Annotated in this window: 51 protein-coding genes and 6 pseudogenes; 29 read left to right on the top strand and 28 right to left on the bottom strand. The window is 60.4% G+C overall.

Annotation, left to right across the window (positions count from 1 at the left end; translation table 11 throughout):
• On the top strand, window positions 1-1,203 hold the full coding sequence (locus sphantq_RS22200; protein WP_208634664.1) for an AAA family ATPase: 1,203 nt from the start codon (window positions 1-3) through the stop codon (window positions 1,201-1,203).
• Between the two features lie 46 nt (window positions 1,204-1,249).
• Window positions 1,250-2,266 (top strand): ParB/RepB/Spo0J family partition protein, encoded by a 1,017-nt coding sequence (locus sphantq_RS22205; RefSeq protein ID WP_272800650.1) that lies wholly within the window; start codon window positions 1,250-1,252, stop codon window positions 2,264-2,266.
• 61 nt (window positions 2,267-2,327) lie between these two features.
• On the opposite strand, the gene sphantq_RS22210 is transcribed toward sphantq_RS22205, so the two are convergent.
• The gene (locus tag sphantq_RS22210) at window positions 2,328-3,365 is read right to left on the bottom strand and encodes a hypothetical protein (RefSeq protein WP_272800651.1); all 1,038 of its coding nucleotides are present in this window, start codon (window positions 3,363-3,365) and stop codon (window positions 2,328-2,330) included.
• 138 nt (window positions 3,366-3,503) lie between these two features.
• Here sphantq_RS22210 and sphantq_RS22215 point away from each other — a divergent pair, with 138 nt between their 5' ends.
• From sphantq_RS22215 to sphantq_RS22225, 3 genes are all read left to right on the top strand, one after another.
• Window positions 3,504-4,742, top strand: a complete 1,239-nt coding sequence (locus tag sphantq_RS22215) for a tyrosine-type recombinase/integrase (RefSeq protein ID WP_272800652.1) — start codon at window positions 3,504-3,506, stop codon at window positions 4,740-4,742.
• Window positions 4,743-4,747: 5 nt separating this feature from the next.
• On the top strand, window positions 4,748-5,488 hold the full coding sequence (locus tag sphantq_RS22220) for a hypothetical protein (protein ID WP_272800653.1): 741 nt from the start codon (window positions 4,748-4,750) through the stop codon (window positions 5,486-5,488).
• Window positions 5,489-5,655: 167 nt separating this feature from the next.
• Window positions 5,656-6,204 (top strand): hypothetical protein, encoded by a 549-nt coding sequence (locus tag sphantq_RS22225; protein ID WP_272800654.1) that lies wholly within the window; start codon window positions 5,656-5,658, stop codon window positions 6,202-6,204.
• Between the two features lie 116 nt (window positions 6,205-6,320).
• On the opposite strand, the gene sphantq_RS22230 is transcribed toward sphantq_RS22225, so the two are convergent.
• From sphantq_RS22230 to istA (sphantq_RS22255), 6 genes and pseudogenes are all read right to left on the bottom strand, one after another.
• Window positions 6,321-6,758 (bottom strand): hypothetical protein, encoded by a 438-nt coding sequence (locus sphantq_RS22230; RefSeq protein WP_272800655.1) that lies wholly within the window; start codon window positions 6,756-6,758, stop codon window positions 6,321-6,323.
• A gap of 136 nt (window positions 6,759-6,894) precedes the next feature.
• Window positions 6,895-8,258, bottom strand: a protein-coding gene (locus sphantq_RS22235; protein ID WP_272800595.1) for an IS3 family transposase whose coding sequence is annotated in 2 segments (ribosomal slippage) — window positions 6,895-7,908 and window positions 7,911-8,258 — 1,362 coding nt in all. Because the reading frame shifts where the segments join, the coding sequence is not laid out codon by codon here.
• Between the two features lie 238 nt (window positions 8,259-8,496).
• The gene (locus tag sphantq_RS22240; RefSeq protein WP_272800656.1) at window positions 8,497-8,772 is read right to left on the bottom strand and encodes a hypothetical protein; all 276 of its coding nucleotides are present in this window, start codon (window positions 8,770-8,772) and stop codon (window positions 8,497-8,499) included.
• 66 nt (window positions 8,773-8,838) lie between these two features.
• Window positions 8,839-9,417 (bottom strand): annotated as a pseudogene (gene tnpC / locus sphantq_RS22245) (IS66 family transposase); the annotation flags it as partial.
• A gap of 161 nt (window positions 9,418-9,578) precedes the next feature.
• Complete coding sequence (gene istB, locus sphantq_RS22250; RefSeq protein ID WP_272800657.1) at window positions 9,579-10,373, bottom strand: IS21-like element helper ATPase IstB; 795 nt, start codon at window positions 10,371-10,373, stop codon at window positions 9,579-9,581.
• The gene (istA, locus tag sphantq_RS22255) at window positions 10,370-11,899 is read right to left on the bottom strand and encodes an IS21 family transposase (protein WP_272800658.1); all 1,530 of its coding nucleotides are present in this window, start codon (window positions 11,897-11,899) and stop codon (window positions 10,370-10,372) included. Before istA (sphantq_RS22255) ends, istB (sphantq_RS22250) begins: the two co-directional genes overlap by 4 nt.
• Window positions 11,900-12,779: 880 nt before the next feature.
• Between istA (sphantq_RS22255) and sphantq_RS22260 the strand changes: the two genes are divergently transcribed.
• Entirely contained in the window at window positions 12,780-13,538 is a 759-nt protein-coding gene (locus sphantq_RS22260) for a hypothetical protein (RefSeq protein WP_272800659.1), read from the top strand.
• Between the two features lie 477 nt (window positions 13,539-14,015).
• On the opposite strand, the gene sphantq_RS22265 is transcribed toward sphantq_RS22260, so the two are convergent.
• From sphantq_RS22265 to sphantq_RS22295, 7 genes are all read right to left on the bottom strand, one after another.
• Window positions 14,016-14,327 (bottom strand): putative quinol monooxygenase, encoded by a 312-nt coding sequence (locus tag sphantq_RS22265; RefSeq protein WP_272800660.1) that lies wholly within the window; start codon window positions 14,325-14,327, stop codon window positions 14,016-14,018.
• A gap of 69 nt (window positions 14,328-14,396) precedes the next feature.
• Window positions 14,397-14,732, bottom strand: a complete 336-nt coding sequence (locus tag sphantq_RS22270; RefSeq protein ID WP_272800661.1) for a 2Fe-2S iron-sulfur cluster-binding protein — start codon at window positions 14,730-14,732, stop codon at window positions 14,397-14,399.
• A gap of 100 nt (window positions 14,733-14,832) precedes the next feature.
• Complete coding sequence (locus sphantq_RS22275) at window positions 14,833-16,035, bottom strand: cytochrome P450 (RefSeq protein WP_272800662.1); 1,203 nt, start codon at window positions 16,033-16,035, stop codon at window positions 14,833-14,835.
• 123 nt (window positions 16,036-16,158) lie between these two features.
• A complete protein-coding gene (locus tag sphantq_RS22280) occupies window positions 16,159-17,364 on the bottom strand; it encodes a cytochrome P450 (RefSeq protein WP_272800663.1) in 1,206 nt (401 codons plus the stop codon).
• Between the two features lie 59 nt (window positions 17,365-17,423).
• Entirely contained in the window at window positions 17,424-18,596 is a 1,173-nt protein-coding gene (locus sphantq_RS22285) for a TonB-dependent receptor (RefSeq protein WP_336314465.1), read from the bottom strand.
• Window positions 18,597-18,635: 39 nt separating this feature from the next.
• A complete protein-coding gene (locus sphantq_RS22290) occupies window positions 18,636-19,457 on the bottom strand; it encodes an IS5 family transposase (RefSeq protein WP_272800664.1) in 822 nt (273 codons plus the stop codon).
• Window positions 19,458-19,551: 94 nt separating this feature from the next.
• Entirely contained in the window at window positions 19,552-20,535 is a 984-nt protein-coding gene (locus sphantq_RS22295) for a TonB-dependent receptor (protein ID WP_272800665.1), read from the bottom strand.
• Window positions 20,536-20,670: 135 nt separating this feature from the next.
• Here sphantq_RS22295 and sphantq_RS24455 point away from each other — a divergent pair.
• From sphantq_RS24455 to sphantq_RS22320, 6 genes and pseudogenes are all read left to right on the top strand, one after another.
• Window positions 20,671-21,327, top strand: a pseudogene (locus tag sphantq_RS24455) (transposase); the annotation flags it as partial.
• 176 nt (window positions 21,328-21,503) lie between these two features.
• Complete coding sequence (locus sphantq_RS24460) at window positions 21,504-21,800, top strand: transposase (protein ID WP_443021588.1); 297 nt, start codon at window positions 21,504-21,506, stop codon at window positions 21,798-21,800.
• On the top strand, window positions 21,797-22,144 hold the full coding sequence (tnpB, locus tag sphantq_RS22305; protein ID WP_133084305.1) for an IS66 family insertion sequence element accessory protein TnpB: 348 nt from the start codon (window positions 21,797-21,799) through the stop codon (window positions 22,142-22,144). The genes sphantq_RS24460 and tnpB (sphantq_RS22305) overlap by 4 nt, the downstream gene beginning before the upstream one ends.
• 63 nt (window positions 22,145-22,207) lie before the next feature.
• The gene (gene tnpC / locus sphantq_RS22310; protein WP_272800667.1) at window positions 22,208-23,836 is read left to right on the top strand and encodes an IS66 family transposase; all 1,629 of its coding nucleotides are present in this window, start codon (window positions 22,208-22,210) and stop codon (window positions 23,834-23,836) included.
• Entirely contained in the window at window positions 23,836-24,132 is a 297-nt protein-coding gene (locus sphantq_RS22315; protein ID WP_272800668.1) for a hypothetical protein, read from the top strand. The genes tnpC (sphantq_RS22310) and sphantq_RS22315 overlap by 1 nt, the downstream gene beginning before the upstream one ends.
• Window positions 24,133-24,161: 29 nt before the next feature.
• Entirely contained in the window at window positions 24,162-24,578 is a 417-nt protein-coding gene (locus tag sphantq_RS22320) for a transposase (RefSeq protein ID WP_272800729.1), read from the top strand.
• 931 nt (window positions 24,579-25,509) lie between these two features.
• On the opposite strand, the gene istB (sphantq_RS22325) is transcribed toward sphantq_RS22320, so the two are convergent.
• Both istB (sphantq_RS22325) and istA (sphantq_RS22330) read right to left on the bottom strand, forming a co-directional pair.
• Window positions 25,510-26,277, bottom strand: a complete 768-nt coding sequence (gene istB / locus sphantq_RS22325) for an IS21-like element ISSsp5 family helper ATPase IstB (protein ID WP_007686288.1) — start codon at window positions 26,275-26,277, stop codon at window positions 25,510-25,512.
• Entirely contained in the window at window positions 26,274-27,767 is a 1,494-nt protein-coding gene (gene istA, locus sphantq_RS22330; RefSeq protein WP_080993751.1) for an IS21 family transposase, read from the bottom strand. Before istA (sphantq_RS22330) ends, istB (sphantq_RS22325) begins: the two co-directional genes overlap by 4 nt.
• 117 nt (window positions 27,768-27,884) lie before the next feature.
• Here istA (sphantq_RS22330) and sphantq_RS22335 point away from each other — a divergent pair.
• From sphantq_RS22335 to sphantq_RS22345, 3 genes and pseudogenes are all read left to right on the top strand, one after another.
• Window positions 27,885-28,100 (top strand): annotated as a pseudogene (locus sphantq_RS22335) (transposase domain-containing protein); the annotation flags it as partial.
• Window positions 28,097-28,708 (top strand): UPF0149 family protein, encoded by a 612-nt coding sequence (locus sphantq_RS22340; RefSeq protein WP_272800669.1) that lies wholly within the window; start codon window positions 28,097-28,099, stop codon window positions 28,706-28,708. The pseudogene sphantq_RS22335 and the gene sphantq_RS22340, both read left to right, overlap by 4 nt.
• Window positions 28,709-28,923: 215 nt before the next feature.
• Window positions 28,924-29,826: a LysR substrate-binding domain-containing protein gene (locus sphantq_RS22345; RefSeq protein WP_272800670.1), complete on the top strand. Its 903-nt coding sequence runs from the start codon at window positions 28,924-28,926 to the stop codon at window positions 29,824-29,826.
• A gap of 49 nt (window positions 29,827-29,875) precedes the next feature.
• Here sphantq_RS22345 and sphantq_RS22350 read toward each other — a convergent pair whose 3' ends face one another.
• A complete protein-coding gene (locus sphantq_RS22350) occupies window positions 29,876-30,334 on the bottom strand; it encodes a MarR family winged helix-turn-helix transcriptional regulator (RefSeq protein WP_272800671.1) in 459 nt (152 codons plus the stop codon).
• A 513-nt stretch (window positions 30,335-30,847) separates the two neighbouring features.
• Here sphantq_RS22350 and sphantq_RS22355 point away from each other — a divergent pair.
• Entirely contained in the window at window positions 30,848-31,396 is a 549-nt protein-coding gene (locus sphantq_RS22355; protein WP_272800672.1) for a hypothetical protein, read from the top strand.
• Between the two features lie 145 nt (window positions 31,397-31,541).
• Here sphantq_RS22355 and dmpG read toward each other — a convergent pair whose 3' ends face one another.
• Entirely contained in the window at window positions 31,542-32,588 is a 1,047-nt protein-coding gene (gene dmpG, locus sphantq_RS22360) for a 4-hydroxy-2-oxovalerate aldolase (protein WP_272800673.1), read from the bottom strand.
• A 27-nt stretch (window positions 32,589-32,615) separates the two neighbouring features.
• Entirely contained in the window at window positions 32,616-33,560 is a 945-nt protein-coding gene (locus tag sphantq_RS22365; RefSeq protein ID WP_272800674.1) for an acetaldehyde dehydrogenase (acetylating), read from the bottom strand.
• Between the two features lie 144 nt (window positions 33,561-33,704).
• Here sphantq_RS22365 and sphantq_RS22370 point away from each other — a divergent pair, with 144 nt between their 5' ends.
• Both sphantq_RS22370 and sphantq_RS22375 read left to right on the top strand, forming a co-directional pair.
• Entirely contained in the window at window positions 33,705-34,433 is a 729-nt protein-coding gene (locus sphantq_RS22370) for an IclR family transcriptional regulator (protein ID WP_272800675.1), read from the top strand.
• A 246-nt stretch (window positions 34,434-34,679) separates the two neighbouring features.
• Window positions 34,680-35,717 (top strand): LysR family transcriptional regulator, encoded by a 1,038-nt coding sequence (locus sphantq_RS22375; protein WP_272800676.1) that lies wholly within the window; start codon window positions 34,680-34,682, stop codon window positions 35,715-35,717.
• Between the two features lie 285 nt (window positions 35,718-36,002).
• Here sphantq_RS22375 and sphantq_RS22380 read toward each other — a convergent pair whose 3' ends face one another.
• The 3 genes from sphantq_RS22380 to sphantq_RS22390 all read right to left on the bottom strand — a co-directional run bounded on the left by sphantq_RS22380 (window position 36,003) and on the right by sphantq_RS22390 (window position 38,730).
• The gene (locus sphantq_RS22380; RefSeq protein ID WP_272800677.1) at window positions 36,003-36,920 is read right to left on the bottom strand and encodes an intradiol ring-cleavage dioxygenase; all 918 of its coding nucleotides are present in this window, start codon (window positions 36,918-36,920) and stop codon (window positions 36,003-36,005) included.
• Window positions 36,921-36,950: 30 nt separating this feature from the next.
• A complete protein-coding gene (locus sphantq_RS22385; RefSeq protein WP_272800678.1) occupies window positions 36,951-38,015 on the bottom strand; it encodes a maleylacetate reductase in 1,065 nt (354 codons plus the stop codon).
• A 64-nt stretch (window positions 38,016-38,079) separates the two neighbouring features.
• Complete coding sequence (locus sphantq_RS22390; protein WP_272800679.1) at window positions 38,080-38,730, bottom strand: CoA transferase subunit A; 651 nt, start codon at window positions 38,728-38,730, stop codon at window positions 38,080-38,082.
• Here sphantq_RS22390 and sphantq_RS22395 point away from each other — a divergent pair.
• Window positions 38,692-39,576 carry an IclR family transcriptional regulator domain-containing protein gene (locus tag sphantq_RS22395; RefSeq protein WP_272800680.1) on the top strand — a complete coding sequence of 295 codons (885 nt, stop codon included), beginning with the start codon at window positions 38,692-38,694 and terminating at the stop codon, window positions 39,574-39,576. The two genes, sphantq_RS22390 and sphantq_RS22395, sit on opposite strands and share 39 nt — an antisense overlap.
• Before the next feature lie 704 nt (window positions 39,577-40,280).
• Window positions 40,281-40,913 carry a TetR/AcrR family transcriptional regulator gene (locus sphantq_RS22400; RefSeq protein WP_272800681.1) on the top strand — a complete coding sequence of 211 codons (633 nt, stop codon included), beginning with the start codon at window positions 40,281-40,283 and terminating at the stop codon, window positions 40,911-40,913.
• A 665-nt stretch (window positions 40,914-41,578) separates the two neighbouring features.
• On the opposite strand, the gene sphantq_RS22405 is transcribed toward sphantq_RS22400, so the two are convergent.
• The 3 genes from sphantq_RS22405 to sphantq_RS22415 all read right to left on the bottom strand — a co-directional run bounded on the left by sphantq_RS22405 (window position 41,579) and on the right by sphantq_RS22415 (window position 45,682).
• Window positions 41,579-42,733 (bottom strand): IS110 family transposase, encoded by a 1,155-nt coding sequence (locus sphantq_RS22405; protein ID WP_272800682.1) that lies wholly within the window; start codon window positions 42,731-42,733, stop codon window positions 41,579-41,581.
• A gap of 255 nt (window positions 42,734-42,988) precedes the next feature.
• On the bottom strand, window positions 42,989-44,020 hold the full coding sequence (locus sphantq_RS22410; RefSeq protein ID WP_272800683.1) for an IS110 family transposase: 1,032 nt from the start codon (window positions 44,018-44,020) through the stop codon (window positions 42,989-42,991).
• 99 nt (window positions 44,021-44,119) lie between these two features.
• A complete protein-coding gene (locus tag sphantq_RS22415) occupies window positions 44,120-45,682 on the bottom strand; it encodes an ISL3 family transposase (protein WP_272800684.1) in 1,563 nt (520 codons plus the stop codon).
• 115 nt (window positions 45,683-45,797) lie between these two features.
• Between sphantq_RS22415 and sphantq_RS22420 the strand changes: the two are divergent.
• From sphantq_RS22420 to sphantq_RS22450, 7 genes and pseudogenes are all read left to right on the top strand, one after another.
• Window positions 45,798-46,010 (top strand): annotated as a pseudogene (locus tag sphantq_RS22420) (helicase-related protein); the annotation flags it as partial.
• A 194-nt stretch (window positions 46,011-46,204) separates the two neighbouring features.
• Window positions 46,205-46,531 (top strand): IS66-like element accessory protein TnpA, encoded by a 327-nt coding sequence (gene tnpA, locus sphantq_RS22425; RefSeq protein WP_272800685.1) that lies wholly within the window; start codon window positions 46,205-46,207, stop codon window positions 46,529-46,531.
• Complete coding sequence (gene tnpB / locus sphantq_RS22430) at window positions 46,528-46,881, top strand: IS66 family insertion sequence element accessory protein TnpB (protein WP_272800686.1); 354 nt, start codon at window positions 46,528-46,530, stop codon at window positions 46,879-46,881. Before tnpA ends, tnpB (sphantq_RS22430) begins: the two co-directional genes overlap by 4 nt.
• A gap of 67 nt (window positions 46,882-46,948) precedes the next feature.
• Window positions 46,949-47,980: pseudogene (tnpC, locus tag sphantq_RS22435) on the top strand (IS66 family transposase); the annotation flags it as partial.
• A gap of 715 nt (window positions 47,981-48,695) precedes the next feature.
• The gene (locus tag sphantq_RS22440) at window positions 48,696-49,934 is read left to right on the top strand and encodes a site-specific integrase (protein WP_272800688.1); all 1,239 of its coding nucleotides are present in this window, start codon (window positions 48,696-48,698) and stop codon (window positions 49,932-49,934) included.
• A complete protein-coding gene (locus tag sphantq_RS22445; RefSeq protein ID WP_272800689.1) occupies window positions 49,931-50,902 on the top strand; it encodes a tyrosine-type recombinase/integrase in 972 nt (323 codons plus the stop codon). Before sphantq_RS22440 ends, sphantq_RS22445 begins: the two co-directional genes overlap by 4 nt.
• On the top strand, window positions 50,899-51,915 hold the full coding sequence (locus sphantq_RS22450; RefSeq protein ID WP_272800690.1) for a site-specific integrase: 1,017 nt from the start codon (window positions 50,899-50,901) through the stop codon (window positions 51,913-51,915). The genes sphantq_RS22445 and sphantq_RS22450 overlap by 4 nt, the downstream gene beginning before the upstream one ends.
• An 86-nt stretch (window positions 51,916-52,001) precedes the next feature.
• On the opposite strand, the pseudogene sphantq_RS22455 reads toward sphantq_RS22450, so the two are convergent.
• The 3 genes and pseudogenes from sphantq_RS22455 to sphantq_RS22465 all read right to left on the bottom strand — a co-directional run.
• Window positions 52,002-52,370 (bottom strand): annotated as a pseudogene (locus tag sphantq_RS22455) (alpha/beta hydrolase); the annotation flags it as partial.
• A gap of 346 nt (window positions 52,371-52,716) precedes the next feature.
• Window positions 52,717-53,622 carry an NADP-dependent oxidoreductase gene (locus tag sphantq_RS22460; RefSeq protein WP_272800691.1) on the bottom strand — a complete coding sequence of 302 codons (906 nt, stop codon included), beginning with the start codon at window positions 53,620-53,622 and terminating at the stop codon, window positions 52,717-52,719.
• 341 nt (window positions 53,623-53,963) lie between these two features.
• Window positions 53,964-54,788 (bottom strand): IS5 family transposase, encoded by an 825-nt coding sequence (locus tag sphantq_RS22465; protein ID WP_272799736.1) that lies wholly within the window; start codon window positions 54,786-54,788, stop codon window positions 53,964-53,966.
• Window positions 54,789-55,325: 537 nt separating this feature from the next.
• Here sphantq_RS22465 and sphantq_RS22470 point away from each other — a divergent pair.
• Both sphantq_RS22470 and sphantq_RS22475 read left to right on the top strand, forming a co-directional pair.
• Window positions 55,326-56,582 (top strand): acetyl-CoA hydrolase/transferase family protein, encoded by a 1,257-nt coding sequence (locus sphantq_RS22470; RefSeq protein WP_272800692.1) that lies wholly within the window; start codon window positions 55,326-55,328, stop codon window positions 56,580-56,582.
• Between the two features lie 190 nt (window positions 56,583-56,772).
• Window positions 56,773-57,537 (top strand): acyl-CoA dehydrogenase, encoded by a 765-nt coding sequence (locus sphantq_RS22475; protein ID WP_272800693.1) that lies wholly within the window; start codon window positions 56,773-56,775, stop codon window positions 57,535-57,537.
• Window positions 57,538-57,671 lie beyond the last annotated feature (134 nt).

Below are 57,671 nucleotides of genomic sequence, written 5' to 3' on the forward strand. Positions count from 1 at the left end.
GTGGCAGCATCACTAGACATCGACGACACCCATGATCTTCTATCGGTGGCGGCGCTCGCCCAGCGGACCTCGTCGGTGCTGGAACGCCTTCGCGATTCAGCGCGCAGCGCGCGCGCGGATGAACGCCGTGAGCCCACTTTCCCGATCGGAAAGGCCGCTGACTTGGTTGGGCGGACGCCCGCTGCAATCCGCGATGCGGAGAAGGACGGGCGTCTTCCGCCGCCGCCGCGAACCGAGAATAATCGCAGGGTTGGTTACACGCTTGCCCAACTCAATGATATGCGGGGCCTGTTCGGCACGAGGCCCTGGCGAGCGGCCGACGATCCATGCTGTGTCGTGGCCGTCCAGAACTTCAAGGGAGGTGTCGGCAAGTCGACCTTGTCGGTCCACCTTGCCCAATATCTCGCAATCCAAGGCTATCGTGTTGCCCTGATCGACTGCGACAGCCAGGCCTCCGCGACGACATTGTTCGGCTATGTGCCTGATCTTGATCTGAGCGAGGAGGACACGCTCTACCCGTTTCTCCGGGAAGAGGAGAAGACCTCGCTTGATTATGCGCTGCGCAAAACGCATTTCGACGGTCTCGAACTGATTCCGGCAAATTTGCGGCTGTTCCAGTCAGAATATGAGATTGCAGCCCGAATGGCGCGCGGGCAGGGGGGGCTTATCGATCGCCTCTCCGAGGGCATCGCTAGTATCTCCGATCGTTTCGATGTGATCGTGCTCGATCCGCCGCCGGCCCTTGGCGCCATCTCATTGTCGGTTTTGCGCGCTGCGAACGCGCTTGTCGTTCCCGTGCCGCCGACCGTCATGGACTTTTCTTCGACCGCGGCGTTTCTGGCGATGCTCGATGAAACCATCGAGACACTGGCCGAACGCGGCTTTGCACCGACGCTCAAATTCCTTCGCTTTGTCGCCTCTAAGGTCGATGAGAACAAGTCGATGCAGAAGGAACTGCTCAATTTGATGCGGACACTTTTCGGTCAGGCGATGGTCCGCACGCCGCTGAAGGACTCCGCCGAGATCGACAACGCGACCGCGCGTTTGATGACGGTCTATGAGCTCGACGGTCCTGTGACGAGCAGTGCGGTCCGCAACCGCTGTCTGACCTATCTCGATGGGGTAAATGCTGAACTCGAGTTGGATATTCGGGCCATGTGGCCCAGCCATTTGAGCCGTTTGCGCAAGGAAGGTCTGGCGTGAAACGGCAAAATTGCACCGGTGCAATTCCGGGTGAAGGAACGGCTTCATGAGCAGAAAGAATGCGAGTTTCGCAGCAGAACTGGCCGCTGGTATCAATCCACCCGAAGATGGTGCGCCCGCGCCACGCCGGCCTGGGCTGGGCGCCAATGTCCTGACAGGCCGGGAAAATCGATTGGCCGAACTGGCGGCAGGGACAGTCGTCAGCCGCACCCATGAACTGGTTGATCCTGCGCGTTGCCGAATGTGGGTAGGGCATAACCGGGAATATGCGCTCCTCAACGAGGAGCGATGCGCCGATCTCATCGAGAGCATAAAGGCGCAGGGACGCCAGGAAATGCCGGCAATTGTCCGGCGGGTGCGCGGCGAATCGGACTTTGATTTCGAGGTGATCTGTGGCGCTCGGCGTCACTGGTCGATCAGCTGGCTGCGTAGCCATAATTACCCCGACTTCCGGTTCTTGGTCGACATCCGCGAACTGTCAGATGAAGAAGCATTCCGCATCGCGGATATCGAGAACAGGGCGCGCGAAGACCTTAGCGACCTGGAGCGGGCACGCGACTATCTCCGTGCGCTTGATGCCTATTATGAGGGCCGGCAGAAGGTCATGGCCGAGCGGATCAATGTCACAGAAAGCTGGCTGAGCCGCTATCTTGATCTCGCCCGCCTTCCGGTGGAATTGATGGTCGCTTTTCCCAATCCGCAGGATTTGCGGATCAAGCACGTCACAACGATCAAGCCATTGTTGAAGCCGGACGATCGTCGCCAACGCGTATTTGCTGAAGCGGCCGCGCTCAGTGCTCGATCGGGAGGGGAGGGCGCTCCCATGGCTGTGCCCGACATCGTCCGTGCATTGGCGCTGGCGGCCGACCCCCCCAAAAGGTCAGGATCCCCCAAGAGGTCAGGAATGGCGCAGGTTGTATCGAGCGAGACGGGGAAAGCCGTGCTTCGTATCGAGGGCACTGATCGCAAGGGAATTCGCCTGACACTTCTCAATAGGGGTGGGGCCTCTCGTGAGGATGCCGAGAAAGCCATTCGCGAGGTGCTTGACGCCCACTGGGCCTGAAGTGGGCCGACGCAAGAACGGGAGGCGTGACATCGAGCGGTCACGCCCCGCTGCAACTCAATCAGTGGTGGTGAGCCGAGACATCGATACCGAGGCCAGCTAGCATCGAATCGAGTTCGGCCATTTCACGATCAAACTCTGCGAGCGCGGGTACAAAATCTGGGAGCGCCTGGGGCGGGGCAGGGGGACGCCCTACCGGACGGACACCAAACCCGAAGGCGATAGCCAGATCGCGCGTCATGTAGGTCCGCCAGGCCTGACGACCGCTCACTTCCACTAGAAGGTCCAGCTCTGCCGCGCGAGAAAGCAGCTTGCCGGCACCGGAGATCGTCACGTCCAATCGCCGGGCAAGCATCCGAGGACTGACGACGGGGACAAACTGGACAAGGCTGAGCAAATCCAGGAGTTTGCCAGGACGGTGCGCGCCATGGAGGGCTGCGGCGGCGCGTAAACGGTCTTCCTCGAGCGCCTGGAGCCTCACCAGCCCCTCTTCCGCCCGATCGGTAAGCGACCGGAGGTTACGCAGGACGATGGCCTGCGTGTCTCGCGGCGAGAGGCGAAGCGCCTTGTCGCCAATGGTCAGGCACGGCAGCACGGCCTGGGTTATCTTCATCGATCGCAGGAGCCCGGGGACGGCAAGCCACGGCGTGATCGTGCTGTCTGCGCGGGAGCGCCTGGCCGTAATCTCAAGCGCGCGGAGGAGGGCTGGCCGCTGGCTCCAATCTTCTGGGACGTCAGTTGAGATCGCGAGCTCGTCTCGCCAATAACGGGATTCGCGCTGGGCCAATTGCCGCTGCCAAATCGGAAGCGCATCACGATCGTCCAGATTGGTCGGCATCGGCGGGCGGCCGGGCAGATTGACGGCGCATTCCCGGCCGAAAATATCAATTTCGTCAATCTCGGCGCCCTGCACCTGCAGCGCCGTGGAATAGCCGGTCCAGGTGGCGCGTCGCTGCCATGGCGCTGCGGCAGGACTGGCAGAAACACGGGCATCGAGGCGGCCTATCGCCGCTGCCGCCCGTTCCAGACGGGCGACGAGCCTGGAAGTCCAGATTGGCTCTGAGAGGTCCGGGATGGCAGCAGGCATGACGTTAAACATATCCCCAAAGTAGCCTTAGCGTCTATCATGCTGTTGCTCTTTAAATATGGACCTACGATAATTGCACTTATCACATATCCGGAATTGACCCTTCTTTATAAGGTACGATACAAGCGCCGCAGAGGAGCGTGGCGCGTTGTGAGCATCGAAACCGGCTTAGTAGGGCCAGAAACCGCTGTGGCGCCGCCTGAGGCGTCGCTGCCGGCCGTCCGGGCTTCGGCTGACCTAGCGTGGACAATTGTGCAGATGCGCGCCGGCGAGCGCATCACGATCAACGAGGCGCTTATCACCGCCTATCAGGCCGCCTCATCGCCCCACAGCATCCGCGCGCTCAAATCCGACCTCGAGGGGTTCGACGCCTGGTGCCGCCGCCACAACCGGATCGCGCTGCCGGCAACGCCCGAGACGGTCGCCGACTATCTCGACGCGCGCGCGGGGCAGGGGGGCAAACCCGCCTCGCTCGGCCGCTACAAGGCGTCGATCGCCAAGATCCATCTGCTGCTCGATCTCAAGGATCCAACCCCGGCCTCGCTGGTCAGGCTGCGCCTCCAGGCGATCCGTCGTCGTCTCGGCACGGCACAGAAGCAGGCGCGACCGCTGCGGTTCAAAGGGCCGGTGCGCAACATTGAGCGCGATGCGCCTCGGGGTCTCAATGTGCGGGCACTGCTTGAGAGTTGCGCGGGCGACCTGCAGGGCCTGCGTGATTGCGCGCTGCTCTCGACCGGCTATGACACCGGGTTGCGCGCCTCCGAGCTGATGGCGATCGAGGTCGAGAACATTATTGAGGCGATCGATCCTGACGCCCGGCTGCTGACCATCAAGCGCAGCAAAGGCGATCAGGAGGGGGAGGGGGCGACCGCCTATCTGAGCCCACGCACCGTTCGGGCGATTGCGGCGTGGCTGGAGGCGGCCGGCATCGAGGGTGGGCCGGTCTTTCGACGCGTGAACGTGCGGCGGTACAAGGCGAGGGCAGCGGTGCGCGGACGGAGGATCGACAGCATCTCGGGGCGCGAGTCTTGGGATCTGCGGAAAACGCTGTCGAAGCCTGCGGTGCCGGCGAGAGTGGAGTATGATGTGGGGGAGGGGGCGCTCCATCCAGCCTCGATCGGTCCAATCTACCGTTCGATGATACAGCGGGCGTTCGATGTCGGCGCATTGGCCGACCTGACGGCTGACGATCTCGCGCGGCTGATCAAGGAGATCAGCGCGCATTCGACGCGGGTGGGGCTCAACCAGGATCTGTTCGCGAGCGGGGAGGATCTCGCCGGCATCATGGACGCGTTGCGATGGAAGTCGCCGCGGATGCCGCTCGCTTACAACCGGAACCTTTCAGCCGAGCAGGGGGCTGCTGGGCGGCTCATGACGAAGATCGGTTAGACGCCTTGCTGTTCGGCTACGATAATCCGGAAACTTGGCCTTTGGAGGTCGTCGATTTCCTGGATGAAAACCGCTTCGTTCTCGACGATTGGCTCACCGAGAAACGCTTCGCGTCGCCCTACCAGTATGACGAGATCATCCGGCAGCTCTACGCCGTCCTTCGGCCTCACGACATCCTGGCTTGGCACAACACGCGCCTGACGGCGCGAGAAGCGGCCGGGATAGTCGCGGAAGGGATGTTCTTGCCAAGTGTCGAGACCCTGGTGATGCGGATCGATGCCGCGCAAGAGGAGGGTGTTTTCTCGCCGGCCATCGCGGAGGGGTTCAAGCGGCGGCACCAAGCTGATTCACCGTCACGGGCCGGGAGGATCTGGTTTCTTTTCACGCGGCCTCACAACGACGACGGCATTGAGGACTTCTTGCGGTTCTGGGGCGGGGAATCCCTGTACGCGGCGATCGATCGCGATCCGGAACTCGGGCCGGTGCTCCGGTCGGTTGGCGTACCTTCCGTCGTCGAGGCAGTGATCCCGATGAGCTACTTCGAGGACAGTCTGGGCTTCGAGATGCACATAGCGGCGCAGTTCTGCGCTTGGCGCGCCGATCGAGTTTACGATGCGGTGCCCCATGACCGCGTTCTAGCGCCGCTGGCACCCAAGTGCGTCCGCCGAATCGTGGCGTTCACCGACCCGGAGTTCGCCACGTTGACCGGTTGCAGCAACTATTACGAGCCGTTGACGACAGGCTGACCTAGAACCACGATCCTCAAAGATGACGTTCGAGGAGAGCTGCCCGTTCGTCTGCATCGCGTGTGACACTTTACCAGTCCGCGTCGGTAAAGTGTCACCAACGAAAAATCTGACTCTGGCCGCCAAGAGGGATTCACATCGCTGCGTGGGCTGCTAGGATTCGCATTATGTTCCACCAACCCGATCTCTTCGATGCCGTTGAAACGGAGCAAGATCATGCTGAAAGTGAACTTGATCTCCCCCAAGTGATCGAGCGGATCGCAGGTATCTCTCCGCGACCGAGATACACCTTCATGGTGCTAAACCTCATCGCCAAGGCGGCCGGCAGCAACAGTGGTAGCGCGGGACCATATGTCACGGTTGGCGGACGTTGCACTCCGCTGCGGGATTGGCTGTGTGATTCACTTGTACCGATGGCGCAACGGGATGCGCGCCGCCGCACGATCGTAAAGGAGGTGAGAGCAGTGCTAACGGAGCAGAACGTGCTGCCTAGTGACCCTGTTGAAGCCGATCAGCTCGTGGAGAGAGCAGTAAGGGCGCGAGTGCGACGCTCGGGTCGGTGCAACGTCAGCCGAGCCGTCTCGGACCTCGTACGAGCGGGTCTCGTCCGGAGGCATTATCAAGGCTATCGTGTTGATCACCACAACCGCGGAGCACAGCGCGAAGCTGTTTACACAATCACTGATGTGGCGGCGCATGCGCTCCGCTCCTTGTGAGGGGCGAGGCAGCAGAGCCCCAATTTCGATAGTGCGCAGAAATCTGATCGCCGTGGACGATCGAAGGAAGAGTCAGGCTCTACATGTCCATTGAACGATTACGAGAAATTGTTCGATTATCGGTTCCGCGCTTGTTTGCGCAGATCCACGGGGGACGGATCGCGTGCGAGAGCGAAGCAACGCTTCAACTTCACTTGGGCAGGATCATCGCAACGGTTGCAGACCTGGCGATCGTAAGCCCTCGGGAAACCTTCGCCATTGAGCTCGAGAAACCTCTTACAGGCGGTCGAGCAAAGCGCGGCCGTATGGACATATGGTTTAGGCTGACGACCGACGCCGGCCGAGAATGGCGATGCGCCATTGAACTGAAATTTTTCAAGAAGGCGAACCAGCGAGAGCCAAACAATCGATATGATGTATTCAAGGACATCTCTCGCCTCGAGCAATGCTCGGATGTTGCGGATGCCGCTTTCATGCTCGTCGCGTCCGACCACGCCCATTACATAACTCACGCCGTATATTCGACGGATACACATGATTTCGACATGCGCCACGGGCAAGCCTACGCGGCTGGAACGCCGTTATCCTATCGAACCGCCGTGCCGTACGGACCGCCTGTCCGTCGTCAGAACATTTGGCACAGATCGCGGCGTAGATTAGCGGAGTGCGGGCCTCGTCTGGGGTTTGATGTTAGGCGGCGGTCTTGCGGTGCTGCAAGCGCCGATATTCGATGGTCTGTCGCTTGATCCTTTCGCGCTGTTTGATGATGGTCGGCGCCCTGCCGAAGTAGGCATCGGCGGGTGTCACGTTGGCCAGGCTCTCGTGGTAGCGCTGGTGGTTGTAGTGCTCGACGAAGGTCTCGATCTGGGCCTCAAGGTCGCCGGGCAGGAAGTAGTTTTCCAGCAGGATGCGGTTCTTCAAGGTCTGGTGCCAGCGCTCGATCTTGCCTTGGGTCTGCGGATGGCACGGGGCGCCGCGTACATGGCTCATCTTGTTGGCCTCGATGTATTCGGCCAGCTCGCCGGCGATGTAACTGGGGCCGTTGTCGCTGAGCAGCCGGGGCTTGTGCAGCACCGTGGCGCTGCCGCAGCCGGAAGCCGCCAGGGCGAGGTCCAGCGTGTCGGTGACGTCCTCAGCGCGCATGTTGGTGCACAGCTTCCAGGCGATGATGTAGCGCGAGAAGTCGTCGAGCACGGTCGACAGATACATCCAGCCCCAGCCGATGATCTTGAAGTAGGTGAAGTCGGTCTGCCACATCTCGTTCGGTCGGGTAGTCCTGGTGTGGAACGCATCGGCAGCCTTGATTACGACGAAGGCCGGGCTGGTGATCAGATCATGAGCTTTGAGCAGGCGGTAAACCGTGGCTTCCGATACGAAGTAGCGCTTTTCATCTGTGAAGCGCACGGCCAGTTCGCGGGGGCTGAGGTCGGTCGCCTCCAGCGCCATCTCGACGATCTGCTCCTGGATGTCCTCGCCGATGCGGTTCCACACGCGGCTCGGCGCCGATGGCCGATCCTCCAGCGCTTCCGGCCCGCCCTCGAGGTAGCGATCATACCAGCGGTAGAACGTCCGGCGAGGGATGCCGAGCTGGTCCAGCGTGCGCTTGGCGGGCAGGTGCGCCTGCTCGACGATCCTGATGATCTCGAGCTTCTCGGATGCGGGATACCTCATTCTTCGTCGCCCCCATCCGCGGTCATGCTTTTTTTGAGCAACCGGTTTTCCAGCGTCAGGTCGGCCACGCATTCCTTCAGGGCACGGGCTTCGCGGCGCAGGTCCTGCACTTCACCGGTGGTCGCGGCACGGGCGGTGTCGCCCGCCAGGCGGCGCTTGCCCGCTTCCATGAACTCCTTCGACCAGGTGTAATACAGGCTTTGGGCAATGCCCTCCTTGCGGCACAGTTCAGCGATGCTGTCGTCGCCGCGCAGACCTTCGAGCACGATGCGGATCTTGTCCTCGGCCGAGAAGTGGCGCCGCGTCTGCCGCCGGATGTCCTTCACCACCTGCTCCGCAGGGGCCTTCGCCGACGATTTTGAATAGGAGGATTTGGGCTTCATCTGCGTTCCTTCGTCACTACGACGAAGCCCAAATCCTCCTTAAATCACAACCTCAAATCTGTGCCATTGGCGCTGACGGCGGACACGGACCGCCGATCACCCTTGCCCACAACTATGTCTTCGAGTGGAACGAAGCGACCGAGACCTTGCGCTATCTCCTGCTGGAAGTGACACCCGATCAGCCGTTTGTGGCGACATAAGGCCTGCCATTCTTGCCACCGACCGCGCAGAACGACCGTCAGGGTTCCAGACGAATTTGCAAATCAGCGAGATCCTCAGCCGGCATGGCAGTTCCCATCAGGCCATGGAGATATTCCAGTAGGTCTTCCTGACGCGGTTGGCCCAATGCGAGACGATAGATTGTGAGGCTCCGTTTGAGCCACTCGAGTCTTCGCACCTCGCGGCTGAACGGGAGCATCGGCACGCGGCGTTCGACCTTCACCGGACCTTCGTAGATCCAGTAGGGAATGAGGTCAGAGTCATTTTCGGTCTCGGCGCGGGCAGCGTCGAACATGATCTGCCAGGGATCATCGTGACCTCTCTCGCGCCGTAAGCGCTAAAACTCCCCCACCAGAAGGCGTTAGGCGGCCTGATCGATGACGGCGCTGGCTGTGACTCGACTATCGACCCAGTTGTAGGGGAGCAGGTCATCGATGGGATCTGCGTCGCCGCGCAGGACGATACGGGCGAGGACATCGGTGAGGTAGTCCTGAGGGTTGATATTGCCCAGTTTGCACGTTTCGATGAGGCTGGCGAAGGTCGCCCAGTTTTCGGCCCCCAGATCATGACCTGTGAACAGGGCATTTTTACGCTGGAGTGTAAGCGGCCTGATTGATCGCTCGACGGTGTTGTTGTCCAGCTCGGTCCGTCCATCCTCGAGGAAGCGGACGAGGCCATTCCAATGGTTGAGGGTGTATTTGATGGCCTCGGCCGTATTGGAACTTCGGAGCAGCCTGGGCAGCATCTCCTCGAGCCAGGGGCGCATGCCAGCGATGATCGGAGCGGATTGCACCTGGCGGACCGCCAACCTGTGTTCGGGGCTGGAACCTCGGATACGGGCCTCGATCTTGTAGAGGCTGGCTATCCGCCGCAGCGCCTCATCGGCGACGGGGGCGTTGCCGCCCTTGACATCGTCGAAGAAGCCACGCCTGACGTGCGCCTTATGCCGAGCTCGGCATAAGGCGCATTATCCAGAGCATGGTTTTATCTGGGGTCCCGCGATTCTGATGTCCGTATGGCGCGACAATTACGATCAGCGGAGCGCGTCAATTAGGATGAGCGCCTGCGGGCATGGTCTGGTCGGCTAATTGACGCGGCGCGTCAATTGGAAGGTTGTGGTTCGTTGTTGGTTGTATGCGCGGAGACGCGGGCTTGGGCAGTTTTGCGCCTGTAGCTGGCGGTGTTCATCTCGATGATGATGGCGTGGTGGACAAGACGGTCAATGGCCGCGACGGTCATGGCGGGGTCCGGGAAGATGTCGTCCCATGCGCCGAAGGGCTGGTTTGCGGTGATGAGGACGGAGCGCCTTTCGTAGCGGGCGCTGATCAGCTCAAAGAGGACGGAGGTCTCGGCCTGGTTTTTCCGGACGTAGGAGAGGTCGTCGAGTATGAGCAGGCGGTACTTATCGAGCTTCTCGATGGCGGCGGCCAGGCGCAGTTCCTGGCGGGCGGTTTGCAGTTGCTGGACGAGGTCGGTGGTGCGGGCGAACAGGACGCGGTGTCCGGCCTCGACCAGAGCATGGCCGAGCGCGGCGCTAAGGTGCGTTTTGCCGACGCCCGGCGGGCCGAACAGCAGGATGTTGGTGCCACTGTCGAGCCAGCTGTCACCGGCGGCGAGTGCGTTGATCCGGGCGAGGCTGACCATCGGGGTTGCGGCGAAGTCGAAGGTGTCGAGGGTCTTGCCGGCAGGGAGCCGCGCGTCGGCGAGGTGACGGGCGGTGCGCCGGTTGGCGCGCTCGGCAACCTCGTGCTCGAGGAGCGTGGCAAGGGTGCGCGCGGCCGGCCAGCCCTCGGTGTCGGCGGTGTCGCCGATGCTGGCCCACAGCCTGGCAACAGTGGGCAGGCGCAGCTCGTTCAGGAGCAGCGGCAGGCGTGCGGTGTCGGTGGTGAGGGTCATGCTGCCATCTCCATGTCCGCCGCCGTCAGCAGCTGGTCGTAGCTGCCGACACCGGGCATCTCGATATGAACCGGCGGCACGGTCCCGCTTGCGGGCATGAAACGGGCGCGCAGATCGGCGAGGTCGGGAAGTCCGCGGGCATCGAGGACAGCGTCGAGCGCGTCGGCGAGATCTGCCTCCACACCCTGATCGTGGGCGAGCGCGAGCAGGCCGACCATGGTCCGGCTCGCATCGCGCGCGGGCCTGACGGCACTCAGTGCCTCCCATGCTCGCCGGTACGCGGGTCGCGGCCAGAGCGCGTCGCGGTAGCTAAGCCCGGCAAGCGCTCCGGGCTTGGCGCGCAGCGAACCGATGACATGGCGATAGTCGACGACATGGGTGGTGGTGCGTCCCGCCGTTTTTGCGGGTGCTCGCCCGCGTGCCAGCGTCACCACGAGCGCTGCGCCCAGATATCCCTCGATGTGTTCGTCATGGACGCGCAGGTGCAGACGATGCCCGATGAGACGCGAGGGTACCGTGTAGAAGACATGGCGGAAGGAGAAGCCGGACGAGCTGGTGACGCGCACGCTGGCCTCGTCCCATGTCGCTGGCGATGCAGGCGGCAGCGGCCTCAGGTGCGCCCGCTCGATGTCGATCGCGGCGGCATGCCGCCTGTTGTGGTCGGCGATAACGCCCCCCACGAAGGCCCGGTAGTCGTCGAGGGATGCGAAGTCGGCCGAGCCGCGCAGCAGCAGCGCCTGCGCGATACGGTTCTTAAGATGCCCGTGCCGGCTTTCGATGGCGCCATTCTCGTGCGCGACGCCGCGGTTGTTGCGCGTCGCGACCATACCGTAGTGCGCGACCAGACCGGCGAACCGGCGGGTGAGATCCTGCGCGTCGTCGGCGCACAGGTTGCGGAATGCGGCTGACAGGCTGTCGGAGCGGTGCTCGTGCGGCGCGCCTCCCAGAATGGCGAGCGCCCGTGACAAGCCGGTCGCCAGCGCAGTGTAGCTCTCGCCGCCGAGCACGACCTCGCCGTGCTCGAAGCCGGAATAGACGAGCGCGAAATGATAGAGCCGATGCTCGAGCGACACGCCGGCGATACGCACGCCCAGCTTGCCCATATCGGTAAAGTCGGACAGTCCCATGCGGCCCGGACTGTGGGTCTGGGGAAATATGACCTCCTTGTCCGGGCCGTGCAGGGCCTTCCAGGCGCGCATGCGCCGCTCCAGCGTACGTCGGATGGCTCGGGTGACCCTGTCGGGGTAGCGACGGTCCAACTCACCCAGCACCGTTACCGGGCGAAGGCCGGGGGCCGCCTCGAGCATCGGGACTACGACTGTGTCCCACAAACCCTCTAACGGGTCGACGCGGGTGCGGTACTGGCGTGCCTCCTTGCACGCTGATGGCGGTCGCGGGTCGCGCTCGATGCGACGGCCGGTCGCGACGGAGATGCCGGCCATGGCGGCAGAGGTGGTTTGCGGGCGGGTCAGACGAGCATTCATGTAGAGCCTCACTTGCTGGTCGGTGATGTGTCTGCCCGGCATCGGTCGCCCCCTCACGGGGACAAAACTCGCCGGGAAAGACCCGCAGGTGAAGCCAATGCGATCGGGGGGCGTCCGCTCGGGCTACGCCCTCCCGGAAGCCCCCCGATCGCTCATCCTAATTGACGCTTATGCGCTTATCGTAATTGTCGCTGGGTAGGTGCCGGAATACAGTGCAACAGCTGCGGGGAAAGGGCTTGGCGGAGCGTCGCAAGGGCCGGAACGTCGCTCACCGGCAAGCCCGGCCTCGCCAACCGGGGCGCCATTACTTTGACGGCGGCAACGGATCTGCGCACCGCGACAACGCGGCGGCGAAGCCAGCGCACCGCGCCTGGAAGGAAAATATCCGTGCCGCGTGCTGCGTCTGCGGCGGCTTCCATGCTTCGCTCCGACGCGGCTATCCCAACGATGCGATCGATCGCGGCAAGCGAACCGGGCAGCCGAGCGGCGAGAAAATCTGGGAGCAGGCTGAATGTTATGTGCCCCTGTGGGCAGTAGCAGCGAGCGATCCGTACACCCGGACTGGTCAGGCGCGCATAGCTGCCATGCCGCCGAAATGCACAGCCGCCGCTCGGATGGAGCGGGCAGCGCAACAGTCGCGCGCGCCGCCACTCCTGCGTGGCGACATAGTCCTCGATCGTCGACCTGGTACGCAATGGTATCTGCAACGTTGCCCCCGCGCGCGGCGGCCCCCAACTGCGAGGTCGCGGTTTTTATCTGGAGCCCAATGCGCCGAAACCTCCGGCAAGCCCGCATTATATCCCAAAACGCCCCAGATAAAACCATGCTCTGGATAATGCGCCTTATGCCGAGCTCGGCATAAGGCGCATATCAAGCGCAAGCTGTCGAGCCCCATATCGATCCCGGATCGGCTCCAGCTGAATTGCTGCGCGATCTACCGGCGGCTGATTTCTACATCTCATTGGCCGCGCACCCGGGCCGCGCGGTGGTGTTTACCGAATGGCTTGATCCATCGGTTACTGACGAAAATGACCCCCTCTCGTGCGATCCTGAACTTGATATGTTCAACCCGAAGCATGGCCCGCCTTATTCCGATGAGTTCATCGGACGTTATCGGGCAGCACAGGTTGCTCGTAACGAACGTATCACACTATGGGCGGAAAGCGAGCTTGACCGCGTTCGAGGAGCGCAGTCTCAGGAGGGACGACTTACGATCGACTCATTTGGTTCAGTATCCAAAGACGGCGTCTTCGACCGGTTCTTCGCCATTCCCAGGCAATTTGCGGATCTGCGTTTTACAGATTTGACGATCGATCCGTCGAAGAGGGACGTAGGCTGTTACCTGGGCGATCCGAAGCGGGCGAACTACTCCAACTATGGCCTCGCCTCGATAACTTCCGCGCGGGAATGGCTGGCAATGTGGAGTTTGTCCCGGACGCAGGTGCGCAGCGACCAACAATTGCCCCGCATCACTCAACCGGCGTTAGTCATCATGGCCAACCATGATACTGGTTGTTTCCCTAGCCATGGGCACGCGATCTTTAATGCGTTGGGCTCCGATGACAAGCGCATGGTCGAACTGGACGGCGGTCATTATTTCGAGCGACCGGGAGATGATCGTGACAAGCTTGCTGATGTCATAGCAGACTGGTTCGGGGAGCATGGCGCCGAACCGGCCTGACATGTTCGACCTCTGGGGAGCGTCAGCCCGTTTGAGATTACTCCCAGCGCGGAGAGGGCTTGTGGAGTGGTTGCGGATATTCACCGTCGCCAGTGAGAGCCGTTTCCGGCGCGCTGGCTGACGTGCCCAGAAGCTTAATGCCGTCGCAGAGCTTGATTGAGATCCCGATGCTGCGCTGTATTTGGCCAGTAAAGAGGCCTGAGGTCAAAATCCGCGCAGCTCATCGGGGCATGTGACAGAATTGGGCTTCGCTGGCGGGCAAATACAGCTGCAGCGGCCGGTGTCGTGGGCGTTATCGCATAGTCGGGCTCGACAAGGGAGTAGCGCAGACGTGACTGCTCGGGCAAGAGCGCCGCGCCGGCGTGCTCCTGATCATCTGCGCCATGGACCGCAGTTCGAGCGGGCGGCCACAGGCATGGTCAGGCTCGACCAGTGAATGACGAGCCTGGACCTACCCGCGCCCGAATAATCCCTTGCTCAGGCGGATGCGTCCGCGCCCGCTATGGGCACCGGCTCAAGATAGAGACCCTCCGGCGGCTCGGCCAGAGCGGCCATGACCGATGCGAAAGCATCCTTGCCGAGCGCCTGTCCGCCCGCCTTGTGATCATCGATCGTCCGCCAGTGTTCAATGAAGATGTAAGTCGCGTGGTCGCTCGGATCGGCAAACAACTCCACCCCTTCGTAGCCGTCCAGCGGCCGTAACTGGCCCGCCAGGGTAATCAGTGCAGCTCGAAGGTCTTGCTCGCGGCCCGCCGCAGCCTTCATGCGATAATGACGAAGTACTGTCATGTGTTTTCCTTCAATGGATGAGTTGCCTGCCGCCCATTCATAGCGAAGCTCGGTGTTCTTCGACCAGCCCTAAATCTGAGATGCGGGCAGATTCAACGCGAGGCCATCAAGTTCATCAGTAATAATGATCTGGCACGACAGGCGGCTGGTCTCGTCCGGATCGATGGCCATTTCCAACATCACCTTTTCATCGTCCGATGCCGTTCCGACCCGGTCGAGCCATTCGCGGGCTACATGGACATGACAGGTCGCGCAGGACAGAGAGCCACCGCAATCTGCCAATATGTCGGCGACACCGCCGCCAAGAGCAGCTTCCATGACGCTTTGCCCGACCTGGGCGTTCACTTCACGCTCGCCTCCCGACGCATCGACGAAGCACAACCTTACCATTCCGACCTCTTCCATTTAGACATTTCAACACATTCTGCTTGAATTGTCAGCGATTGCAAAAACAATATCGGTCATTCGCGTTTTTCGGACGGGTTTCTTCAGACCACGCCATATCTCACGCATGACCTACTTGTGCGGAATGACGCACCGGGAGTTTTGCGAAACCCTGGAACATGACGTGCGTATTGGCCACCGGCGGACCATTGGGTTGCAAGTCTGGAAACCGCCTCAAGATTTCGCGAAACGCGGTCCGTGCTTCCATCCGGGCCAGATTGTTGCCCAGACAAGTGTGGGTGCCCGCAACGAAGGTCAAGTGGCGCATCCCGTTCGATCGGGTCAAGTCGACCATGTCGGGATTGGGAAACTGACTGGGATCGCGATTGGCGGACCCCATCAGCATCGTCATCTGACTGCCAGCAGGGATCACCGTTTCTCCGAACACGACCTCTTCCCGGGTAAAACGAGGTGTGAACTGGACTGGCGGATGAAGGCGCAGGAATTCCTCAACCACCTTGGGCACCAGATCCGGATTGGCGCGCAGCTGATCGGCCAGGTCGGGCTGATCCATCAGCGTGTAAGTGCCAAAAGCCAACAGCGTAGCAGTCGTTTCATGGCCCGCGAGCAACAGGAAGATAAGATTGTTGATCAGTTCGTCGTCCGACAGCCGATCCGTCCCCTGATAAGGGGCCAGCAGGCTGATAATGTCCGTTCCATCAGTGCCTTCCCGTTCGGCGATGTTGCGCGTCAGCAATTTGCGTAATTCAATGCACGCCTGATCGGCCTGGGCAAAGATTTCCAAAGAGGCGCCCGGTTCCTGTCCCAGGGTCACGGCTGTCGCGGCGCGACGGAAAAGTTCCCGCTGGTCGCGCGACACTCCCAACAGGGAACAGATAACATAAAGCGGGAACGGCCCGGCGAAATCCTCAGCAAAATCGAATGACTCGCGTTGAACAAGATCATTGAGCAACTCGTCGCAAACTGCCTGAATATGAGTTTGCATGCCAGCCAGTGCGCTGGCCGTGAACGCTGCCGACATGGTGCCGCGCACCCGCTGATGGTCGCCTCCCTCGAGAAAGCTCATCGCATTGGCTGTGAAGTCGCGCGACGGCCCGGGCGGAAAGCGGTCCAGCGTCTCGGGGGGCAGGCTCCGCACCCGCTTTCGGTCCGACAAAATTTGCGAGCAGGCATCGTAGCCTGCAATGACCCAGCTTCCGTCCGGATTCTGGAACACGGGTGCTTGCTCCCTCAAATCCTTGTAAACCCGATAGGGGTCGGCCTTGTAGGCAGGGGCACGGGGATCAAAAATAGGCTTCGTCATCAAGGTTTCTCCATATATCCAGGCGATGGTCGAAACACCGTAAGAGACCGGAATCGGTTGCGCGCATATGTCGCCACTCCCGCCAGCCCATCGCCAACTCTGCCCCCCCGCCGCGGCTACCTGTCAGGCAGGCTCTGTCGTCATGGCCCGGCGAACGGGCAGGCTTTCGAAGCCCTGGAACATGATTTTGTCGACGCGCTTGGGTGTTCCGCCGCTTTGCAGATCCGGCATCCGGCTCAATATGGTTTTGAAAGCTATACGCGCCTCCGCACGTGCAAGATTGTTGCCGAGGCACGAATGCCCCCCGGTCGAAAAGGCCAGATGCCGCGCACTGTTGGAACGCTCTATGTCCAGTACGTCGGGATTGGGAAACTGATCCGCATCACGGTTTGCCGATGCGAGCATGACGGTCATGTGGCTGCCGGCGGGAATCGTCACCCCCTGAATTTCGATCGGCTGCGCGGCGGTGTAGGGGACGAAATGAACCGCCGGATGCAGCCGCAGGAATTCCTCTACGGCCTTGCCGATCAAGTCCGGATTATCCCGCAGGCGATTTGCGACATCGGGCTGCTCCAACAGCAGCTTCATGCCGAAGGTCAACAACGTAGCCGTGGTTTCATGACCGGCGAGCAGCAGGAAGATCAACTGGTTGACGAATTCGTCATGAGTCAACTTGCTGGATTCCTGATGGGTCAGCATCAGGCTGATGATGTCGCCGGTTGGGGTCCGTCGACGCTCCTCCATGTAACCCTCCAGCACTTCGCCCAGTTCGGTGCAGGCACGGTCGGCGGCGGCGAGCCTTTCGGCGGAAGCGCCCGGTTCAAGACCGGCGGTAACGGCGTGGGCCGCCCGATGGAATAGCGCACGTTCGTCGCGGGGTACGCCTATCAGTTCGCACACGACATGCAAAGGAAATGGCTCGGCGAATTCCTTGACGAAATCGAAACTGTCGGCATCGATCAGTTTATCCAGCAATTCATCACAAGCAGCCTGAATCGCGGGGCCCAGATTGGCCAACGCGCCGGCGGTGAATGCAGACGCGAGCGCGCTGCGCACCCTCGGGTGATCGGGCGCGTCCATATACGCCATGCTGAAGCGATTATAGTCATGGAAGCGGCCGGGCGGGAAATTACCCAGTTCAGGCGTCCTCAGCAAGCTCTTGCGATCCGACAACAGGCGAAAGCATGCGTCATAGGTGGCGATGATCCAGCCACCATCCACATTTTGAAAAACGGGAGCATGGGCCCGAAAATCTTTATAGACCTGGAACGCATCGGTCTTGAAGGCCTCCGACCAGGGATCAAATATGGGTTTGACTGCTTCTGCCATGATTTATGAACTCCATGCTCAACAAACTTCGATAATTAGTGATATCACAGATCTGGCTGTTAGAATTTGAGACCTATTGTGCCACCATAAGTCCTGGGAGCCTCCAAGGACTGCCCCAGATTGCCGATCGGGAAGGTGGTAACAGCATATCCACTCACCGGCTCGTTTGACAGATTGCGCCCCCACACGCTCAGGGACAGCCCCGTATCTGCGACCTTCCAGTTCGCTGAGGCGTTAAACATCCAGTAGCTTGGTTGAGCAATCAGATTGTCGGGCCGCGCGAACCAGCCATCATCATGATAGGCCGTGCCGTTGAACGTGATCGAGCCGTCGCCCACAGGCATCTCATAATCGAAACCAAAGCTGCCGGCGAAGTTCGAGGCGTAAGGAAGCCTGTTCCCCCGCGCTTGGAAGGCGGTGACGGGCACCCCACCCGTGGTCGATGTGAACTGGGCACCTGGAAAGTCCAGAAACTTGGAATGGAGCGCTTCGATATTCGCACGCAGCGACAGGCGATTTGAAACCGCAAACGTCAGGTCGACATCCGCGCCATAGATTTCGGCACTGCCGTTTATAACCGAGTTTCCGGCTTGCAGCTGCCGCTGGACCTGCAGATCCTTATAATCATAATAGAAGCCAGCGACGTTCAGGCGTACACGATTGTCCAGAAACTGGCTCTTCACACCTGCTTCATATGCCGTCAGCTTTTCAGGGCGGAATGGCGGATTGGTGATCGTGCTGGTGTCATAGCCGCCACTTTTGAACCCGGAACTGACGGACGCATACACCATGACGTCATCGGCCAGTGCATAGTCCACGGCAGCGCGATAGGTCGCACTTTTGAAGGTCTTTCCTGCATGCGGCACGCTTCCCAGGGAAATGGGGGCACCGGGCACGAGCAATAGGCCAACTTGCGTGCCTTCCAGGACTCGCCGTTCATGCGTATATCTCAGGCCGAGCGTCACATTCAGGCGATCTGTAATCGGGGCGGTAGCTTGACCAAAGCCCGCTACCGACCGTGTGCGCAGCGATGAATCGATCTGAATGGCACCGATCGGGAACGCCGGATTGGTCGCAGGGGTAGGACCAAAATTAACAATGGCCGGATCATAGCTCGATTTGGCATTGTAGTAATAAGCGCCGACCAACCACTTTATTGCTGTATTATTTGAATCCAGACGCAGTTCTTGTGTAAATTGCTTATCTGTTATATGGCTGTCGAGCGCTGTCAGAGGGTCTGAGTGTCAGATTCATAATTATTTGTCGTAATTTCATGTCCTTGCGATGCGTCGCGTGAAGATTTGAATGGATGCGATAAAGAGCCATGCGGTTGCTGATGCGATCGTCTGCTCGAAGTCTTTAGCGAGGCGGCGGTTCCGGTTGAGCCATGCCAGCGTGCGTTCGACAACCCATCGACGGGGCAGCACCTCGAAGCCATTGGCGGTGTCTGACCGCTTGATGACTTCGACGGTCCATTTCCCCATTCGCCGTAAAGCCTCTCGGAGTTTGTCGCCAGCATAGCCGCCATCGGCGAAGACGTGCCGCAGCCACGGAAAGCGCCGGATGATGTCGCGCAGCACCATCGGCGCGCCGTCGCGGTCCTGAATGTCAGCGGTGTGTATCACGGCATGTACCAGATTTCCTTGGGTGTCGGTCAGGATATGGCGCTTGCGACCTTTCACCTTCTTGCCAGCGTCATAGCCACAAGGGCCGCCGCTTTCCGTGGTTTTTACGCTCTGGCTGTCGATCACACCTGCCGATGGCGAGGCCTCGCGGCCGGCCATCTCGCGCGATGCCATAAGCAGAACATGGTTCATCGTCAGCCACAGGCCGTTGTCACGCCAGAGGTAAAACCAGCGACGCACAGTCGAGACCGGCGGAAAGCATGGAGGCAGCATCCGCCATGGCAAGCCACCACGCAGAAGGAACAGCATCGCTTCGACAATCCGCCGCATCGGCCATTTCCGCGGCCGCCCTACATGCGACGCCGGTGGCAACAGCGGTTCCAGCACTGACCACTCGGCATCCGTCAAATCACTTGGCAAAGTCAGCCCGCGTCGCGCATGAAGCGCGCGAGTGGTATCGGTCCACATCGTTGATCCTTGGTCGTTTTTCGCAAAACTCCTGAATCAACGACAGGCATAGCCGTCAAGCTAACCTGCTGATACCACTCACCTTAATTTCGGATCAGACACTGAGGTATTGTCCACATCTGAAAGTCGATTTGCGATAGGCTGTGACGCTGACCAGATTGAGATCGCCCATATCCTGGTCAATGCGCAGGCTGGCGCCACCGGCCTTGGTTGCAATGCCGGGCTGGTAATCCGTCTCGACATCCCAGGGATTGGAAAAGGTTGCGGGCGGAACGACGCCCGGCCCAGGAAAAGCATAGGTTCCAGGAATGAGGCCGGTTGCGCTTTTGGAACTGCGAAGTTCCGAATAATCCGCGATCACCGTCAGCTTGGTCGATTCTCCGGGTGTAAACACCCATTTGGAACGCACTGCAAAATCGATATCGGTCTTATAAACATCCCGGCCAGTTGTGAGATTCGTTCCCCATCCCTTGCCCTGATAGCCATACTGAACCGCGACATCCGCATTGACATTTGGAAGGATACCGCCACCGACATAGGCGTCTGTGTGTATCGTATCGTAATTGCCATAGCTGAAGCTGCCCATGAAAGTCGGCGTCGCAGTCGGCTCCCGCGTGGTGACCTGGATCAGGCCACCGGTGGCATTTCGCCCGAACAGCGTCCCCTGTGGTCCTTTGAGAACTTCTATTTGTTCGATATTATTGAACGACATCAGCGAAGCAGAGGCCGACCCATAATATACGCCATCGACATAAGTAGCGATGGGATTTTCAAATCCTGCCCCGACCTGATTTGTGCCGACCCCACGCAGATTGGGGCTGCTGAAGCCCACGGCATTTCTTACCTGAAGTCCGGGTATGGCCACGTTAAGGGACGTTACATCCAGCACGCCCGCCGCCTGGAGCGTCTTCGCGGTCACTGTAGCGACGACGATCGGAACCTTCTGGGCATTTTCAGAACGACGTTGGGCTGTGACGATAATGTCTTCAAGTCCTACATCGGCTTTTTCTGTCGCTACATTGTCTGTAGTCACAGGTTCCTGCGCCGCTGCTTGGCCGCAGAAAACACCAGCTAGCATATATATGCGTATCTGCGACGATATCGGGCAAATCCGGACTGATGACGGCTGCTATCGAACAAGATGGGCACCCCCAATAACCCTGGCGTGAACCGGCTGGAGATGATTCACTGCGCCTGACGATGGAGGCTGTGGATGCGTCAGGCGGGATTGTTCGGACTATCGGACCAATTGAAGCGGTTGTCGGATTGCGGCGACCCGCTGGAGACGATGGCGCGGGTGGTGGATTTCGAGCTGTTCCGGCCTGCGCTGGAGAAGGCGTTGGCATACGGCAACGGCGCGAAGGGCGGCCGGCCGCCCTATGATCCGGTGGCGATGTTCAAGGTGCTGATCCTGGCGGCGCAGAACACGGTGAGCGATGCGCGGATGGAGTTCCTGATCCGTGATCGCTTGAGTTGGCTGCGGTTCCTGGGGTTCGATCTTGGTGCAGCCACGCCGGACGAGAACACGATCCGGCTGTTCCGCGAGAAGCTGACCCGCGCCGGCGCGATCGACACGCTGTTCGCCGCCTTCGACCGGTCCCTGCGTGAGCGGGGGTATCTGCCGATGGGCGGACAGATCGTCGACGCCACGCTGGTGGCTGCCCCCAAGCAGCGCAACACCGCAGCCGAGCGGCAAGCGATCAAGGCGGGCAGGAGCGCGGCGGAGATCTGGCCGGACGAGCCGGCCAGGGCGGCGCAGAAGGATACGGATGCGCGCTGGACCCTGAAGTTCGCCAAGGCCCGCGCGCTGCCCGATGGCCGGCCGGGGATCGACATCGCCATCCCCAGCTTCGGCTACAAGAGCAGCGTAACCGACCGGTTGAGGCCGCCTGCCAGGCGGCGGTATGAGCGCGTAAGAGACGTCCATAAGGACGTCGCTATGGACGTCCTAAGCGGGAGCGAGGGACGGCTGTGGAGATACTGGGCCGAGAGCGGCGTCGCCGGTGGAGCACTGCCGAGAGGCTCGAGATTGTCGCGGCGGTGGGGGTGCACGGCGAGACATTGGCGCGCGTTGCGCGGCGGTACGATGTCTCCCGAAGCCAGATCTACCAGTGGCGACATCAGCTCAGGAAGCGCGGGCTATGGCCTGCGCCGGGCGGACCGACGTTTTTGCCGGTCGACCTCGAGGCGCCCATGCGACACGCGGAGCCCGTGCCCGAGGACATAATTGCCTCACCTGTGATCGTCGATCTGTGCCTGGCGCATGGCCGGTGCCTTCGCTTTGATGCCGGCATTGAGGCTGCTGCCCTGACGCGGCTCATCCGGTCAGTGGAAGCTGCATGATCGGACCTGGAACCGGCGTAAGGGTGTATCTCGCCTGCGGCGTCACTGACATGCGCAAAGGGATTTCTGGCCTTGCCATGCTTGCCCAGACCGAGCTGCGACAGAAGCCGGCGAGTGGTGCCGTATTTGCCTTTCGTGGGCGGCGTGGCGACAGGCTGAAGCTGCTCTACTGGGATGGCCAGGGGTTTTGCCTCTATTACAAGATCCTGGAGCGAGGCCGTTTTCCCTGGCCCTCCGCGGCTGACGGAACGGCGCGATTGACCTCGGCCCAGCTGGCAATGCTGTGGGAAGGGATCGACTGGAGGCGCCCGAACTGGGGCGCACCACCGACACACGCCGGGTAACTTTTTTCCTTTGAAAGCGGCTGTTTTGCTAGGCTTTTCGGCCGTTTCCCGGTAGAAAATGCCATGCTGAATGCGGCGTCCGATCTTCCGGAAGACCCGGCCCTGCTCAAGGCCATGGTCGCCCGGTTGCAGGCCGAGAACACGAAGCTGACGACGACGCTGCGCGCCCATGACCTGGTCGTCCAGGCCCTTCGTTTGCAGATCGCCAAGCTCAGGAAGCAGGCTTTTGGCAAATCCTCCGAGAAGATCGAACGCGAGATCGAGCAGCTCGAGCTTGCACTCGAAGACGTGCTCGTCACCGTCGCCCAACAGGGCCTGACGACGAGCGATCAGAAGGAGCCGGACGTGCAAGGCACGGCCACTTCTGCCGACATCAGCTCCGCATCGCGATCGTCGCGCCGGCCGCGCGTCTCGGCGGATACGCCGCGCGAGCGCCGCAAGCTCGACCCGGGCAGCACGTGCCCGGATTGCGGCGGCGAGCTGCGTCTCGTGGGCGAGGACGTGAGCGAGATCCTCGAGATGATCACGGCAAAGCTCAAAGTCATCGAAGTCGCACGCCCGAAGAAGTCCTGCCGTTGCTGTGAGAAGATGGTCCAGGCGCCGGCTCCGAGCCGACCAATCCCCGGCAGCATGGCGGGAGGAAGTCTCCTGGCTCACGTGCTGGTCTCGAAATTTGACGACCATTTGCCGCTGTATCGGCAAAACGAGATCTTCGCGCGCATGGGTGCCGACATCCCGCGCAGCACGCTGGCCGATTGGTGTGGCCGCTCGATGCGGATCCTGCAGCCCGTCATCGACCGGATTGAGGCATCGGTGCTGAGCAGCGACATCCTACATGCCGACGACACACCTATCCGCGTGCTGGCGCCAGAGCGACGGGCCAAAGGTATCGGCAAGGGCGTGATGCAAGGCCGGATGTGGGGCTATGTCTGTGATCAGCGCCCTTGGGCCGGCACCGCGCCGCCTGGGGTGGTCTACCGCTATGCCCCCAACTGGAAAGCGGAGCATGTGCTGGCCCATCTGGACAATGCAAGTGGTGTCCTCCAAGCCGACGCCTACAAAGGCTACGCCAAGCTCTACGAACCCCTCCTGGATGGTGAGCCTCGCTTCCGGGAAGCGGCCTGCTTTGCACATTGGCGGCGCGACTTTCATGACATTTGGACGTCGCAAAAGTCCGAGATCGCGCACGAGGCGCTGGAGCGTATCGGGCAGCTCTACGACATCGAGCGCGAGATCGCGGGCAAGCCTGCCGACATCCGCCGGGCCGTGCGCCAGGAGCTGAGCAAACCCAAACTCGAGGCTTTGCACGCCTGGGCCGAGCAGCAACTCACCCGTATCTCGACCAAGGGGGACCTGGCGAAAGCCTTTCGCTACGCCTTGGGGCGCTGGCACGCTTTCAGCCTGTTTCTCGACGATGGGCGCGTCGCCATCGATAACAACGCCGCCGAGCGCGCTGTCAGGCCCATATGCCTGGGCAAGAAGAACTGGCTTTTTGCCGGCTCCGAAGCCGGCGCCCAGACCCTCGCCCGCGCCATGACGCTCATCGAAACCGCCAAAATGAACGGCCTCGACCCCCAGGCCTACATCACCGACCTGCTCGATCGCATCCACGATCACAAGATCAGCAAGATCGACGAACTGCTGCCCTGGAACTGGGTGCCGCACAGCGGCCCGCAAGCACTCGCCGCCTGATGGCTACCGTCACCTCCGTCAGCACTCTCGACTACGTCGCCACGATACTCGCCGAGGACGTGGAGTTGCTCGAAGCGATCGCCTCCAACGACGACAACCTCACCTACGGCAACATCATCAGTGTCTATATCAGCCCCGACGAGGCGATCACCGCGCTGACCGACCGCGGCATCGAAGAACTGAGTGACATGCTCAGCGAGGCGCGTCTCACGACCAAAACCTGGCACCATTTCCTCGACGACTTCGTCGATGACCTTGAGCTCGCCGCCCGCTTCAAGGGCCAACCACCGCGGTAACAATCGGACGGTTACAGAGCAGCATCGCGATCTGCCGGCGCTACGGTTTCATCCGTCGCGGCAAGGTCACCGATGGCGCGCGCTTCGACGGGCGGATGCTGCGCGACGTGGTGACGCGCGACAACACCGCCTCCGACGTCTGGGCCGACACCGCCTATCGCAGCCGCGCCAACGAGGGCTGGCTGAAATCAATGGGCCGGGTCAGCCGCATCCATCGCAAGAAGCCCAGGGGCAAGCCGATGTCGTCCCACACCGCTGCAGCCAACGCGAAACGCTCCACCGTTCGCGCCCGCATCGAACACGTCTTTGCCCGGCAGAAGGACCAGATGGGGCTGTTCATCCGCACCATCGGCTTGCGCCGCGCCGAGGTGAAGATCGGCCTCGCCAACCTGGTCTACAACATCGACCGCCTGATCTTCCACGAACGGCGTGCCGCCATGGAATAGCTGCGCCCGGCGCGAACGCTCCCCGGCAAGGAACAGCCGAAAACGGCTCGCTCAGACCGACGACGACGTACCTCGTGCTCTCGTCAGCCCGTTGTCATCGCCGGGCAGCACGTTGATAGGGGTGCCCAGATCATAACATCCCCTCCTATTTGTTATAACACGCTATATTTAAACAATTATGTTTTATTTAATTCATACGCGCCCTTATTCTTCGAGAAGAACTACCCGTATAATTGTCGCAACTGGATGCCCCAGATCAACTTCGACGAACACAACGCTGGGGATATTCCGTCTAATTGTAATCGCGAACCCGCCCCGGCGGGAGCGCGCATGCAAACCGGTATTGTTTGATGCAATTCAATAGACCTTAACCCCCGACCCTGCGCAGTAGGGGAATCGTTGATATTTCAATAGCGATGTAATGTGGAGTGGTCAACAAAATATCGACAATTTATAATGGTATCGATGTTTTATCTGCAAGTGGGGGGCGGCAAAGCGGCATGACTTCGTCAGCCGCCAGTTCGCATTACACACGCTGGACGAGGACGATCATTGATCTTATGTTGTGCGATCATCGCACCGATATTCGTCGTCGTATTCCTATAGGTTTTTGAACCAGAAGTTCATTGCATGATCGCTGTCGTCAATCTGGTCGACGTCTTTCCAGCGCATGGTCGTGGTGAGGCTCGGCGCAAGGCGATAGCCGCGACCCTGCCAAAAAGGTGCCAGATCGCGCGTCTTCTCGGGCCAGGATGGATGGCCTATATCGCGCACCACAGCGCAGAAGGCGGCGCTGCTCGCACCCGCTTGTCAACGGCGGAGCAAAAGTCGGCCATTCGGCGGCGTAAAACCAGGCCATCGTGTTACATGCCGTGGGGAGTGGCGTGAGGGCGTAGCCCGAGGGCCACTCCCCACGGCATTGGTGTAATTTTCAGGGTCTGGTTTTGGCCTTGCGGGCCCGGCTGTGCGCGAGGCGATAGCTTTCGCCGTTCATCTCGAGGATGCTGACGTGATGGGTCAGGCGATCGAGGAGCGCGCCTGTGAGACGCTCAGATCCGAAGGTTTCGGTCCATTCGTCGAAGGGCAGGTTGCTGGTGATGAAGGTGGAGCCGCGTTCGTAACGCTGGGAGATCAGCTCGAACAACAGTTCGGCGCCGGTCTTGGAGAGCGGCACAAAGCCCAGTTCGTCGATGATGAGCAGCTTGTATCCGGCCATCTGCTTCTGGAAGCGCAGAAGACGGCGCTCGTCGCGGGCCTCCATCATTTCGCTGACCAGCGCTGCCGCGGTGGTGAAGCCCACCGACAGTCCTTTCTGGCATGCTGCCAGTCCGAGCCCCAACGCTACGTGCGTCTTTCCGGTGCCTGATGGCCCCAGAGCGATGGCGTTCTCACGCCGCTCGATCCACTCGCAGCGCGCCATCTCGAGCACCTGCATCTTGTTGAGCCTGGGGATGGCGGCGAAGTCGAAGCTGTCGAGGCTTTTGACGGCGGGGAAGCGCGCGGCCTTGATGCGCCGCTCGACCATGCGACGCTCCCTGTCGATCATTTCCATCTCGACGAGGCGGGCGAGGAAGCGGATATGATCGACGCCTTCAGCGGCACATTGCCGCGCGAGCTTGTGATGCTCACGCAGGCACGTAGGCAGCTTGAGCGCCTTGAGATGGTGAGCGAGAAGGATCTCCGGGGCCTGATCGCTCATGCGGCCTCCTGCCGGTCGGAGAGCAGGCTCAGATAGGCTCTGGCAAAGGTCTTCTCGACCGTGGTGCGTGGCAGGAAGGGATAGACGTCCAGGTCCAGCCTGGGCGGTACGCGTTCGATCCGGCACAGGACGAGGTGCTTGACGGCATCGAAGCCGATGGCGCCAAGATCGATGGCCTGTTCGACCGCCGCCTGGAGATCGGCGAGGGTGAACGTTTCCAGCAGGCGCAGTACCTGCACATATTCGCGCCTGCCATGTTTGTGCATGCGCCCTTCCATCAACCGCTGCAGTGTCGTGAACGCTTCGGGCAGGTCCCAGCCCTGCAAAGGCGCAGCCTGGTCGAATGCGTTGATCTTCTGCTCGATCAGCGGGAGATAATGGAGCGGGTCGAAGACAACCTCCTCGCGGGCATAGCAACGAGGATGACGGGCGATGACTTCGCTGCGGCAGCCGATCACCACCTCATCGACATAGGCCCTGATCCAGACCTCCTGATGGCCCCAGGCCACCGGAACCGAATAATCGTTGGTCCTGTAGCGCACCAGGGATTGCGAGGAGACCCGCCCGCCTTTCTGATCGCAGGCCTCGAAGGGTGTAGCGGGCAGAGGCTGCATGGCCGCGAGATCGCGCTGCAGCCGCTCACCGATCGTCTCGCTCTGCCCGCGCACCTTGTCCTGCTGGCGCTTGCGGCATTGCTCCTCCAGCCACAGGTTGAACGCCTCCCAGGTCGGGAACTTTGGGATCGGCACCATGAAGTTGCGCCGGCAATAGCCTACCAGCCCCTCCACATTGCCCTTCTCGTTCCCCTTGCCCGGGCGGGCATAGCGGTCGCGGATCACGTAATGTGATAGGAAAGCGCTGAACAATGTTGCACGCTGCCGCGTGCCGTCGGGCAGGATCTTCGCCACAAGGCAGCGATCGTTGTCATAGACGATCGAGCGCGGTACCGCGCCGAAAAACGCGAAGGCATGCACGTGTCCGTCCACCCAGGCCTCCGCCACCGCCGCCGGATAGGCCCGCACATAGCAGGCATCACTGTGCGGCAGATCGAGCGCGAAGAAGTAGGCCTTCTGCTCCACCCCGCCGATCTCCACCAGCGCTTCCCCGAAATCGGCCTGCGCATCTCCCGCAGGGTGCGCCAGCGGCACGAACATCTCCCGGCTGCGCTGTTCGCGCTCCCGGATGTAATCCTTGATGATCGTATAGCCGCCGGTGAAACCATGCTCGGTGCGCAAACGGTCGAATACCCGCTTCGCCGTATGGCGTTGCTTGCGCGGGACACTGCGGTCACCCTCAAGCCATCCATCAATGATCGCCACAAACCCGTCCAGCTTCGGGCGCTGCGGTACGGACTGGCGCCGGTAACCCGGCGGCGATGAAAACGACAGCATCTTGCGTACCGTATCGCGCGACACATTGAAACGCTTCGCCGCCGCCCGTTGGCTCATGCCATCCGCGCAAGCCAGACGGACCTGAAGATAAAGTTCCACGCTGTAGATCCCCACACCTCCCTGACTCGGCAGAAAGGCTTCAAGGTGGACGACTTTTACGCCGCCCGCAGCAGGACTATCCCGCCGCTACCGTGGTCGAATATTGCTCCGCCGTTCTCACTGTTCGCCGGCAACGAAGGTGGGGCCCATACCTGGGCGGTGCTCGCTTCCCTGCTTCAGACAGCAAAACTGAACGGGCTCGATCCCTACACCTGGCTGAGCGATGTGCTGGCCCGGATGGTCTCGGGCGAGGTCCTCAACAATGATCTCGACCAGCTGCTGGCATGGAACTGGCGCGCCGCTGAACCGACCGCTATGCGACTGGCCGCATGAGCAGCACCAGTCGCTTCAAGCGCCCAAAGAAGCCCAGAAGAGCGCGCATCCTCACGCATGAAAAGCTTGAGGAATGGCTGGCTACTCGCGAACATCCGATGCCGGGGGTATCGATGATCGACGGCTATCTCGCCGCACTCGTCGTATCGCCCCAGTTCATTCCTCCCGAAGACTGGCTGCGCCCCATAGTCGGAGACGGCATCGCCTGGGCGCCGGATGGCAGTATCGAGGAGGCCGTCCGCAACACAATCTTCCAGCGGTACAGCCAGATTGGCGCGACCCTGTCCGGTGGCCCAAAGCGCTATGCCCCCATTTACATGCGTACCGACGCCGGCGAAGTTCTCCTGGAGGACTTCGCCAACGGCTTCTACCTCGGCATGCGGCTCAGCATCGAAGACTGGAAGCCGCACATATCCAATCCGGAAATTGGCCACCCATTGACCGCCATCCTCGGCCATTGCACGACCATGATGCCTGAGGATCAACGCCAGAATGCACTACGCCGCCAGGCCGGCGAGATCATGGCTCAATCCTGGAAGGTCGTTCCAGAGCTGGTCGAGATGCTTCACGTCAGCATCGGCGGCGCCCGAAACATCGAAATCCAATAAACAGCAGCGTCAACGTGGGGTTCTCGCACCGCTAACGGAACAGGCTTTGACGAATGGGGCCAGCAAGAAGCAAAAGCATGGCAAAGCCATGTGCAAAACTCTTGAGCTGACCCACTCACCTCATCTTTCCTGCCTTTGCAAAGATTGTAGCCAAACGCTTGCACGGTGATAATATGATAAATCCGCAAAGCATTTTTTCATATAGGCAATGATCAATGTCCGACTGGGACGGAATCGACGAGTTCATCAGTGTGGCCACCACAGGTTCGTTCACGCGCGGAGCACAAAAACTGGGCGTCTCGACGACCCACGTCAGTCGGTCGGTGATGGCGCTGGAACAACGGCTTGGAGCGCAATTGTTTCACCGTACCACGCGCAGCGTGCGCATGACGGACACCGGCCATGTCTTCTTTGAACATTGTGAACGGATCGCGCAGGACAGGGATGAGGCGATCGCGCTCATCAGTGATCGGAACGACCCGCAAGGAGAATTGCGGGTCACCTGCTCAACCGCGATGGGCGAGCGTTTCGTCGCTCCGATCATCCGCCGCTTTGCCATGCGACACCCCCGCTTGACGGTATCGATCGAACTGTCGAACGGGGTCATCGATCTGGTTGGTGAAGGATATGATCTGGCGGTGCGGACGGGCACCATAACGGATCCTCGGCTGATCGCAACCCGAGTGGCTTCGCGCACGCTCTACACCTGCGCCGCGCCGAGTTATTTGGCGTCTTCTGGCCGCCCCCGAGCCGTAGAGGAACTGTCAAATCACGAATGTATCGCCGGCACAGCATCGACCTGGCATTTCAGGCACGAAGACGGCGACCTCACTCATAAACCCAAAGGGCGGTTCCGATGCAATAGTGGCCATGCTGTCATAGAAGCTTGCGTTGCGGGCCTCGGCATATGCCAGCTACCTGATTTCTACATACTGCCCTATCTGAAGCATGGCATGGTTGAGTTGCTGCTGGAGGATGCACAGCCGGACGATGAGTCCATCTGGGCGGTCTATCCCCAGCGCCGCCATCTTTTGCCAAAGGTGCAGCAAGCGGTAGATTGCCTGCTACACGAACTAGGACCAGCGATGAACCGCCCACGCCCGTCGATTAAGTCTTGATAGAACAAAAATCAGAGCGCCACCAGCCCGCGAACCCAGCCCCCCAATATTATAAACTATCCAGCTCTTTCCCGATATTATTTGCGGCACGCTTGAGAACAGATAGACAGATTGTAACATCCGCAGGGTCAATACCTTCAACAGCGATCTCGTTTATCCTATGGGCGTAGGGAATAAGCTTGCTTTCCAACGCCCTGCCTTCTTTTGTTAGGGATATCCGTACCTTTCTCCGGTCGAAAGCATCCCTGACGCGATGGACCAAGCCGCGATTGCCCATCGCCGTTACCGTCACCACCGTGCTGTTCTCTGCAACATTGACGGCATCACTCAGATTTTTCTGAGTCAGGCCATCTTGTTGCCATAAAATGCGAAGGTAATACCAAAATCCGCTCCCGATCCCATGCTCAGCCAGGTAAGCGTTAAGCAGTCGATCAATGCGCCGATGACACAGTCTGACTTGATAGCCGACGCTCACCTCAGGATCGAGGCGCGATTTCAGCTTTGCCATGCAAACCTCGATGAACGATTGTGAATGATCAATGACAACTTGAATATGGTATATAAGCTCATTCTGAACCCTGCGGAGCGCTCCGGACACACAGTTAGCGTCCGGATAGAGTGTTGTCACTTCCAATATCACAGCACCGTCACACGAGGGCACTGGGCGTGCTCCACACTCATGGCGGGTGGAAGGGGCGATCGGCAAAAACCGGCAGATCGGCTCGCCCCTCTACTCCTCACGATGTTCGTCAAGGCCTTCAGGCAGCATCACCCCTGTCACTTTACCTATCAAATCGGGTAAAGTGACACGAGTTTATGTCAGCCGAAGCTCTCCGGACGAAGATCAGCTTCTTGGGACGGGACTCTGAATGGTGCCCCCTTGGGACAGCAGCGGCCTTCACCGGCAGAGCTATGCATTAGCTCGCCATTGCCCTTCGCGGTAAAGTGACATTCGTGTTTTTTGTTGTCCAAAACGACGTAGGGGGATTCACACGCGCCGAGCCTGTGCTAGATTCTCGATATGTTCTATCAAACAGACCTCTTCGAGCAACCACAGATGGTGGACGCCGTATCGACGACGTCCACGCTCGCCCTGCCGCAACTGGTCGATCGGATCTCCAATATTTCGAAACGCCCGCGCTACGCGCTTCTGGTCTTGAATTTAATCGCGCAGAAAGCTGGCAGGAATGGCAGCCTTGGCCCTTATGTCCAAAGTGCGCAACGCAGGGTGCCTGTGCGCGATTGGCTTTGCCAGGCTCTGGCTCCTCTGGCGCAACGGGATTGTCGTCGCCTGGCCATGATCAAGGCGGCACGCGCCGAGATGATGTCGAACCCGGCGCGTCCCAAAAACCCTGCGGAACTGGAGCGGCAGGTCGAAGAGGAAGTCCGGCTGCGTATATTGCGGTCCGGGCGTACCAACGTCAGCCGGGCGGTTTCCGATCTGGTTCGCGCTGGGCTGCTGCGCCGCCACTATCAAGGGTATCGTATCGATCATCTCAACAGGGGAGCGCAGCGAGAGGCCGTTTATACCATCACGCTCGAAATAAGGCAGGCGCTTTCGCAGCATTGAGCTTCTTTGCAGAGCTGTTGGAACCGCTTATTGCGGCCAGCTGCAAGGATAAATCGTCCATCTGCTTTCGCCGGGGAAGTGCCGCGTACGGCGCTGATCAACCCAACTTCAGGTCATCGGTCCCCGGCAAAAGCGGCCCTGTCTCTCATCCAGCCGCTTCGCGCTCCTTGACCATGTCAAGCGCGACATCGACGATCATGTCTTCCTGACCGCCGACCATCTTGCGGCGGCCCAGTTCAACGAGAATGGTGCGGGTGTCGAGACCGTAGGTTTCCGCCGCCTTTTCCGCGTGGCGCAGAAAGGAGGAGTAAACACCTGCATAGCCGAGCGCGAGGGTTTCACGATCGACGCGGACCGGGCGGTCCTGCAGCGGGCGGACGAGATCCTCCGCCGCGTCCATCAGCGCGTTGACGTCGCAGCCATGGTTCCAGCCCTTGCGGTCGGCGGCGGCCACGAACACTTCGAGCGGGGCATTGCCCGCGCCCGCGCCCATGCCGGTTAGCGATGCATCGATGCGCACCGCGCCGCACTGCGCCGCGACGATCGAGTTGGCGACGCCCAGCGACAGATTGTGATGCGCATGCATGCCGCGCTGCGTTTCGGGTTTGAGCACGCGGTCATAGGCTTCGAACCGGGCCTTGACCCCGTCCATGTCGAGCGCACCGCCGCTGTCGGTCACATAGACGCACTGCGCACCGTAGCTTTCCATCAGCAAGGCCTGCTGCGCGAGCGCTTCAGGCTCGATCATGTGGCTCATCATCAGGAAGCCGGACACGTCCATGCCAAGGTCGCGAGCGATGCCGATATGCTGCTTGCTCACATCCGCTTCGGTGCAGTGGGTCGCGACCCGCACCGACCGTACGCCGATATCGTAGGCGCGGCGCAGTTCATCGACAGTACCGACCCCGGGCAGGATGAGGGTGGTCAGCACGGACTTCGTCAGCACCGAAGCGACGGCTTCGAGCCATTCCCAGTCGGTGTGCGCGCCGAAGCCATAGTTGAAGCTTGCGCCGTTGAGGCCATCGCCATGGGCAACCTCGATCGCATCGACGCCGGCGTCGTCCAGTGCCTTGGCGATCGATTTCACATGGTCGATGCCATACATATGGCGGATGGCGTGCATGCCGTCACGCAGGGTGACGTCCTGCATGTAGAGCTTGTCGCCCGCTTCGACGTTGAATGTGCTGGTCATGTCTTGATACTCCGTCCGGCGAGCGGGTTATGCCGCCACCGTCTGTCCCTGGGCGATGCGCTGCGCGAGCAGCTCCCCGGTGGCCTTGGCGGCGGCTGTCATGATGTCGAGATTGCCCGAGTAGCTGGGGAGATAGTCCCCTGCCCCTTCGACTTCGAGCAGGATCATCGTCTTTATGCCGGTAAATTCACCGCGACCGGGAATCTTGAGCTTGTTGTTGTCGCCAAAGCGTTCGAACTGCACCTCTTGCTTGAGGCGGTAGCCGGGCACATAGCCCTGCACCTTCTTCACCATCGCTTCGACAGAGGCGCGGATGGTTTCCTCATCAGCGCCCTCGGACAAGGTGAAGACGGTGTCGCGCATGATCATCGGCGGTTCGGCGGGGTTCAGAATGATGATCGCCTTGCCCTGCGCCGCGCCGCCGACCTTTTCGATCGCGCCGGCGGTGGTGCGGGTGAACTCGTCGATATTGGCACGCGTGCCTGGACCAGCCGAGCGCGACGACACCGATGCGACAATCTCCGCATAATGAACGGTCGCGACTTCGGACACGGCGGCGACCATCGGGATCGTCGCCTGACCGCCGCAGGTCACCATGTTGACATTGCCCGCGTCGAGATTGGCTTCGCCGTTGACCGTAGGGATCGTGTAGGGGCCGATCGCGGCGGGGGTCAGATCGACCACCTGCTTGCCGTCCATGCGCAGCGCTTCGTCATGGACCTTGTGCGCGTAGGCCGAAGTCGCGTCGAAGACGATGCCAATCTCGGGATAAAGGTCCATTTTCATCAGGCCTTCAAGGCCCTCATGCGTGGTCGCAACGCCGCGTTCGCGCGCCATGGCCAGACCTTCGGACTTTTCGTCGATGCCGACCACGGCGACCAGTTCCATATTTTGCGGATATTTGATCATCTTGATCATCAGGTCGGTGCCGATATTGCCCGATCCGATGATCGCCGCCTTTACTTTCGCCAAATCGACCTCCTGAACTTACGCTATTCCTGCCGCATACGCGCTCATTCACCTGTTTCCAAGACGCACCATTTCGGCTATTCCCACCTGATGGTAATTCGCTCGATGCTGACCCCGACAGACGAACTCGGCGGTGGACCGAGACTCGTGACGCGCACGCTCGACATTCTTGAGCGTCTCGCGCTCGGCCCCGCCTCCTTGCCCGAACTGGCCGACCATTGCACCCTGCCGACCACGACCGTTCACAGATTGCTGATATCCCTGATCGATCGTGGCTACGCCGTGGCAAACACGCGCGGAAGTTATGGAATAGGACCATCTGTGCTTTCACTAGCCGCCGGGCGATCGTTTGAAGACCTCCTTCGTGATGCAAGCCGCGACATCATCGCCAAACTCTCCAAACGCTGCCGAACGCATGTGCATCTGGGCGTTTTCGAGAATAACATGGTCACCTACCTGCTTAAACAGCCCTATGGAAAGAGCCGAATAATTTCGGAGGAGAACAGCCAGCTTGAGGCTTATTGTTCGGCGCTCGGCAAAGTTCTTCTTGCGTCGCTGGATGATTGCTCAATCGAAGATTATCTTGGCGAAGGCACCCTGGTCGCACTAACGCCCCACACCATTACGGACGCAGGGCGACTGCGCGCCGAACTGATACGCGTGCGGGAGCAAGGATGGGCCCGAGACGATCGCGAGATGCTGCTGGACCTCTGCTGCATCGCGGTCCCGCTTCGCGATCGGAACGGCCGCGCGCGCGCCGCCCTTTCAATTTCTCGTCGGGCGCGCGGTATTGAGGTGGATACACTGCTGGATTTGCTGTCTGAGCTACACAGTGCGGCGCAAGGGATCGAGAGGAAGGTCTTGAGCGGTTTTTGAATTTCAGAGCGCCCGCCTTATGGTGTAGGTTCGTCTGCGTAGACACCATGATCGTCGGCAGGCCACTGGGCAAGGCAGATCATCCAGCAAGGTGACCGTGCCGGTTTAAGAATCTGAACGGGCGGCCGCTCAGGCAGTGTGGCAGAGGAAATGTTCATCCAGGCTTCTGCGCTCTGATAGAGGAATATCGCAGAACGTTCCTATTGCAGCCGAATCTGCTACGCTGGGAGGAACATTGCCCTCGCTATGAAAACCCGTTCAGGATTTATCGCTATCGCCCGTCCCACGCCTGTCGATCGATCTTTGCAAGGCGCAACGGAGCTGGCGGCGGTCGATGTGCGTCAGCTGCATTATTTCCTGACGCTAGTCGAACAAGGGTCCATTTCGTCAGCGGCGGCCGTCCTCCAGATTGCACAGCCATCCCTGTCCGAAAGCCTGATGCGGCTGGAGCGGAAGCTGGACGCCCAGCTGGTTTTCCGCGGGGGCCGGACCATCATCTTGACAGAAGCCGGTCAGTTGCTCGCCAAACATGGTCGGGAAATCGTGAATATGACGAGGCGGGCTATCGATGAGATCCGCTACGTCGATGAAATTGCGCGCGGCCCGGTCGCCATCGGATTGCCGCCCACATTGGGCCACTTGCTGACGGTTCCCCTGGCGGAAACCATCCAGAGTGAATATCCGGATATCCGTTTGCATATAACGGAAGGGATGTCAGGCAACATTACAGAGTGGGTGGAAAATGACCGGCTTGATTTTGGCTATGCGTACGAGACCGGCAACGACCGGATTTTGCTGTCGCAGCCGGTGTTCGTTGAAAAACTTTTCTTCGTCGCAGCGCCGGATAACATGCCTCCCTGCATCAACTTCGATGAAACCCGCCGCCCCATAATAGAAGGTAAAGATCTCAACAACTTGCCGCTCGCCCTCCCTGCCATGTTTCACAGCGCGCGCAGGGTCGTCGAGCGTTTGGCGCGCGGCGCGGGCGTAAAGCTCAATGTCATCGTAGAGATCGACTCGTTGCCGCAAATCATCACGATGGTTACTCGTGCGAGCGCTTACAGCGTGTTGCCCCATGCGGCGGTGATGGAGGAAATCGCAGCCGGAACATTAAAAGTTGTTGAGATCATCAAGCCCGCCATGACGCGTACCGCCTATTCGGTGCACAAGCGATCCCGGCCGATCACGCGCGCGAGCCAGGTCGTGCAGCAGGCGATCAGCATAATTTTGCGTGAGATAATCGAACGCCACAAACTGGATGCTGCGGTCATCGAAGAGGCATGAAGCTGGGATCTGTAATCTCTCGCCCCAAAACTCATTAGAGCGCCAAAGGGGGCGCAGCCGACCAAACATCATGAAGAAGGCATTTGCCGCAGCAAATCCAAAGTGGGCTGTTTCCAATGCCGCCTGAAAGCGGCACGGCTGGCTAACTCAAGGCCGCATCCCCGGACGATATCAATGCCTATTTCAGCGTCATTTGTTCCACAAATGCACAGATAATCTCAAATCTAAAGAGCGCTCCGAATAATTAGCTGACCTTTTGCGTATTGCCCGCTTGATCGCAAGGCATCAGTTGTCGATCCTGCGCACGTCTTCGGTGCGCGAAAGGACGAAATCCCAGTCGACCTTCCAGCTAGGCGAGGTGAAGCCGAGTGTTTCGATTTCTATCGGGTCGTCGATGGGTCGGAACTCCGCGATAAGTGAGTTTTTGACTCCAAACACGGCATCTTCGCTCAGAAACGGGCAGTCTGGCGTGAAGATGTGAGTCACGACTGTGTCATAGCCCGGCGCTTTCACCATAAAGTGAAGGTGGGCGGCCCGGTAAGGGTGCCGGCCAAGTGACGCAAGTAGCTTACCTACAGTTCCGTCGTCGGGGATCGAGTAGAAACGAGGCTTTACGGTGCGAAACCAATATTCCCCGCCGCTCCCGGTGGTCAATACGCCGCGCAGATTATGGTCAGGCTGAATACCCTTTTGCTGGACATCATAAAAGCCGTCGTCGTTTGTCGCCCAGACATCGACAATGGCACCCGGGACCGGATTTCCCTCGATATCGGTCACGCGACCGCGGACGACCAGCGGTTCGCCCTTGCCGTCCAGGCAGATATTCGCGCCGTTGTCGTAGCACGGTGCCCCTGGGACGTAGAATGGGCCCAGTACCGTATTTTCGGTCGAGCCTTCGGGACGATAGTGATTGATCGCGTCGACCAGCATCGACACGCCGAGCACGTCGGACAGAAGAATGAACTCTTGTCGCCAATCCGAGCACATCTGCCCGGTTCTGGTCAGGAATTCGATGGCAGCCATCCATTCCTCGGAGGTTAGCCCTGCTTCCTTCACGGCCGCGTGGAGATGGTTGACGACGATCGCCATGACCTCACCGAGGCGGGGAGAAATATCGGAACCCATGCGAGCATTCACGACATCTGCGGATCGCGCGGCGTCGAAAAAGGCGAGGTCGCGCTCCGATCCCACAAGCTCGGTCATGTCTTTGCTCCTATTCTGTCAGCTTGATGATTAATAGAACGGCGGCAGATCGCCGTCCCATGCTCCAGCGATGCACGTCCGCAAGGCGTCGCGTTCAAGCGGGCGCGGGTTCCAGTATGGGTTCGAGAGGGCCAGGTCGGCCGCTTGGTCGATCCCGTGTTCTGGCATGCCCAGGTCTTTCAGCGCGCGCGGCGCGCCAAGCGCGCCGGCGAGATCATGGAGCGCGCGAGCCGGGTCGGTATGGCCGAACACGCGCGACAGGGCACGAATGGCATCCGGCACCGCCAGCGCGTTATAACGCAGCGCGTGTGGCAGAACGATGGTGTGCGTCTCCGCATGCGGAAGATCGAAGGTGCCGGCGAGCGTGTGACACAATTTGTGATGCAGCGACATGCCGACCGATCCCAGACAAGTGCCGCAGAGCCATGCGCCGTATTGTGCGTCTGATCGTGCCGCCACGTCGGAGGAATCGGCGACGATTCGAGGCAGGCTGCGAACAATCGCACGCACACCTTCTTCTGCCATCATGTCGATGATCGGATTACCGTCCCGGGCATAGAGCGCCTCGACAGCATGCGCGACGGCGTTGAAACCGCTCGTGACCGACAGCCCGGCAGGGAGGCTGAGGGTCAGATCCACATCGTAGATCACGACTTTGGGCAGCACCCTGGACGCGCTTTGAATGGTCTTGAGACCATCCTTTGTCTCGCCGATAATCGGAGTGACTTCTGAACCGGCATAAGTCGTGGGGATGACGATCTGCGGCAGATCGGTGCGCAACGCGATCGCCTTGCCGAGACCGACCGTAGAACCACCGCCGATCGCGACGATGCCGTCGATGTTTCTGGCCGCCACGACCTGCATCGCTTGGTCGGTAACGCCGACTGGCGTGTGCATCACCGCACCCGCGAACACCCCGGCACATAGCGGACCGAGCAACGCTGACACGTGCTCGGCCGATCGCACCTGCTGTGGCGTGGACAGCACCAGCACGCGTTCCATGCCAAGGCGCTTGGCTTCATCGTGAACCCGACCCAGCGAACCCGATCCGAAGATCACGCGGGCAGGATTGGCGGTGTAGATGAAGTCACGCATGCCTGATTCCTTATGGTTCAAGGCTGTAACATCTATGGTGCAGCATGGCGGTTACTAGACGCCGTCATGGAGCAGGCTCGTCTTCGCGCGGTCGCGTCGTCCTGAACTCGATCCGCTTGTCATAACTGTGGCCTTGAATGACCCGATCGACATAGATGCCCGGCGTGTGGACGTGGTCCGGATCGAACGAACCCGCAGGCACGATCTCCTCGACCTCCGCGATGGTGACCTTCCCGGCGGTCGCCATGTTCGGATTGAAGTTTCGCGCGGTCTTTCGGTAGATCAGGTTGCCTGCGGGATCGGCCTTCCACGCCTTGACGATCGACAGGTCCGCGCGAAGCCAGGTCTCCCGCACATAAAGCGATCCATCAAATGTCTCGACCGGCTTTCCTTCGGCGACCACTGTTCCGGCACCGGTCCTGGTATAGAAGGCTGGGATCCCTGCGCCACCTGCGCGGATACGTTCCGCCAGGGTGCCTTGCGGGACCAGTTCCAGCTCTAGCTTTCCCGCAAGAAAAAGCGCGGCGAACAGCTTGTTCTCACCGATGTAGGACGACACCATTTTGCGGATTTGCCCATTATTGAGCAAGGTCCAGAGACCAAAACCATCCGCGCCGCAATTGTTTGAGATTATGGTCAGATCCTTCACGCCGCTCCTCAAGAGGCCGGCGATTAGATGCTCCGGATTTCCCGAAAGGCCAAAACCGCCGGACATGATCGTTATGCCGTCGACAATAACGTCGGCAAGCGCACTTTCGACATTGGCATGAGAAAGTCAATGTGCACAAGTGCAGTCGGTCACCCTTCTGACCCCAATTTCATGCTGTCGCTGGCGCGCGGCCTGAAAGTGCTGCGCGCTTTCGAAGGCCGAACGTCGCTGAGCGTCGCCGAAGCGGCCCGGATCAGTGACCTGAGCCGGCCGAGCGCCGGACGGTGCCTTCATACGCTCGTTCAGCTTGGTTACTTCCGCGAGGAAGGCGGGCGCTATTCCCCGACGCCGGCATTGCTGCCACTCGCGTGTGGCTTTCTGACCTCGACGCCGCTTGCCAGTGCCAGCCAGGCAGTGGCCAATGCGCTTCGCGACCGGCTTGAAGAAACGGTGTCGGTCGCCGCGCTGAGCCCTTCTGATCCCGGACGGATCATTTACATCGCGCGCGCCGAGCGGGACCAGATCATTGCCGCCCCTCTGATGGTTGGAAGCACACTACCGAGCTTTTGCACATCGATGGGGCGCGTTCTCCTCGCTGCTCTTGACAGCACTGATCGCGACTGCTGGCTGGGCAGCGCTACACTCAAACCACGGACCAAGCGAACGGTCGTCGATCCCGACATGCTGCGGGCCGAACTCGTGCGCGTGGCCCAGCAGTGTTGGAGCCTTGTCGAGGCGGAGTTGGAGCCGGATCTTCTCTCGTTGGCAGTGCCGGTTCGCGACCATAAAGGCGCGGTCGTCGCCGCGCTGAACATCGCCACATTCTCGCACGCGCATAGTCGCGATAAGATGCTTGCCGTCCAGCTGCCCGAACTGCGAGCTGCGGCCCGGCAATTGGAGCGCGCGATCTGAACTGGACTCGTAACGGCTTTGCGCCCGGCACTTGAGAGTTTAAGGCTCGTTCAAGAATGACCGACGAGATGATCAAACATAGCGAAAAGTTCAGGCAGGAGGCCGTGCAATACCTGTAGTCATCATTCATATCTGAGCAGCATTCGCCCGCTCGCCTTCGCAGCCAAAGCGGCATAATGAAATTGGTGACCGGCACAAGACCGTTACAAGTCGAAGCGGCGATCGCATGGAGCATGCGTCGGTCGCCTCAAGGTGGCGACATGCGGTCACGACCGATTGAAACCCGATCGCGACGTCATTCTCGGCGCGATCGAGGAGCAGATGAACATCACGTTGAACCGCCCTGGCGTTGCCGGAGACCTCAACTCCTGAGAGGAAGGTCAATGGCGAGATCTTCTACATACCCGGCGCGGCCAAGGTGCTGATCGAAGCCTGACGGCAGCACTCAATCCGGCCCCGGGTTCCGCTTCGCTACACCTCCGCCCGAATAGAGCGACAGCGAGCTGAATCCACTAACAAACCAAAGGGTCCACCCGGTGGAGCCAGATCAGATATTCAATAGGCCCTGCCGGAGTTGCATCCGCTACCCCGTCCTGTAATTCCGCCAGCGCTACTACGTCCTGCTGGACGAGCTATCCGTTGCGGCATAATTCAAGCTAAAATCATGCCGCGCAGATTCGGGCGGTTCAGGTCGGAGCTAACGGGTGCAGGGGCGCAGGACGCAAGCGGAAAGAAGCGAGCAAACACGCGACCGGGTGCTAACCGCCGCCATTGCCGTTATGAGCAAGCGAGGTTATGCCGGGTTTCGTGTCACCGAGGTCGCCGAGGTCGCAGGCGTTTCAATCGGGGCTCAATTACATCACTTTCCCACCAAGCATGTCCTGATTGCAGCCGCGCTCACGCGAATTTTCATGGATGCTCGCATTGCAGCCCAAGAGCACGTCAGCGCGATACAGCGGGCACCTGGAATAAACATGGCACAATTGGTCGATTTGATCGTGGCCGATGCGACCAGCTTCTACTTCAGTGAGAATTTCCGTTTCGCCCTCGATATGAGCTTGGCGGCGTCGAGAGATATCGAACTTGCAAATACGGCACTGGAAATCGTTTCGCAGCAAGGGCCTCCAATGGAAGAGATTTGGATCAACTCTCTCAAGGAGGCCGGGGTCGGAGACAAGCTTGCACGAGATACGCTTTCGTTTCTCTGGAGTGTTATTCGGGGCCTCGTAATACGCGCGCTCAGCGTTGACGAACCGGAGCGCCAGAGGCGTGTTATTATTATGGCTCGCGACATGATGCTGGATCATATCAATCTCGCCCATGCCGCCGACGGGTAGGCAAAACAGCGAAAGGGTTCCATTTTTAGCGGCCTTACCCGCCTTGCTTGCCCTCGGTCGCCAAGGTTGACCGTCGCTCTTTAAATAAGGTCATCGATGCCAGATGTGCTATCTGGCCCGTTGGAGTTATCCCGTTCAGACTGGATCGACCGGAGGACATTCACGATAAATTTCGCTTCATTGCTGACCGCATATATGCAAGCGGGCCGCATGCGACGAGCAGCCCTGCCTGCATCAGGATGCGGCGGCGTTGAATTTGGCGAAGGCCTTTGCAGCGTGTGAATCGGCGTCCAAACGGGACCCCTTATCGGCGCGCAAAAGGGGGTCTGACTCATATGTGGAACGGCCCGGTTAGCAAGATGTTTGCCGCGTAAATTACCTTTGGACGGTGCAGTCATATGTCCGACCTCACATGATGATTCTCCGGTCAAGCGTTCTCTGCGTGTGTGATCCGAGGTGAGCTCTCTTCCTGCAGGTCCTGCCTGCTAACCTCACATCCGGCGGGATGATAATCCCAACCACGGTCCCGCATTCGGGGACTGGAGAGCTCCAAAGGAACGGCACCACTCTGTGAAGACGGCAGCAATGTGCCACGCCGGACAACGGCGACGTTCCCTCGGTCACCGGGCTGCAATGCCGTCGCAGTGCTTCCCGATCTCAGTGTTTTAAGCAGTTGGCTTCATAATTGCTCCCTCGGGTATGACGCCATCAACAGCAAAGCGCCACAGAGCGACTAGCAACTTGCGAGCAAGTGCGACTACCATCACTTTGCGAACCCGACGACCAGTAGAACCCGTGCGCTCACGAAACCAAGTAACTTGGGCGGTGCCGGGCTGGTAACGTTGCCAGAGCCAGGCTAACTCCACCATCACCGTTCGAAGCCGCCGGTTGCCAGCCTTCCCGATGCCTTGTTCACGCTCTACCCCACCGCTATTGTAAGGGGTGGCAGTCAGACCGGCATATGATCCAAGCGCTTTGCCATTGGCAAAGCGGCGGACGAAAGCCTCGCGGACCAGAAGGGTGGCACTCTGCACGCCGATACCGCGCAGAGTACAAAGCTGCTGGATCATCCGGCTTGCATCGTCCGAAGCAGTCTCGGCTACAGCGTCGCGGTCGTGTTCCAGCACCGAGATCTGGTCAAGAACGAGCTCCAGTCGGCTCAACAATCGTTCTATCTTCGCGAGCGCGTGAGGTGGGATTGGGTCACCCAGGCCCGTCCGGAGTTCACCTAGACGTCTCCGGCGATTTTTCAGGAGTGGATTGTAGCCTTCAATCCCTAGCGTCGCCAGAACGGCGCCGATCCGATTGGTAAGCCCAACGCGCTCGGACACTAACTCCGTCCGTTCGCGGACACATCGCCGCGCATCCTCGTCGGCTTCTTCCGGAATAGGTACCATAGAACAGACACGCGGCTCTCCGCGAAGCCACGCCAGTAGGGTGCGCAACAGTAGCTCGGCATCGATTCCGTCGGACTTCGCGCGACGCATGCGACGATCCACAGGGACGCTCGAGGGTTGAACGACATGAACTTCAATGCCTTTCCCAATCAGCCATCTCGCCAGCCAGAAGCCGGACCACCCGGCCTCATAGGTGGCAACCACCCGATCGACTGGGTAGCCGGCGGCAGCGGCACGAGCCCGATAGCCCTCGATCGCGGACTCAAGAGCGAGCTTGTTTGGCTCGATAGTGCGCTTGGCTTTTGTCCTCGGCAGCCCGGGCACCTGTGCTGCCAGAACCCAAGTCTTGCTGCTGAGCTCGATAGCCAGAACGAGCGTAGTATCGTATTGGACAGCTTCGGCGCTATTCAATGACTGCGACATGATCAGGACTCCCACTGCTTGAGGTGGCACAGCCTAACCCGGTCTGCGCCTCTAATCATGGGATCTGTTGATGCGGTCATTGACCGCTGGCCACGATGAGATCCGCGACGCCGATCGCCTAATCACTTTCTCGTGCTCTAAGGCACATTGAGTCAGACGGTCTGATCGGTATCGAGGTATCGTCCCTCGGGTTCATCACGCTTTGGCACCTCGCCAACACACCCGTGCGTCAGAACGCAGGGATCCGCAGTTTTCTCACGGCCGCGCCATTATAATCGGCGGCTCGTAAGTACCTCCTTTGACAAGCAATGCCCAGATTGTTCGAGCCATTCGATTTGCGAGGGCAACGGCCGCCACTTTGTAGGGGCGGCGCCCGATTACAGCGGCAACCCAAACAGGTAGCGCCAATCCGCGGCGGGCCTGCTTCAACACGGAAGTGGCTCCGACGATCAGCAAAGTCCGCAGCTGCTTGTTCCCCCGCTTTGATATGCGCCCGAGTCTTTCTTTACCGCCGCTCGAATTCGATCGCGGGGTCAATCCTATCCAGGCGGCGAGATCGCGCCCGGAAGGAAAGGCGCTAGGGTCCTGGACCACAGCGCGCACGGTGGCCGCTATGATAGGCCCTACACCGGGTATCGTGGTCAGTCGTCGGGCAGCGTCGTCAGCTCTCACTGAGTTCACGATCTGTGTGTCGAGATCGTTGATGCGGGCGCTCAGCTTTTCAATCTGTGTAGCCATCTCAAGAAGTGCTGAGCGGGCTAGCCGTGGCAAGCGGGTATCCTGCTCGTCGCGCAGAACAGCGATAAGCTTGGCAATGCTGGTCATGCCTGTTGCACTGATGATACCGAGTTCGGCCATGTGCCCACGCATCGCATTGGCAGTCTGCGTGCGTTGCCGAACAAAGAGTTCCCGCGTTTTCAGGATCATACCAGCAGCCTGTTCTGCGGGCGTTTTGATGGGAACGAACCGCATCGTGGGGCGCATGACTGCCTCGCAGATTGCTTCCGCATCTGCGGCATCAGTCTTGTTGCGCTTTACGTAGGCTTTCACATAGGCGGGCGGCATCAGCTTTACCGTATGGCCCAAACTGCCGATCGCGTTAGCCCAATGATGAGCGGTCCCGCAGGCCTCCATACCCACCAGGCAAGGCTCGAGCTTGCGGAAAAAATCCAGCAATTGGGAACGGCGAAGTGCACGACGCACGACAACGTGGCCTTCGTCAGTGACGGCATGAATTTGAAAAACGGTCTTTGCCAGATCCAGTCCGATCGTAGTGATCTTCTCCATGGGACAACTCCCTACCTGCGTTGTGGTTCATCATCGATACGCGCCTTCGATGCTGGTTCGAAGGGCCGTTCCACACCATCAAATTCCGTGCAATTCGGATCATGCGGGTGCCATAACCCTGGCCTTTAGCAGGTCGATTTTGGCGCGCCCATACATCTGTCGCTTGATGGCCTTCAAGCGGTTGACCTTGCCCTCGACCTGACCGCTGGACCACGGGGTTGAGATCGCGGCAGCAACGGCATCCTTGTCGGCCTCGACGCCGGCGGCGAATGCCGCAAGTTTGGTCTCGGCCGCCATGGCGATCCACGGATCAAGCCGTGCCTTGTCTTTCGATCTCATCATCGCGTGGAAGCGATCGAGAGCCTCGCGTGCGGCGATCAGCGCGGGTACAGCCTTTTCGATTACCGCGTTGATCAGAGCGGTCTGAGCCGAGCCGGTGTCGCGCTCGGTGGTCATGCTGCGCGCTATGGTTCGTGCACTCAGCCCCGCACCGCCGGTGTGGCCGATTTTCTCGTCGCGACGCCGGCGGGTGGCCCATTCGCTGACCACGCGTAACGAACCGCAAAAACCGCATGCTTTTAGCCGCCGCCACAATTCGGCGCCGCCCCGGCAACCGGCGCTCCACTCCGCTTCGAGGGTCAGCGACCAGGCATCGAGCGAACTCTGGCGCGTGCGGAAGGTGTCGTGACGCTGGCCGCGAAGGATCTTGCGGATGGTATTGCGCGACACGCCGGTTGTGCGTGCCACGGCTTTGATCGGCACGCCTTGCCCGGCCAGATCAATGATCTGGCGGTTAAGTGCCTCGCGCAATTGCGCGCCATCCCACTGGATGCGCTCGGCGCGGGTCAAGGTGGCCGGATCGACCGGCCCCGTCGGCGCCAGCGCGCGCCGCAAATATGGCATTTCTGAACGCACTGCCGCCAGAAACGCCGCCGAGGCATTCTCGAACAGATGCCAGCGGTCGGCCACCTGCTGCGCCTGCGGCGCCGCCTCACTGGCAGCCGCGCCATAACCCGGACCACGGTCGCGACAGATGATCTTCACCTGCGGGTTCTGGCGCAGCCAGGCGATCACCGTGTCGCGCTGGCGATCGGGCAGCAAATCGATGACCTCGCGGCGCTCGAGATCAACCACGATGCTCCCGTAGCTGTGGCCCCGGCGCCATGCGAAGTCGTCGATGCCGACGACCCGCGCAGGTGGCGGCGGCACGGCCGCAGGGTCACCGCGTCGAAGAACCCGCAGCATTGTATCACGCGACCACGGCGCCGATAGACGCGCCATCATCCGCGAACCCGGCCTTCCCCCCAAAGCGATCGCCACCGCACGCACCAGCGCGTCGCAACGCCCCACCCTGCGGCCATATCGGCGGCCAACAGGTGGAGCCAACGGCTCACTGAACGTGCGCCGTGGGCAAGGCGTGTGCAGACAGCGGAACCGTCGAACCGACAACCGCAGCCTGACGGTGCTGCCGCTGACCGGCAGATCCGACAGCCTGCGGTCGTATCGGCTGTGGAGTGACGCCGAGGGCATCGCGCAGTCCGGGCAGTTCGCCCCCGCCGCCGCCAATCGACCCGACATCTCGACAATCCCGTCGATCACAGTCCGGCTTTCCACGATCAAACCTGGTAGCCGCAGGCTACTGTCCCATGCTTTCGAGGCCATCGACGTGCGCTCCTTGCTGACCCCCGGTGGAGTTGGCCGGACACAGCGTGGAAATGTCAAATCTGCACGGAATTTGAGTCAGACCCCTTTTTGCACGCCGATCCACAGGGCTGCGCGCCTCTCCAGCGTTCGCGACGCCTTCAACTCACCGTTCCGACCCTTTGCGCTAGCCACGACCTCTGTCGGACAGGAAGGCCTCGACTTTCACCCTTATTGCTATCGACTCTACCACTGGAACTTGCCCGGAAATCCGGTCGATCTTGAGCAGCGCGAGGGGCGTGTCCACCGCTTCAAGGGTCACGCGATCCGCCTCAATCTAGCGCATCGGCAGGTTGATGTGGTGCGTGGGCGCGAGGTAAGCGCAAAAACCTTCCCACATTTTCGTAGCGGCTGATTTGGCTATGTTTCGCCCCTCGTCTGAGGGGTATCGTAGTGGCTGATGATGTAAGAACATTCGAAACAGGTTTCGAAAGGCCGGAGGGTCAGCGGCCCTCGCGTATGGACGTCATTCCAGCGGGGCCGATGCGGCGTCGCTGGTCAGCCGAGGCGAAGGCACGGATCATCGCGTCGAGTTTTGAGCCCGGTGCCAACATCGCCGAAATTGCGCGAACGCATGGACTGCTGCCACAGCAGCTTTATGCGTGGCGGCATGACAGTATTCCGGGCAAACGCCTTTCCAGCAAGAAGCTGGGCTTTGTCCCGGCGGTGATCGAAGATGCGCACGGCAGCGGCTCTGCTGATGGTGGAGAGATCGTGATCCGCACTGCTGCCCTCGCGATCCATGTGCCGCCGGGCGCGAGCGAGGATCATATCGCCCGGGTGCTGGCCGCTGTGAGCCGGTCGGGATGATCATCCCGCCAGGACCGCTCAAGGTGATGGTGGCGACAAAGCCGGTCGACTTCAGGAAAGGGGCCGTCAGCCTGGCGGCGCTGGTCGAGCACGAACTCGGGCTCAAGCCCTTCTCGGGGGTGGTATTCATCTTTCGCTCGAAGCGGGCGAACAGGATCAAGCTGCTGGTATGGGACGGCACCGGCCTGGTGCTTGTGAGCAAGGTCTTGCAGACCGGAGGCTTTCATTGGCCCCGGGCGCACGATGGCGTGATGCGGCTGTCGGCATCGCAGGCGTCAGCCTTGTTCGAAGGGCTGCAATGGTCGAAAATGCACACGCCGCGCACTCAGGCTTCGGTGACGACGCGATAGGTCGCACGCCTGATTCCTCTGGTCGAAATGCCCTTGCGGACCGCTCCCAAACTGCCAGAAATGGGGCATGCCTGCCACCGCAGCCGACCTTCCTGATGATGTCGCCATGCTCAAGGCGATGGTTTTGGCCGGCCTCGAGCGTGAAGCTCGGATGCAGCATATCATCGACCAGATCACCCGCACGACCTTCGGGAAGCGGTCGGAAAAGCTGAGCGAAGATCAGTTGGCGCTTGCCTTCGATGATCTCGACGTCGCCCGTGCTGAACTGGAGGCGCTTGGTGAGCAGGCGGCAGGTCAGAAGAAGGAGCGGACACGAAGGGAAAGCGGGACAGCACGGGCGTCGTTACCCGCCCACCTGACCCGCGTTGAGGAAGTGATCCTTCCAGACGAGAAGGCATGTCCCTGCTGCGGAGGCGCGTTGCACTGCATAGATAGCGACATATCGAGCCGACTTGATGTGATCCCGGTCCAGTACCGCGTGATCGTGACGTCTCGCCCGAAACTAGCGTGCCGCGCATGCAGCGACGGCGTGTTCCAGGCGCCTGCGCCCAGGCATGTGGTGCCAGGTGGCGTGCCCACCGAAGCGCTGATCGCCGATGTTCTGGTCAGGAAATATGCCGATCACATGCCCTTCTATCGCCAGACACAGGGGCTGCGGCGTCAGGGCATCGAGATCGACCGGGGAACCATGTGCAACTGGGCGGGCAGAGCTGCCGCCTGGCTCGGTCGCCTGACAAGCCGGATGAAAGCCGACCTCCTGTCGAGCGCCCGGCTGTTCGCCGACGAGACCACTGCCAAGGTCCTGGCACCCGGCACGGGCAAGGTGAAGACGGGGTATCTCTGGGCAATCGCGCGTGATGATGGCGCGCATGGCGGCACCGATCCACCGGCGGTCGTCTACACCTACATGCCGGGTCGCGGGAAAGTCTGGGCGGAAAAGCTGCTTGGGGACTTTACCGGTATCGTCCAGTGCGACGGCTATGGTGCCTACAAGCACATCGAGGCGGCGGACCGTAAAGGCGGTCCCGGAACGCTCGCATTCTGCTGGGCGCATTATCCAGAGCATGGTTTTATCTGGGGCGTTTTGGGATATAATGCGGGCTTGCCGGAGGTTTCGGCGCATTGGGCTCCAGATAAAAACCGCGACCTCGCAGTTGGGGGCCGCCGCGCGCGGGGGCAACGTTGCAGATACCATTGCGTACCAGGTCGACGATCGAGGACTATGTCGCCACGCAGGAGTGGCGGCGCGCGCGACTGTTGCGCTGCCCGCTCCATCCGAGCGGCGGCTGTGCATTTCGGCGGCATGGCAGCTATGCGCGCCTGACCAGTCCGGGTGTACGGATCGCTCGCTGCTACTGCCCACAGGGGCACATAACATTCAGCCTGCTCCCAGATTTTCTCGCCGCTCGGCTGCCCGGTTCGCTTGCCGCGATCGATCGCATCGTTGGGATAGCCGCGTCGGAGCGAAGCATGGAAGCCGCCGCAGACGCAGCACGCGGCACGGATATTTTCCTTCCAGGCGCGGTGCGCTGGCTTCGCCGCCGCGTTGTCGCGGTGCGCAGATCCGTTGCCGCCGTCAAAGTAATGGCGCCCCGGTTGGCGAGGCCGGGCTTGCCGGTGAGCGACGTTCCGGCCCTTGCGACGCTCCGCCAAGCCCTTTCCCCGCAGCTGTTGCACTGTATTCCGGCACCCTTGGGATTCCGACCCATCCAGAGGATAGGCAGTGTCGGCGATGCCGATGGCTCTTGCCAACACGATGCGGGGCGTGATCACGCTTTCACCGTCAGCTACGCTTTGCCGATCGAGGTAAAGCCATGCCCGTACATGTCGATCATATCGCCGCAGCCGACCCTGCGGCGCCCACCCCCGACGATATCCGCCGCATCTGGAGCGCGGAGCGGCGGCTCGGGGCTGGAACAACGATTGTCTATCTGATCCGCATCCAGCAGTTTCGTACCTATTGCGCCTTGCACGGCCTGGTCGAGCGAGAAGAGTTGACCCTCGAACGCGTTGGCCGCTTCAAAGACTGGTATGCAAAGCGACGGGGGCTAGACCCACTTTCTCTCAGACTTTCCAGCAGCGCCCTGCTGTCGCTCAGCCGTGTCTATCATTGCTTGGGGCTTGCCCCACCTGACTGGCGACCGCCTCGTCCAGGGAAGGCTTTGCTGTCGCCGTTGCTCGCGCAGTATGCCGCCTATCTGACCCAGCATCGCGGTAATCCAGAGGTGACGGTTCACAAGAAGCTGGGCCACATCGGTATGCTTCAGGATCACTTGATCCGGGTCGGCAAGGACTGGCACTCGATGCAGATAACCGATGTCGACGCATTTCTGGTTGGCCGCGCCGCGCGATACTCCCGATCGCATGTGAGCGACCTTGCATGCACGGTACGCTGCTTTTCCCGTTTCTTGCACTGGAGTGGCCAGAGTCCGGTCGATATCAGCGAGGCCGTGGTCGCGCCCGTGCAACGACGGCACGAGCGACCGAGACGCGCCCTTTACTGGGATGATGTGAAGCGGCTCCTGATGGCCGTGGACAGATCGAGTCCGCAAGGCCTTCGCGACTACGCGATACTGCTGATGATGAGTACCTATGGCTTTGGCGCCGGCGAGATCATCCGCTTGCAGTTTCGGGATATCGACTGGGATAACAGCACGCTGTCAGTCCTTCGCCCAAAGACGGGCGTCGCATTCATGCTGCCGCTGTTGCCACCCGTCGCCAAGGCGCTGGCAGAGTATCTACGCCACGGCCGGCCCGCTGATACACCCACCCGCCATCTTTTCGTGCAGATGAAGATGCCGCTGGAGCCATTCGCGGCTTCGAGCGCGATACGCCACATCGTGATGAAGCATGCGAAGATCGCGGGGATCGATGCACCATTTCTGGGCAGCCATGTCTTGCGACATTCTCACGCGGCGCGCCAGATAGACCTGGGTGCGCGGCCCCAAGTGGTATCGGATCTCCTTGGTCACCGGGATCCAGGGTCGGTCTCGGCCTATGTGCGGATCGCCACCGCATCCCTGCGCGAGATCGCATTGCCGGTGCCGACATGACCACCGTCATCGTCCTGGAAGAGTTGAGGAACGACGCAGCAAGCTTCCTGGCGTTCAAGCGCGCCATGGGCCATCCCTATCGACGCGGCGAGTTTGAGATCGAACGCTTCCTTCACTTCGTCGAAGACCAGTGGGGCAACGATGTCGATATTTCGCTGGCCGAAGCGATCAGCCGCTGGTGTGGGCGTTTGCCCGACCGCAAGGCCGTCACGCTCGGCAATGAGTTCGGGGTAATTCGTCAACTTTGCCTGCATCGCCGGCGTCGCGATCCCACCAGCTATGTGCCCGAGCACGCCTTTGCGCCGGTGAAAGAGTCGACGTTCTTTCCTTATATTTTCAGCCGCGACGAGATCCGCTGCATTCTCGCCGCCGCGTCAGCGCACCAAGGCCGCTTCATATGGGCTTCGATGCTGCGAAGGCTGATTCTCGTGCTCTACTGCACCGGCCTCAGGCTCGGCGAGGCGGTGCGCCTGACCATGGATGATGTCGATCTCGACCGTGGGACCTTGCTCATCCGCAACAGCAAGCGGCGTACGCGGATCGTCCCCATGCGCGACGATCTTGTCGCGGAGCTTGGCCTCTATGTCGATGATCGATGCCGGGTGCTTCACGATCGTGGCCAAGGGGATTGCGAAGCGCTGTTCGTTCGCCTCAACGGCGCGCCACTCCATACCCACGCGGCTTCCGACGCTATTCGCAACCTCCTGCGCCGCCTCGATATTAAGCCCGCGCAGGGCCGCGTCGGAGCGCGCCCATATGAGTTTCGGCATGCGTTCGCGGTTCACCGCCTGACAGCATGGGCGGAGGAAGGCGCTGACATTCACGCCAAGCTCCCGTGGCTTTCGGCCTATCTCGGGCATCAGAACGTCATTGGCACCGAGGTCTATCTGAAGGCGACGCCGCAACTCCTGGAACTCGCGAGCACGCGCTTCGAACAACATATGCGCCACGCCCGGCAGCCACGATGAGCAAGGCCGGACCTCAGCTGCTGTTCGCTCTGGTGGAGTCGTTCTTCTCCAGCTATCTGCCGCGCCAGCGCGGCGCGAGCCCACATACGACGCGCGCCTATCGCGACGCGCTCAAGCTGCTGTTTCAGTTCGTTGCCCGGCGATGCGGCCGCGAGGTCGCTGCGCTTGTGCTGGAGGATCTCGACGCCAACACCGTCGCCGGGTTCCTCGATCATCTCGAGGGCGGAAGGTCCAACTCCACCGCGACGCGCAACTGCCGCCGTGCCGCGCTTCGCAGCTTCTTCAAGCACCTCTTGCGCAACGATCTCGACAATGCGCTCCGCTACACGCAGGTATTGGCGCTGCCCTCGAAGCGGGCGAGGCAGAAGCCCGCAACCTACCTCGAAGCAACGGACGTGCGGGCCATCATCGCCCATCCCGATCGGCGAACCCGCAGTGGCTGGCGCGATTACACGCTGCTGCTTTTCCTCTATAATTGCGGCGCCAGAGTGAGCGAAGCAACCGGCCTGCTGTGGCAGGACCTTCAACTGACGCCACCGCACCAGGCCCGATTGCGTGGGAAGGGCCGCAAGGAGCGGCTCGTTCCGCTATGGCGCGAGACGGCCGACGCGTTGCGGCGCCTGCAAAACCTGTCGGGCGCTGCGGGCCAGCAGCATGTTTTCATGAACCGCCACGGCCAACCGCTGACCCGCGATGGAGCCGCGTACATCCTTACCAAGCATGCCTCGCCAGTCGTCCAGGATCGACCCAGGCTGGCGCGTGACCGTATCACTCCTCACGTTTTCCGCCACAGCTGCGCCGTCGCGCTCCTGCAGTCGGGCACCGACGTGACCGTGATCCGCGACTATCTCGGTCATTCCAGCATCGCGACCACGAACCGGTATATCTCGGCGAACCTGAAGATGAAGCGCGATGCGTTAGAGAATTTCTGGAAGCACGCCGGTATCGAACCCGCAAAGGCCACGCCTTGGAAGCCAAAGCCGGATCTCCTTTCGTACCTGCGGTCCTTATGATTTTATCACGAGCTCCAGACTGACCTTTTCCGCTGATCTCGGACATCAGAATCGCGGGACCCCAGATAAAACCATGCTCTGGATAATGCCCCCATCAGTGAGGCCCCGCCGGAATTGCCCAGAATAACGACCTTTTCCACGCCCGCTTCTTCTCGAAGCCAACGCACGCCGACCCCGATATCAATCAACGCATTTTCGAGCGCAAAACCTGTAGCGGTTGCCGTCCCCTGGTAGCGCGTGTTCCAGCCCAAAAATCCATATCCTCGCCGCGCCATGTAATCGCCCAAATAGTGGCACGAAAAGTCGCCGACGTAATGAGTTGCGATGATGGCAGTCTTCGGACGTTTTCCAGCGGGCGAGTGGTAGACGCCGGAACACGGATATTGACCAAAAGGGAAACGAGCCTTCGTCGGCGATTCCTTATAAACGCTTATGTGATCAATATCCTGATACATAAATGGCCTTTCAGATATAAATTCGCGGCAAGACGATTTTTTCAATATCGGATTTACTTGGTTTAATCAGACGAAAAAGCGCATCGACACAGATATTCTGCCGGTTCTGAGTTTCGCGCCGCCGGTGGCGAGAACACTGGCTGATCATCCTCGGCGGTCATGCTTTCCACGTTCAAAGCCGAGAGACCGTAAAATGGCGCATGAAGACCGGGGACCGGGTCCAGAAAATCCCCTTTCTAGTGAAGTCAAAACGACATTTGTCGGCCTGCAGTAACATGAGAAGCACTCCCTAGCCGACAAATGTGGTCGCGAATCTGTCTCCTGATCACACAGGAGACAGAGATCATTATCTGATTTTGATTGCCAGGCGGCCCGTTACATGGCCAGCCTGACTGATCTTATGCGCTTCCGCTACTTCATCCGGAGCAAACAGCTTCTCCACGGGAATTTTGAAGGCGCCCGCTTCAGAGAGGGCAGCAGCTTCCGCCAGTAGCTTCCCTAGGTCGGCGCTGCGGGCCGTCGACATGTGCGCGCCATGCTGCATGGCGCTGAAATCGACGATTGATACCACGCTCGCCGCATTGCCCGTGATCTGGATGAGGTCAGGAATATCGCCTGAGCCCACAAGATCAAAAGCCGCACTGATGCCATCGGGCGCCAATGCGCCTACCCGCTCGACCAAACCCGGACCATATGTGGTTGGCACCGCACCTAACGAACGGAGATAGTCATGCTTGGGCGCACTGGCGGTGCCGATCACTTTTAGTCCCCGCTGCTGTGCAAGCTGAACAAGCGCGGAACCCACGCCGCCTGCTGCTCCGCTGACGAGGATGGTCGTTCCCTTGGCGGGGGACACCAGATCCAGAATGCGGGTCGCGGTCTCGACTGGCGTACCGAACCCCGCGGCTTCTTCAAACGACAGGTTTGACGGCTTGAGAGCCCAATCGGTCAGGATTGCATATTCGGCAGTCGTATCAATACCGCTGCCAAAGATAGCGTCGCCTATGGCAACCCCCGATACACCCTCACCGATTTGATCGATTACACCTGAAGCATCCACTCCCACTCCCGAGGGGAGCGGCCGTGGCATGAATTCCCGCATGTAACCGGCCCGGATTCTCCAGTCGATTGGGTTAACCCCTGCTACGTGCACGGCTATCCGTACTTGCCCGGGTCCAGCATGCGGCTCAGCTACTTCCGCCAAATGTAGAACTTCTGGCTCTCCATATTCGTTAAACTGAACTGATCGCATATTTAGGTACTCCATCCTCAAACTCGGGAATTTATGTCCGTCGGTGCGTGTGGCTATTTAGGTCGTTGCTTGGGCCGAGAGATAACTGTCCCTACATGCGAGGCCGGAAGGGCTTTCCGCGATGGTCGCTCGGCGCGGGTATCGACAATATCCCTGACTCGTTGGCTTACTTCCCCATTTCTTTCAGTGGAAATTGGGCGGACGCCGCACCAACCGCAACGCCGCTATTGCTCTGCCGCCATGTTCACATCGATGCGCTAAAGAGGCATGTTTCCAAATCCAGCGGCGTAATACCCTTCTATATAGATATGTTATGGTGGGCTCAGAGTCCGTTTGGAAAATCAGGGATGAGCGTTTCGTCGTAGGAGATTGCCGCCCATGGCGACGAGGATCATGGCGTGTGATACGTCGATGCGCTTCTCGTAGTCGCGAACCAATCGGCGCCAGCGGATCATCCAGCCAAAGGTCCGCTCGACGACCCATCGCCGGGGCAGCACCTTGAAGCCTTTCTGCTGATCGCTTCGGCGGATGACCTCGATGACGAAATCCAGATAGCTGGCCTTGTCCATGAGTTTGAGACGGTCATAGGCGCCATCGGCGAAGAGATGTTTGACCCAAGGCCATCGCTTGCGGATGCCGTCGAGGATGGTCTGGGCGCCCGCACTGTCAGAAATGTCTGCCGTGGTGAGGTTGACCATCAGCAACCGGCCATCGGTATCGACGGCGATATGTCGCTTGCGCCCGACCACCTTCTTTCCGGCGTCAAAACCGCGCTTTTCCGCCGATGGTGCCTTGACCGACTGGCTGTCGATCACCGCAGCGCTCGGACTGGCCTCCCGCCCCTGGCGCTCACGATCCAGCATCAACTCAATGTCATGGATCGTCTGGAACAGGAACCTGCGCGCCAGTTCGCGAAACCAGCCATAGACCGTCTGCCACGCCCCGAAATGGATTGGCAGCATGCGCCAGCCACAGCCCGATCGAACAAGGTAGCGGACCGCGTTGATCACCTCGCGGAAATCCACCTCGCGGGGGCGGCCCCGACGCCCCGGCTGGGGCATCAACGGTGACAGGCGACCCCATTCCTCATCGGTCAGGTCACTGGGGTAGCGTTTCGTCTTCTTGGCAATCCGGGCAATTCGCCCTCGGCTCTGCTGGGTCCACATCCAGAGCCTGAATCAGACGGATAGCCCCGACGCAACCCCTTCAGCCGATTTTCCAAACAGCCTCTCACAGCTTTGTCAATGGCCGGGACAATGCCGACCGCGCCCCGCCGCGAGAGAAGTCAGGAGAGATCGACAGCATAGGAAGGTCGATAAGCTTCCGGAAATCGCATCTCGCCGGTGCCCGAAAATGACCGGGGCTGAAGCGGGCTGACGCACAGGCGCTGCCTATTGCGATGCTCCTCCCGGCCAGGGGCCGCATAAGCAATGCTGCGCGGGCATGGCGGGCTTCTCGCACCCGCTATGGGTCTCATTCGGGATTGTCGGCTTGAGATCGATTTGACTTTGACTTTATTTCTGGGCCATCACGATCGCACCGGGCTATCGAAATCATGAGTGCAGAATAGCGCGTGTGTCCACACGATCAGCATTCGCCCAAACGATCAACCGTTCTGCGACAGATGTCTGATGACATAAAGGAGGGTAGGATATGCGCATCGGCGGTGAGCAGGATATGACAGTCCTTCTGGATCGTGTCTGATGATCCGCTTGGGTCGAGAAGCTAAGCTGGACGCGATAGACTGGGCACAGCTGATCCGTCCGGGGGATCTCGTCGTCTGGGGACAGGCATCGGCTGAGCCAGTCATGTTAGCCGAATCCCTCCTGGCGCAGCGAGGTTCGATCGGCGGGTTCCAGGCGTTTATCGGAATCGGCTGGTCTTCAAACATCAGCCTTGCCCACGTCGATCATGTCGCCTTTTCCTCTTATTGCGGTACCGGCACTAACCGGCATTTGGGTGACCATCTCGATATTCTGCCAATACCCTATGCGGCGCTGGCTCCCACCCTGGGCGCGCGAGCTCCCGTTCTATTGCTCCGGCTTGCTCCAGGACGTGATGCGGATCATTTTGGATTCGGCGCTGCGCAGGACTATGTTGCCGATTTGATGGATCAAGCCCGGCTCGTGATAGCCGAAGTCGCCGATGACGCTCCTTGTACGGGTGAGGGGATGGAAATCTCTCGCGAACGGATTGATATTTTTGTCCGCACAAGCCGCCCCAATGCCTCGGCGGGGTTAACGCGCTTCGGCGAAGTGGAGCGGGCCATAGCGGCTCGAATGGCGGGATTGGTCGAGGACGGCGCGACGTTGCAGATCGGATTGGGCAGCATCCCGGCTGCATTGATGCGCGCGCTCACCAATCATCGCGACCTTGGTATTCATTCCGGGCTGATAGGAGATGAGGTCGCCGATCTCGCTGAAGCGGGCATCATCACCAATGCCCGCAAGACTATTGACAGGGGGGTGAGCGTCGCTGGCCTGCTGGCTGGAGGCGAACGCCTGATGCGCTGGGCGAACGCCAACAAAGCCTTGCGCCTGCGTCCGGCCAGTTACACGCACAGTCACGCGACGCTGGCGGCGATCGATCGGCTGGCCGCGATCAATTCAGCCATAGAGGTCGATCTGAGCGGGCAGGTGAATGCCGAAGTCGCCGATGGCCGTTATGTTGGGGCCGTAGGTGGGGCGAGCACTTTCCTGCGGGGCGCCGCGGCATCGCGCGGTGGGCTGCCGATTGTCGTCTTACCTGCTACCGCCGGCGCGCGGAGCCGCATCGTAGCCCGACTTTCGGGCCCCGTCAGTACCGCGCGAGCGGACGCCGGCATATTCGTGACGGAATATGGTGTTGCCGACTTGCGGGGCCTTGGGCTGCGCGCGCGACAGCAAAAGATGCTCGATATCGCTGCGCCCGCCCACCGCGCGGCGATTGAAGCCGACATACGGTCCGCCGAAAGGTCTTGAACATATACCGCGTTGAAGCCGCCCTTGCGGATCGCCCCGATAATGCCGCGGAGACGGCCGGAGCTGACCTGTCCTAGTCCTTTGATGCCGGATGTCCACGGGGAGAATCTGTCGAATGAATATACAGTCCTGGATCGGCCGACAGGAAATCGGTCATGATATCGCCGATCCTCAGCGTGTGGCTGGGCTTATGGCCGTGCTCGATCATGATCGGCCGCCTTGGACCCCTGGCATGCTGCCACCGCTAGGTCATTGGCTGTGCTTCCCGCCGACAGTGCGTCAGTCGCTGATCGGGGAATGCGGCCATCCGCAACGGACGAGTACGGGACTGCTGCCGGCGATCGATCTGCCGCGTCGAATGTGGGCCGGTAGCCGGGTGCGCTTTATCGCCGATATACCGTTGGGCACGCAAATGACCCGGGTTTCGACGCTCGTTGCCGCCCAGTTCAAGGCAGGTCGGTCCGGTCGGATGTTGTTTGTCACGGTGCGGCACGAGATTGCGCCCGAAGGGGGTGACACAGCCATTATTGAAGAACAGGATATCGTATATCGCGAAGCTGCCGTTCCCGGCAGGCCTGCGCCACGTCCGTTGATCGATGCTGGCGAGGCTGATCAGCTCACCCGGACAATCGTCCCGGACCCAGTGATGCTGTTCCGTTACTCTGCGGTGACATTCAACAGTCATCGCATCCACTATGACCGTGATTATTGCCGCGACATAGAGGCTTACCCAGGTCTGGTGGTTCAAGGGCCCTTTATAGCCACTTTATTGCTCGACCATTTACTGAGGCATCGACCGGAATTGACGATCACGGCCTATCGCTTTCGCGCGCAGGGGCCGATATTCGACGGCGAAACCATTACACTTGGGCTGACGGAGGCCACGGACGCAGTTATATTGCGGGCAATTGGCCCGGCCGGCCCGGCTATGGTGGCAATAGCCGAGTATCGCTGATGTTTCCGCCCTGCCGCTCGTGTAGGTGGTGACTGATGGCGGTGAGCGTTGCAAGGGCCGAGAGGATAATCGCTGCCGGGCGAGTTGAGAAGCGACTTGAGTTACATCAGTTATATCGATATAGAAGTAATATT

It is taken from the genome of Sphingobium sp. AntQ-1 (assembly GCF_028538045.1).
Taxonomy (GTDB): Bacteria; Pseudomonadota; Alphaproteobacteria; order Sphingomonadales; family Sphingomonadaceae; genus Sphingobium; species Sphingobium cupriresistens.

Bases quoted from the DNA above. Each gene is read 5' to 3' on its own strand.
- sphantq_RS22205 (WP_272800650.1), top strand. From the start codon at position 1,250: ATGAGCAGAAAGAATGCGAGTTTCGCAGCAGAACTGGCCGCTGGTATC.
- sphantq_RS22210 (WP_272800651.1), bottom strand. From the start codon at position 3,365: ATGTTTAACGTCATGCCTGCTGCCATCCCGGACCTCTCAGAGCCAATC.
- sphantq_RS22225 (WP_272800654.1), top strand. From the start codon at position 5,656: ATGTTCCACCAACCCGATCTCTTCGATGCCGTTGAAACGGAGCAAGAT.
- sphantq_RS22240 (WP_272800656.1), bottom strand. From the start codon at position 8,772: ATGTTCGACGCTGCCCGCGCCGAGACCGAAAATGACTCTGACCTCATT.
- istB (WP_272800657.1), bottom strand. From the start codon at position 10,373: ATGACCCTCACCACCGACACCGCACGCCTGCCGCTGCTCCTGAACGAG.
- istA (WP_272800658.1), bottom strand. From the start codon at position 11,899: ATGCCGGGCAGACACATCACCGACCAGCAAGTGAGGCTCTACATGAAT.
- sphantq_RS22265 (WP_272800660.1), bottom strand. From the start codon at position 14,327: ATGACAGTACTTCGTCATTATCGCATGAAGGCTGCGGCGGGCCGCGAG.
- sphantq_RS22270 (WP_272800661.1), bottom strand. From the start codon at position 14,732: ATGGAAGAGGTCGGAATGGTAAGGTTGTGCTTCGTCGATGCGTCGGGA.
- sphantq_RS22275 (WP_272800662.1), bottom strand. From the start codon at position 16,035: ATGACGAAGCCTATTTTTGATCCCCGTGCCCCTGCCTACAAGGCCGAC.
- sphantq_RS22280 (WP_272800663.1), bottom strand. From the start codon at position 17,364: ATGGCAGAAGCAGTCAAACCCATATTTGATCCCTGGTCGGAGGCCTTC.
- sphantq_RS22290 (WP_272800664.1), bottom strand. From the start codon at position 19,457: ATGTGGACCGATACCACTCGCGCGCTTCATGCGCGACGCGGGCTGACT.
- sphantq_RS22295 (WP_272800665.1), bottom strand. From the start codon at position 20,535: ATGCTAGCTGGTGTTTTCTGCGGCCAAGCAGCGGCGCAGGAACCTGTG.
- tnpB (WP_133084305.1), top strand. From the start codon at position 21,797: ATGATCGGACCTGGAACCGGCGTAAGGGTGTATCTCGCCTGCGGCGTC.
- tnpC (WP_272800667.1), top strand. From the start codon at position 22,208: ATGCTGAATGCGGCGTCCGATCTTCCGGAAGACCCGGCCCTGCTCAAG.
- sphantq_RS22315 (WP_272800668.1), top strand. From the start codon at position 23,836: ATGGCTACCGTCACCTCCGTCAGCACTCTCGACTACGTCGCCACGATA.
- istB (WP_007686288.1), bottom strand. From the start codon at position 26,277: ATGAGCGATCAGGCCCCGGAGATCCTTCTCGCTCACCATCTCAAGGCG.
- sphantq_RS22340 (WP_272800669.1), top strand. From the start codon at position 28,097: ATGAGCAGCACCAGTCGCTTCAAGCGCCCAAAGAAGCCCAGAAGAGCG.
- sphantq_RS22345 (WP_272800670.1), top strand. From the start codon at position 28,924: ATGTCCGACTGGGACGGAATCGACGAGTTCATCAGTGTGGCCACCACA.
- sphantq_RS22350 (WP_272800671.1), bottom strand. From the start codon at position 30,334: ATGGCAAAGCTGAAATCGCGCCTCGATCCTGAGGTGAGCGTCGGCTAT.
- sphantq_RS22355 (WP_272800672.1), top strand. From the start codon at position 30,848: ATGTTCTATCAAACAGACCTCTTCGAGCAACCACAGATGGTGGACGCC.
- dmpG (WP_272800673.1), bottom strand. From the start codon at position 32,588: ATGACCAGCACATTCAACGTCGAAGCGGGCGACAAGCTCTACATGCAG.
- sphantq_RS22375 (WP_272800676.1), top strand. From the start codon at position 34,680: ATGAAAACCCGTTCAGGATTTATCGCTATCGCCCGTCCCACGCCTGTC.
- sphantq_RS22380 (WP_272800677.1), bottom strand. From the start codon at position 36,920: ATGACCGAGCTTGTGGGATCGGAGCGCGACCTCGCCTTTTTCGACGCC.
- sphantq_RS22385 (WP_272800678.1), bottom strand. From the start codon at position 38,015: ATGCGTGACTTCATCTACACCGCCAATCCTGCCCGCGTGATCTTCGGA.
- sphantq_RS22395 (WP_272800680.1), top strand. From the start codon at position 38,692: ATGCTCCGGATTTCCCGAAAGGCCAAAACCGCCGGACATGATCGTTAT.
- sphantq_RS22390 (WP_272800679.1), bottom strand. From the start codon at position 38,730: ATGTCCGGCGGTTTTGGCCTTTCGGGAAATCCGGAGCATCTAATCGCC.
- sphantq_RS22405 (WP_272800682.1), bottom strand. From the start codon at position 42,733: ATGTCGCAGTCATTGAATAGCGCCGAAGCTGTCCAATACGATACTACG.
- sphantq_RS22410 (WP_272800683.1), bottom strand. From the start codon at position 44,020: ATGGAGAAGATCACTACGATCGGACTGGATCTGGCAAAGACCGTTTTT.
- sphantq_RS22415 (WP_272800684.1), bottom strand. From the start codon at position 45,682: ATGGCCTCGAAAGCATGGGACAGTAGCCTGCGGCTACCAGGTTTGATC.
- tnpA (WP_272800685.1), top strand. From the start codon at position 46,205: ATGCGGCGTCGCTGGTCAGCCGAGGCGAAGGCACGGATCATCGCGTCG.
- tnpB (WP_272800686.1), top strand. From the start codon at position 46,528: ATGATCATCCCGCCAGGACCGCTCAAGGTGATGGTGGCGACAAAGCCG.
- sphantq_RS22440 (WP_272800688.1), top strand. From the start codon at position 48,696: ATGCCCGTACATGTCGATCATATCGCCGCAGCCGACCCTGCGGCGCCC.
- sphantq_RS22445 (WP_272800689.1), top strand. From the start codon at position 49,931: ATGACCACCGTCATCGTCCTGGAAGAGTTGAGGAACGACGCAGCAAGC.
- sphantq_RS22450 (WP_272800690.1), top strand. From the start codon at position 50,899: ATGAGCAAGGCCGGACCTCAGCTGCTGTTCGCTCTGGTGGAGTCGTTC.
- sphantq_RS22460 (WP_272800691.1), bottom strand. From the start codon at position 53,622: ATGCGATCAGTTCAGTTTAACGAATATGGAGAGCCAGAAGTTCTACAT.
- sphantq_RS22465 (WP_272799736.1), bottom strand. From the start codon at position 54,788: ATGTGGACCCAGCAGAGCCGAGGGCGAATTGCCCGGATTGCCAAGAAG.
- sphantq_RS22470 (WP_272800692.1), top strand. From the start codon at position 55,326: ATGATCCGCTTGGGTCGAGAAGCTAAGCTGGACGCGATAGACTGGGCA.
- sphantq_RS22475 (WP_272800693.1), top strand. From the start codon at position 56,773: ATGGCCGTGCTCGATCATGATCGGCCGCCTTGGACCCCTGGCATGCTG.